The organism is Streptomyces sp. NPDC001410 (genome assembly GCF_042895235.1).
In the GTDB taxonomy this organism is placed as follows: Bacteria; Actinomycetota; Actinomycetes; order Streptomycetales; family Streptomycetaceae; genus Streptomyces.
In genome coordinates, this window is sequence record NZ_JBIAWE010000021.1 from 1 (window position 1) to 57090 (window position 57090).

50 protein-coding genes and 2 pseudogenes (1 of these 52 only partly in view) are annotated in these 57090 nt (G+C 71.4%); 29 read left to right on the forward strand and 23 right to left on the reverse strand.

The features are described 5' to 3' along the window. Positions 1-961 precede the first annotated feature (961 nt). The 3 genes from ACFY3C_RS36450 to ACFY3C_RS36460 form a co-directional block, all read right to left on the reverse strand. Entirely contained in the window at positions 962-1342 is a 381-nt protein-coding gene (locus tag ACFY3C_RS36450; protein ID WP_390773994.1) for a DUF2267 domain-containing protein, read from the reverse strand. A gap of 113 nt (positions 1343-1455) precedes the next feature. Continuing rightward, entirely contained in the window at positions 1456-1851 is a 396-nt protein-coding gene (locus ACFY3C_RS36455) for a DUF2267 domain-containing protein (RefSeq protein WP_390773870.1), read from the reverse strand. Positions 1852-1948: 97 nt separating this feature from the next. After that, positions 1949-2380, reverse strand: a complete 432-nt coding sequence (locus tag ACFY3C_RS36460; RefSeq protein ID WP_191876093.1) for an Hsp20/alpha crystallin family protein — start codon at positions 2378-2380, stop codon at positions 1949-1951. A 126-nt stretch (positions 2381-2506) separates the two neighbouring features. Between ACFY3C_RS36460 and ACFY3C_RS36465 the strand changes: the two genes are divergently transcribed. The 3 genes and pseudogenes from ACFY3C_RS36465 to ACFY3C_RS36475 all read left to right on the forward strand — a co-directional run. Then, the gene (locus ACFY3C_RS36465; protein WP_390773995.1) at positions 2507-3139 is read left to right on the forward strand and encodes a type III effector protein; all 633 of its coding nucleotides are present in this window, start codon (positions 2507-2509) and stop codon (positions 3137-3139) included. Between the two features lie 77 nt (positions 3140-3216). After that, the gene (locus tag ACFY3C_RS36470) at positions 3217-3399 is read left to right on the forward strand and encodes a DUF4158 domain-containing protein (RefSeq protein WP_390773996.1); all 183 of its coding nucleotides are present in this window, start codon (positions 3217-3219) and stop codon (positions 3397-3399) included. 387 nt (positions 3400-3786) lie between these two features. Continuing rightward, positions 3787-3954, forward strand: a pseudogene (locus ACFY3C_RS36475) (Appr-1-p processing protein); the annotation flags it as partial. On the opposite strand, the gene ACFY3C_RS36480 reads toward ACFY3C_RS36475, so the two are convergent. Beyond that, positions 3920-5191, reverse strand: coding sequence for an MFS transporter (locus ACFY3C_RS36480; protein ID WP_390773871.1), 1272 nt, complete (start codon positions 5189-5191; stop codon positions 3920-3922). The pseudogene ACFY3C_RS36475 and the gene ACFY3C_RS36480 sit on opposite strands and share 35 nt — an antisense overlap. Positions 5192-5512: 321 nt before the next feature. Between ACFY3C_RS36480 and ACFY3C_RS36485 the strand changes: the two genes are divergently transcribed. The 4 genes from ACFY3C_RS36485 (at position 5513) to ACFY3C_RS36500 (ending at position 10278) form a co-directional block, all read left to right on the forward strand. After that, on the forward strand, positions 5513-6859 hold the full coding sequence (locus tag ACFY3C_RS36485; RefSeq protein WP_390773872.1) for a flavin-containing monooxygenase: 1347 nt from the start codon (positions 5513-5515) through the stop codon (positions 6857-6859). Then, positions 6856-7734 (forward strand): SDR family NAD(P)-dependent oxidoreductase, encoded by an 879-nt coding sequence (locus ACFY3C_RS36490; protein ID WP_390773873.1) that lies wholly within the window; start codon positions 6856-6858, stop codon positions 7732-7734. The genes ACFY3C_RS36485 and ACFY3C_RS36490 overlap by 4 nt, the downstream gene beginning before the upstream one ends. Continuing rightward, positions 7731-9158 carry an aldehyde dehydrogenase family protein gene (locus ACFY3C_RS36495; protein WP_390773874.1) on the forward strand — a complete coding sequence of 476 codons (1428 nt, stop codon included), beginning with the start codon at positions 7731-7733 and terminating at the stop codon, positions 9156-9158. Before ACFY3C_RS36490 ends, ACFY3C_RS36495 begins: the two co-directional genes overlap by 4 nt. A 61-nt stretch (positions 9159-9219) precedes the next feature. Next, positions 9220-10278, forward strand: coding sequence for an AraC family transcriptional regulator (locus ACFY3C_RS36500; protein WP_390773875.1), 1059 nt, complete (start codon positions 9220-9222; stop codon positions 10276-10278). 122 nt (positions 10279-10400) lie between these two features. Here the strand turns inward: ACFY3C_RS36500 and ACFY3C_RS36505 are convergent, their stop codons facing one another. Next, positions 10401-10649 carry a hypothetical protein gene (locus ACFY3C_RS36505; protein WP_390773876.1) on the reverse strand — a complete coding sequence of 83 codons (249 nt, stop codon included), beginning with the start codon at positions 10647-10649 and terminating at the stop codon, positions 10401-10403. Between the two features lie 438 nt (positions 10650-11087). Then, a complete protein-coding gene (locus ACFY3C_RS36510; protein ID WP_390773877.1) occupies positions 11088-12044 on the reverse strand; it encodes a GlxA family transcriptional regulator in 957 nt (318 codons plus the stop codon). Positions 12045-12177: 133 nt separating this feature from the next. Between ACFY3C_RS36510 and ACFY3C_RS36515 the strand changes: the two genes are divergently transcribed. Both ACFY3C_RS36515 and ACFY3C_RS36520 read left to right on the forward strand, forming a co-directional pair. After that, positions 12178-13134 carry a proline dehydrogenase family protein gene (locus ACFY3C_RS36515; protein ID WP_390773878.1) on the forward strand — a complete coding sequence of 319 codons (957 nt, stop codon included), beginning with the start codon at positions 12178-12180 and terminating at the stop codon, positions 13132-13134. 176 nt (positions 13135-13310) lie between these two features. Next, positions 13311-14222: a transposase gene (locus ACFY3C_RS36520; RefSeq protein WP_390773879.1), complete on the forward strand. Its 912-nt coding sequence runs from the start codon at positions 13311-13313 to the stop codon at positions 14220-14222. On the opposite strand, the gene ACFY3C_RS36525 is transcribed toward ACFY3C_RS36520, so the two are convergent. Both ACFY3C_RS36525 and ACFY3C_RS36530 read right to left on the reverse strand, forming a co-directional pair. Further along, entirely contained in the window at positions 14107-14835 is a 729-nt protein-coding gene (locus ACFY3C_RS36525) for a hypothetical protein (RefSeq protein ID WP_390773880.1), read from the reverse strand. The genes ACFY3C_RS36520 and ACFY3C_RS36525 overlap by 116 nt on opposite strands. Next, positions 14825-15055, reverse strand: coding sequence for a hypothetical protein (locus ACFY3C_RS36530; protein WP_390773881.1), 231 nt, complete (start codon positions 15053-15055; stop codon positions 14825-14827). The genes ACFY3C_RS36525 and ACFY3C_RS36530 overlap by 11 nt, the downstream gene beginning before the upstream one ends. A gap of 198 nt (positions 15056-15253) precedes the next feature. On the opposite strand from ACFY3C_RS36530, the gene ACFY3C_RS36535 reads away from it, so the two are divergent. From ACFY3C_RS36535 to ACFY3C_RS36545, 3 genes are read left to right on the forward strand one after another with little or no spacing between them, the layout of a single operon-like run. Further along, positions 15254-17770 carry a DUF4132 domain-containing protein gene (locus tag ACFY3C_RS36535; protein ID WP_390773882.1) on the forward strand — a complete coding sequence of 839 codons (2517 nt, stop codon included), beginning with the start codon at positions 15254-15256 and terminating at the stop codon, positions 17768-17770. Then, positions 17770-20115, forward strand: coding sequence for a DUF4132 domain-containing protein (locus tag ACFY3C_RS36540; RefSeq protein ID WP_390773883.1), 2346 nt, complete (start codon positions 17770-17772; stop codon positions 20113-20115). Before ACFY3C_RS36535 ends, ACFY3C_RS36540 begins: the two co-directional genes overlap by 1 nt. Beyond that, positions 20115-20507, forward strand: a complete 393-nt coding sequence (locus ACFY3C_RS36545) for a hypothetical protein (protein ID WP_390773884.1) — start codon at positions 20115-20117, stop codon at positions 20505-20507. Before ACFY3C_RS36540 ends, ACFY3C_RS36545 begins: the two co-directional genes overlap by 1 nt. A 14-nt stretch (positions 20508-20521) precedes the next feature. On the opposite strand, the pseudogene ACFY3C_RS36550 reads toward ACFY3C_RS36545, so the two are convergent. The 7 genes and pseudogenes from ACFY3C_RS36550 to ACFY3C_RS36580 all read right to left on the reverse strand — a co-directional run. After that, a pseudogene (locus tag ACFY3C_RS36550) lies at positions 20522-20842 on the reverse strand (zinc-binding dehydrogenase); the annotation flags it as partial. Positions 20843-20862: 20 nt separating this feature from the next. Then, the gene (locus tag ACFY3C_RS36555) at positions 20863-21732 is read right to left on the reverse strand and encodes a carbohydrate ABC transporter permease (RefSeq protein ID WP_390773885.1); all 870 of its coding nucleotides are present in this window, start codon (positions 21730-21732) and stop codon (positions 20863-20865) included. Next, positions 21729-22694 (reverse strand): carbohydrate ABC transporter permease, encoded by a 966-nt coding sequence (locus tag ACFY3C_RS36560; RefSeq protein WP_390773886.1) that lies wholly within the window; start codon positions 22692-22694, stop codon positions 21729-21731. The genes ACFY3C_RS36555 and ACFY3C_RS36560 overlap by 4 nt, the downstream gene beginning before the upstream one ends. Continuing rightward, entirely contained in the window at positions 22688-24040 is a 1353-nt protein-coding gene (locus tag ACFY3C_RS36565; RefSeq protein WP_390773887.1) for an ABC transporter substrate-binding protein, read from the reverse strand. Before ACFY3C_RS36565 ends, ACFY3C_RS36560 begins: the two co-directional genes overlap by 7 nt. Then, positions 24037-25023 carry a GNAT family N-acetyltransferase gene (locus ACFY3C_RS36570; RefSeq protein ID WP_390773888.1) on the reverse strand — a complete coding sequence of 329 codons (987 nt, stop codon included), beginning with the start codon at positions 25021-25023 and terminating at the stop codon, positions 24037-24039. Before ACFY3C_RS36570 ends, ACFY3C_RS36565 begins: the two co-directional genes overlap by 4 nt. Positions 25024-25098: 75 nt before the next feature. Continuing rightward, on the reverse strand, positions 25099-26295 hold the full coding sequence (locus tag ACFY3C_RS36575; protein WP_390773889.1) for an exo-beta-N-acetylmuramidase NamZ domain-containing protein: 1197 nt from the start codon (positions 26293-26295) through the stop codon (positions 25099-25101). A 192-nt stretch (positions 26296-26487) separates the two neighbouring features. Beyond that, positions 26488-26649, reverse strand: a complete 162-nt coding sequence (locus tag ACFY3C_RS36580; RefSeq protein WP_386578523.1) for a hypothetical protein — start codon at positions 26647-26649, stop codon at positions 26488-26490. A gap of 39 nt (positions 26650-26688) precedes the next feature. Here ACFY3C_RS36580 and ACFY3C_RS36585 point away from each other — a divergent pair, with 39 nt between their 5' ends. The 4 genes from ACFY3C_RS36585 (at position 26689) to ACFY3C_RS36600 (ending at position 32340) form a co-directional block, all read left to right on the forward strand. Beyond that, complete coding sequence (locus ACFY3C_RS36585) at positions 26689-27465, forward strand: MBL fold metallo-hydrolase (RefSeq protein ID WP_390773890.1); 777 nt, start codon at positions 26689-26691, stop codon at positions 27463-27465. A gap of 60 nt (positions 27466-27525) precedes the next feature. Further along, positions 27526-28374 carry an oxygenase MpaB family protein gene (locus ACFY3C_RS36590; protein WP_390773891.1) on the forward strand — a complete coding sequence of 283 codons (849 nt, stop codon included), beginning with the start codon at positions 27526-27528 and terminating at the stop codon, positions 28372-28374. Positions 28375-28495: 121 nt separating this feature from the next. Further along, the gene (locus ACFY3C_RS36595) at positions 28496-30715 is read left to right on the forward strand and encodes a tetratricopeptide repeat protein (protein WP_390773892.1); all 2220 of its coding nucleotides are present in this window, start codon (positions 28496-28498) and stop codon (positions 30713-30715) included. A gap of 65 nt (positions 30716-30780) precedes the next feature. Beyond that, a complete protein-coding gene (locus ACFY3C_RS36600; protein ID WP_390773893.1) occupies positions 30781-32340 on the forward strand; it encodes a phytoene desaturase family protein in 1560 nt (519 codons plus the stop codon). 61 nt (positions 32341-32401) lie between these two features. Here the strand turns inward: ACFY3C_RS36600 and ACFY3C_RS36605 are convergent, their stop codons facing one another. Next, positions 32402-34168, reverse strand: a complete 1767-nt coding sequence (locus ACFY3C_RS36605; RefSeq protein WP_390773894.1) for a serine hydrolase — start codon at positions 34166-34168, stop codon at positions 32402-32404. 153 nt (positions 34169-34321) lie between these two features. Here ACFY3C_RS36605 and ACFY3C_RS36610 point away from each other — a divergent pair, with 153 nt between their 5' ends. Genes ACFY3C_RS36610 through ACFY3C_RS36620 form a run of 3 tightly spaced genes read left to right on the forward strand, consistent with a single transcriptional unit; the run spans position 34322 to position 38565 of the window. Continuing rightward, a complete protein-coding gene (locus ACFY3C_RS36610; protein WP_390773895.1) occupies positions 34322-35449 on the forward strand; it encodes an NAD(P)H-dependent flavin oxidoreductase in 1128 nt (375 codons plus the stop codon). Continuing rightward, positions 35446-36996, forward strand: a complete 1551-nt coding sequence (locus tag ACFY3C_RS36615; protein ID WP_390773896.1) for an acyl-CoA synthetase — start codon at positions 35446-35448, stop codon at positions 36994-36996. Before ACFY3C_RS36610 ends, ACFY3C_RS36615 begins: the two co-directional genes overlap by 4 nt. 42 nt (positions 36997-37038) lie before the next feature. Then, positions 37039-38565: an acyl-CoA synthetase gene (locus ACFY3C_RS36620; RefSeq protein ID WP_390773897.1), complete on the forward strand. Its 1527-nt coding sequence runs from the start codon at positions 37039-37041 to the stop codon at positions 38563-38565. Positions 38566-38572: 7 nt separating this feature from the next. Here the strand turns inward: ACFY3C_RS36620 and ACFY3C_RS36625 are convergent, their stop codons facing one another. The 4 genes from ACFY3C_RS36625 to paaK all read right to left on the reverse strand — a co-directional run bounded on the left by ACFY3C_RS36625 (position 38573) and on the right by paaK (position 42316). Next, positions 38573-39274 carry a hypothetical protein gene (locus ACFY3C_RS36625; protein WP_386578532.1) on the reverse strand — a complete coding sequence of 234 codons (702 nt, stop codon included), beginning with the start codon at positions 39272-39274 and terminating at the stop codon, positions 38573-38575. A 295-nt stretch (positions 39275-39569) separates the two neighbouring features. Continuing rightward, positions 39570-40484, reverse strand: coding sequence for a TIGR03620 family F420-dependent LLM class oxidoreductase (locus tag ACFY3C_RS36630; RefSeq protein ID WP_390773898.1), 915 nt, complete (start codon positions 40482-40484; stop codon positions 39570-39572). Positions 40485-40599: 115 nt separating this feature from the next. Further along, positions 40600-40932: an ArsR/SmtB family transcription factor gene (locus ACFY3C_RS36635; RefSeq protein ID WP_390773899.1), complete on the reverse strand. Its 333-nt coding sequence runs from the start codon at positions 40930-40932 to the stop codon at positions 40600-40602. A gap of 88 nt (positions 40933-41020) precedes the next feature. Beyond that, the gene (gene paaK / locus ACFY3C_RS36640; RefSeq protein WP_390773900.1) at positions 41021-42316 is read right to left on the reverse strand and encodes a phenylacetate--CoA ligase PaaK; all 1296 of its coding nucleotides are present in this window, start codon (positions 42314-42316) and stop codon (positions 41021-41023) included. 142 nt (positions 42317-42458) lie between these two features. On the opposite strand from paaK, the gene ACFY3C_RS36645 reads away from it, so the two are divergent. Together ACFY3C_RS36645 and ACFY3C_RS36650 are read left to right on the forward strand one after the other, a co-directional pair. Further along, positions 42459-42926 (forward strand): bacteriocin immunity protein, encoded by a 468-nt coding sequence (locus ACFY3C_RS36645; protein WP_390773901.1) that lies wholly within the window; start codon positions 42459-42461, stop codon positions 42924-42926. Positions 42927-42976: 50 nt separating this feature from the next. Further along, positions 42977-43849: an alpha/beta fold hydrolase gene (locus ACFY3C_RS36650; RefSeq protein WP_390773902.1), complete on the forward strand. Its 873-nt coding sequence runs from the start codon at positions 42977-42979 to the stop codon at positions 43847-43849. Here ACFY3C_RS36650 and ACFY3C_RS36655 read toward each other — a convergent pair. Both ACFY3C_RS36655 and ACFY3C_RS36660 read right to left on the reverse strand, forming a co-directional pair. Continuing rightward, the gene (locus ACFY3C_RS36655; protein WP_390773903.1) at positions 43818-45566 is read right to left on the reverse strand and encodes a sulfatase; all 1749 of its coding nucleotides are present in this window, start codon (positions 45564-45566) and stop codon (positions 43818-43820) included. The genes ACFY3C_RS36650 and ACFY3C_RS36655 overlap by 32 nt on opposite strands. A 174-nt stretch (positions 45567-45740) precedes the next feature. Beyond that, a complete protein-coding gene (locus ACFY3C_RS36660) occupies positions 45741-47354 on the reverse strand; it encodes an acyl-CoA synthetase (protein WP_390773904.1) in 1614 nt (537 codons plus the stop codon). A 187-nt stretch (positions 47355-47541) separates the two neighbouring features. On the opposite strand from ACFY3C_RS36660, the gene ACFY3C_RS36665 reads away from it, so the two are divergent. From ACFY3C_RS36665 to ACFY3C_RS36700, 8 genes are all read left to right on the forward strand, one after another. Beyond that, the gene (locus tag ACFY3C_RS36665) at positions 47542-48342 is read left to right on the forward strand and encodes a crotonase/enoyl-CoA hydratase family protein (protein ID WP_386578541.1); all 801 of its coding nucleotides are present in this window, start codon (positions 47542-47544) and stop codon (positions 48340-48342) included. Between the two features lie 139 nt (positions 48343-48481). Further along, a complete protein-coding gene (locus ACFY3C_RS36670) occupies positions 48482-49432 on the forward strand; it encodes a Zn-ribbon domain-containing OB-fold protein (RefSeq protein WP_390773905.1) in 951 nt (316 codons plus the stop codon). After that, the gene (locus ACFY3C_RS36675) at positions 49429-50511 is read left to right on the forward strand and encodes a thiolase domain-containing protein (protein WP_390773906.1); all 1083 of its coding nucleotides are present in this window, start codon (positions 49429-49431) and stop codon (positions 50509-50511) included. The genes ACFY3C_RS36670 and ACFY3C_RS36675 overlap by 4 nt, the downstream gene beginning before the upstream one ends. Then, positions 50508-51674 carry a thiolase domain-containing protein gene (locus tag ACFY3C_RS36680; protein ID WP_390773907.1) on the forward strand — a complete coding sequence of 389 codons (1167 nt, stop codon included), beginning with the start codon at positions 50508-50510 and terminating at the stop codon, positions 51672-51674. Before ACFY3C_RS36675 ends, ACFY3C_RS36680 begins: the two co-directional genes overlap by 4 nt. An 82-nt stretch (positions 51675-51756) precedes the next feature. Next, on the forward strand, positions 51757-51999 hold the full coding sequence (locus ACFY3C_RS36685) for a DUF397 domain-containing protein (protein WP_386578545.1): 243 nt from the start codon (positions 51757-51759) through the stop codon (positions 51997-51999). Positions 52000-52139: 140 nt separating this feature from the next. After that, positions 52140-53036 (forward strand): universal stress protein, encoded by an 897-nt coding sequence (locus ACFY3C_RS36690; RefSeq protein WP_386578546.1) that lies wholly within the window; start codon positions 52140-52142, stop codon positions 53034-53036. Positions 53037-53177: 141 nt separating this feature from the next. After that, positions 53178-56072: an ATP-binding protein gene (locus ACFY3C_RS36695; protein ID WP_390773908.1), complete on the forward strand. Its 2895-nt coding sequence runs from the start codon at positions 53178-53180 to the stop codon at positions 56070-56072. A 55-nt stretch (positions 56073-56127) separates the two neighbouring features. After that, positions 56128-56625, forward strand: a complete 498-nt coding sequence (locus tag ACFY3C_RS36700; RefSeq protein ID WP_386578548.1) for a hypothetical protein — start codon at positions 56128-56130, stop codon at positions 56623-56625. 13 nt (positions 56626-56638) lie between these two features. Here ACFY3C_RS36700 and ACFY3C_RS36705 read toward each other — a convergent pair whose 3' ends face one another. After that, on the reverse strand, positions 56639-57090 hold the 3' end of the coding sequence (locus ACFY3C_RS36705) for an N-acetylmuramoyl-L-alanine amidase (RefSeq protein WP_390773909.1). 1519 nt of this gene lie beyond the right edge of the window; only the last 452 of its 1971 coding nucleotides appear in the window; its start codon lies off the right edge, out of view; its stop codon occupies positions 56639-56641.

Genomic DNA, 57090 nt, shown 5'->3' on the forward strand with positions numbered 1-57090 from the left:
CACACCCGACAACGACTGAACCACCACCCACCGACCACCAACCGGGTCACATTTCAACCGCCCAAAGCGGGTCCGAGTTCAGCCGACGCCGACAGCAGTTCCACCGAGCGATGCCGCCCGTTCCCAGGAGCTCATCCCGAGCTTGCATCTGCTCTTCCAGGATCGAGCAGTTCGAGAGACTCAGATTCTCGCTGCCCTCCAGCGTTTCCAGCAGCTCGTCAGCTATGGACCCGCTGTCGCCCTGGACTTGCCGCGCACTACGTGGGCGACCCTGCAGTCGACGCAAACTGGCTAAACCTCTTCACCGCACACTGGGCGGCTCTCCCACAGCCCACGCGCGAACTTGTGCTCGCTGCGGCTGAGCGCACCGAGCTGACCTCCATCCCCGGTCTGCGGGACAACTTGGTGCAGCATCTACTCGAAAGCGAGGAGGTCGAGCCGTGGCGTTACGCGACTCAGCTGTGGCACCTGGCCTCAGCGGACCAGCAGAGCAGCCTGCTGGCATACGCCCGCACTCATTGTCCTGCGCTCGACGAGTGCGCCGCCCACGCCGACCTCTTGGCCGCACTCGTCGAACGCGCCTCGGAATCTCTGCCTGCCGGAGCGGTCGTCCGGCTTACTCCCGTGCTTATGAGTGCCGAACCCGAGCTAGCCAGGGCACTGGGCCGAGCTCTGCGGCCCCTGCCCCGAACGGCCAGGAAACTTCGCAAGGCCATGGACGGCCACAGCAGTACGCCGGGGCAGCGTGCACGGAACGCTGCATTCAAGGAAGGCAGCGCGATCTGATCGGCAGCGCTCTGGCAGCGGAATGGCCCATTCCGTCACGGGGCCAGCGACCGCGTGTGCCAGTGTGTTGTTGCGGGCGGCCGAGCGGGCGACGGCCTTCTCCACGCGCCCCCTGGGGCGGGGCGGACAGCGACGCGGTGGTCGTCGCGCCCGCCCCGAGCACGTACGTCGCCGTTTACGCGGCGGGGGTGAGTTCGGCGCGGCCGAACAGCAGGGCGTAGCCGGTGGGGAGCTGGTGGAGGATGCGGGTGATCAGGTCGGGGCCGGCGTAGGCGGCGATGGTGGAGAAGGCGGAGCTGGTGTCCCAGCGGGTGGTGGCCAGGGAGGCACCGGTGCGGGCGGCGAGGTCCTTGACGAAGGCCCAGCCGGTCAGTGGCTGGGTGTCTGGGATCTGCGCGGTCAGCACGCGTGCGGCTTCCAGGGGCAGGCAGGCGGCCAGGTCGACGCGTTCGTCGCCGGTCAGCTGGCGTCCCAGTCCGGCGAGGACCAGGCGGACGGCTTCGTCAGCCTTCTCGCGGGTGGGGTAGGCGCCCTCGTAGCGGACCTTCTCCAGCATCTGCTCGTATGCCGTCCCGTACGGCTGCTGGAGCGGCGCGCTCTGGTCGGAGATCACTGGGGTAGTTGCCTTTCTTGCTGTGGCCGGTGTTCGGGCACCGGGGTGCGGGATGGTCAGGTGGGCTGGGGGCGGCCGAAGAGCAGGTCGTAGCCGACGGGGAGCTGGAGCAGGATCTGACCCAGCAGGTCCTCGCCGGCGGCGTCGGCGACGGCGGACAGGACGGCGCTGACGTCCCAGGCCGCGGTCTGCTCGGTGGCGCCTTCGATCCACGCGGCGGTTGCGCGGACGAACCGCTCCGGGGGTAGCGGTTCGGCGCTCTGCAGCGGGTTGAGCAGGATCAGGGCGAACTCCTCTGGCAGGCGCGCCGCGAGTTGGGCGCGGACGTCGCCGACCAGGTGCGCGCCGAGCAGGGCGAGCACCACGCGGGCCGCGCGCTCGGATTCCTCCCGAGTGTCGTACTCGCCGCGTTCGGTCACGTGGGCGAGAAACGCTTCGCGTCGCAGAGTCATCTCGGCCGCCCCGTTCTTCTGTGGACTACCCACGGGGTGCGGAGGGCGGGGTGAGGGGGAGATCAGGTGCCCGCCCTCCGCGCCTGCCCGGCTGGTGTCACCCGGAGATCTCCTTGCGGCCGGAGCCGACGCCGATGGAGATCTTGCGGGGCTTGGCGCGCTCGGCGATCGGGATACGCAGGGTGAGCACGCCCGCGTCGTAGTCGGCCTGGATGTGCTCGGTGTCGAGGGTGTCGGCGAGCACGATCTGGCGGGAGAAGACGCCCAGCGGCCGCTCGGACAGCTCCATCTGCACGTCGTCGGCCTTCGCCACCGGCCGCCGCTCGGCCTTGACGGTGAGCATGTTCCGCTCGACGTCGATGTCGATCGCGTCCGCGGTGACGCCGGGAAGGTCGAAGGCCACCACGTACTCGTCGCCCTCGCGGTAGGCGTCCATCGGCATCGCCGACGGCCGCGACCAAGTGCCCGGGCCCATCAGCTGCTGCGCCAGCCGGTCCAGCTCACGGAAGGGGTCAGTGCGCATCAACATCGTGAAAACACCTCCAGCAGGTTCAGGCAGTTGCTGCCAATGCGCCTCACTGACACCGTTGTAACATGTCATCCAATGGATGACAAACACGATGTCGTCCACATGATGACAGCAGAGGGGGTGCCCGTGACCGCAGCCGACCAGCCGCCCACGACCAGCACGAACGCCCACAGCCCGGCGTCGTTCCTCGCCGCCGCGGCGGCCCTTAACGCCATAGACAGCGCCCTACGCGACGCCCAGCAAGACTCCCCGGACACCCCCGACGCTCCAGACCCCGGGCCGGAGCAGGCGCTGGCCTCCCTGATGCTGCTGCGGCAGGTCCGTGAGCAGCTCGCCGGATGGGAAACCGGCCTGATCGAAACCGCCCGCGACGCGGGAGCCAGCTGGGCCGATCTTGCCCACCCCCTCGGCGTCGCCAGCCGCCAGGCGGCCGAACGCCGCTACCTGCGCGGCCGTCCCGGCCCCGCCGGAACCACCGGCGAACAACGCGTCCAGGCCACCCGCGAACGCCGCGCCGCCGAACGCACCACCGCCCATTGGGCCCGCCACAACGCAGCCGACCTGCGCCGCATCGCCGGCCAGATCACCGCCCTCACCGACCTGCCCGCCACGGCCCGCCTCCCGCTCAGCCAGCTCCACGCGGCCCTCGCCTACGACGACCCCGCCGAACTCATCCGCCCTCTCAACGCCACCCGCCCCCACCTGACCACCACCCACCCCGACCTCGTGGCACAACTCGACACCCTCACACCCCCCTGAACCCACCCCCTGCCCCAACGCGTGCGCGACATCACCTGCCGTCACGTGACATACCTCTGTGCCACTTAACCGAGGACCTGGACGAGGGACAGCTCACCGGGTCCTTCCTGGTGGACCAGACCGCACGGCGCCGGGCGACGGCCGCCCGTGGCGCGCGCAACAGGATCGGCGGGGCCGTCCAGCTCGGCACCACCCGCTACCCGGGCACCTTCCTCACCGCCCTGGATCGCCTGGCCGAACTCGCTTCCCTACGTGGATGACATCACTACTCATCGACATTGATCACGCAGATGCGCCCAAAGCGACTCCCGAAGCCACGTCGAAACGACATCCGTGAAAAGTGACACAGCCACGCGACCATCCGTCCGCGTGACCGGACGCGCAGCCCAGGGCAGACGTGAAGGTATGAGGCTGGACAGCGGAGTAACGGCAACACCCGACGGAACGGACGCTGGTGGCTGCGCTATGGCGTGGCCACGGCGGCCGTGACGGTGACGGCCGTAGCAGTTGCCAAGACCGCTTGATCGGGCAGCACCTAGTACAAAGCCTTGCTCAAGACTCCGTGACAGCGGCTGTGCTGCGCGATGGAGGCCCCGCAGACCTCACGAGAGCGCTGAAGAAGCCAACCCGCCCTTGGCATGTCCCGCAGGCCGGCCGACGAGGTGGTGGAACTCGGCGCCTCTGTGCACATGCCCCGCATAGGATGCGGGCTGGCGGGCGGGCAGTGGTCCCGGGTCGAGCCGCTGATCCAGGAGCGGCTGGTCGGGCGGGGGATCGCGGTCATGGTGTACGACCGTGGGAAGGACGTGAGCTGAGCACGGACACCGCGGTGTCCACGCCCGCGGCGGCCCGGGTGCCGCCGGTCCGGAAGAAGCGTGCCGTGGTCACCAGGACCATGGCGAGTGCGGCGGGTATCGCGTATGCGATGCGGAAGTGGCCCGTCGCCCCCAGGCCTCCGCTCGCGCCGGCTCCGACGAGAACGCCGACGTAGTTGAAGACGTTGAGCCGGGCCAGCACCGTCTCGGGGGCACCGGGCCGCAGTCGGCCGGCCGCAGCGACGCACAGCGGGGTGAGGGCGGCGACTCCTAGGCCCGCACACCCTGCCGCGACGACCGCGTACGGCCAGGTCGGGGCCACTGCCAGAGCGGCCAGGGCGACGGCCGCGAGCAGGGCGGCTACGCGGACCACCGCCACCGGCCCGACCCGGCGGACCATGAGGTCGGCGCTCGCCCGGCCGGTCACCGTGCCTGCCTGGTAGGCCGCGTACGCGAGCGGCGCGGCCGCCAGGGACGCGGCGAGGGTCTGATGAAGGTAGGCGGTCGACCATGCCGAGACCGTGGAGTCCACGACGTAGGCGACGAGGAGAACGACACCGAAGGGGACGAGCCGTGCCCACACCCGCCGCCCCAGGACCTCCTCGACCGGCGCCGGTCTGCCGCCGGACGAGGAGAGCGCGGGCGGGAGGACATGGGGCCGGACGGTCAGGGCCAGGAGGGCCACGAGCGCGGCGTGCGCGGTCAGGACGTACTCGACCGGCCAGCCCAGCCGGGAGACGCCCGCCGTCAGCAGCGCGGCGGCCACGCCTGCGGCGCTCCAGGCGGCGTAGAAGGAGGAGAGGATGCTGCGCCCGTAGTGGCGTTCGACGGTGGCCGCGCGGGTGTTGACGGACACGTCGATGGCGCCCAGCGCCAGCCCGAAGAGGACGTAGGCCGCCGAGGCGGCGAGCCGGCCCGGCGCCCAGGCCACGGACAGCAGGGCCACCGCCGCGGTCAGCACCGCCGCGCGCATGACGGTGACGGGACCCGAGCGGCGTACGGCGGCCAGGCCCGCGAAGCTGCCGGCACCCGCGGCCAGCGTCAGGGCGATCGTGAGCGCGGTCATCGCCAGGGACGACAGCCGCAGATGGCTCTCCACGGCGGGCACGGTGGTGGACACGGCGGCCACTGCCGCCCCTTGGGCGGCGAACACGGTGGCTGTGACCCGGCGGGATCCCGCGAGCAGGCCACTTCTCACGGGCAGAGGCGGAGCCGTCGCTCCGAGGGACGCGGTCATGGGGGCCTCTTCCTGTCACGGACCGTGGGCGGGCCGGAGTGCGCGCGAATTGGAGCAACCGTAGGAATGCGGACCGACCCGGCGGAGGACACCGGCGGCCACACTGAGGACCCTGGCGGCCAGGAGCTGACGGTCCGAGCGGTGCCTCAGGAGACCGGCACACCACCAGGGCGGAGAGATCCACCGGCCGTCGCCGCGCCGGGCCGGTCAACGGGTTGGCCGCTGCGGCCCCCTTTGTGGCCGCACAGGCCAGTCCGCCGGGGCTTGCACGCTGCCTAAGTTCCTCCCACGCCGAACGTGGCGACGAGAGGAGGTGGACTCGTGAAGGAGTCCGAATTCGATACGTGTGTGATTGGGGCCGGTCCCGCGGGGCTGGCAGTGGCACGGGCGCTCGGTGAGCGGGGGCTTCCCTATGCGCACATCGAGCGTCACACGGGTCCGGGAGGTCTGTGGGACATCGATAATCCGGGCAGCCCAATGTACGAGTCGGCGCATTTCATCTCCAGCAAGACCGTCTCGGGCTTCGGCGGCTGGCCGATGCCCGACCACTTCGCCGACTACCCCTCGCGCCGGCAGATCCTGTCGTACCTGACGTCCTTCGCCGACGCGTACGGGCTGACGGAGCGGATCGAGTTCGGCACCGAGGTCCGTGACGTGACGAAGAACCCGGACGGCACCTGGACGGTGACCCGGTCCGACGGACGGGCCAGCCGACACGGACAGATCGTGGTCTGTACCGGCTCGCAGTGGCACCCCAACATCCCCGAGATCCCGGGTCACTTCAGCGGCGAGATCCGGCATACGGTCGGCTATCGCAGCAGCGACGAACTGCGCGGCAAGCGGGTCCTCGTGGTCGGCGCGGGCAACTCGGGCTGCGACATCGCCTGTGACGCCGCCCGCGCCGCCGACCGTGCGGAGATCAGCATGCGCCGCGGCTACTGGTTCATCCCCAAGCATGTGTTCGGAAGGCCCGTGGACACCCTGGAAGGTGTCGGCCCCCGGTTGCCCAAGTGGCTGGAACAGAAGCTGTTCGGCGCGCTCCTGCGGATCATCAACGGCGATCCGCGCCGCCTCGGCCTGCAGAAACCCGACCACAAGCTCTTCGAGACCCATCCGACGGTCAACTCGATGCTGCTCCACCACCTGCAGCACGGCGACATCACCGCGCGACCCGGCATCGTCCGCGCCGAGGGCAACAGCGTCCACTTCACCGACGGCAGCAGCAACAACTTCGACCTGATCCTGCTGGCGACCGGGTATGTCCACAAAGTGCCCGTCGCACAGCGCTACTTCGGCGACGAGCAGCACCCCGACCTGTACCTGTCGTCGTTCTCCCGCGAGCACGAGGGGCTGTTCGGCGTCGGCTTCATCGAGACCAACTCCGGTGCCTACAAGCTCTTCGACGCCCAGGCACAGCTGATCGCCGGCTTCGTCCACGACACGCGCCGGGGCATGCCGAACGCCGAGCGGTTCGCCCGCATGATCCGCGGCGACCGCCCGGACCTGTCCGGCGGCCTGAGGTTCGTGGACTCCCCGCGCCACACCGGCTACGTCGACAGCGCCGCGTACACCAGGTACCTCACCAAGGTCGCCGCCGCCATGGGCTGGCCCACCGAGGGACGCCCGCCGGCCGTGGCGGCCGTCCGCAGCAAGGAAACGGTGGCATGAGCGGCTACGACTACACCGGCAAGGTGATGCTGGTGACCGGCGGCGCGGGCGGCATCGGCAGCGCGCTGTGCCGGCGGTTCGCGGCCGGCGGCGCCGTGTGCGTCGTTGTCGACATCGACGGTGAACGCGCGCAGCGGGTCGCGGACACCCTTCCCGGAGCCGGTCACCTGGGCCTCGGCTGCGACCTGCTGGACCGGGCAGGGGTGGCGGACCTCTTCGAACAGGTCGCCTTCGCCTTCGGCCGCCTTGATGTGCTGGTCAACAACGTCGGCATGACCAGCACCGAGCGATTCGACGTGCGCGCTGTGGAGAGCATCGAGCGGGAGATCGACCTCAACCTGCTCTCCCCGCTCGTCGCGACCCGGCTTGCCATCCCCCTGCTGAGGGCTTCCGGCGATCCCCGCGTCATCACGACGGTGTCCCTGGCCGGCATCTTTCCGCAGGGCGAGACCCCCATCTACGCGGCGTCGAAGTTCGGGCTGCGCGGCGCCATGCTGTCCATCGCCCTCGACCTGGGCGACAAGGGCATCCGCGTCGGCTCCGTCCTGCCGTCGGCCACCGACACCCCGATGCTGCGCCAGGAGGCCGTCGACGGCGGCAACTCCCTGCAGTTCCAGGACCCGCCGCAGCAGCCGTCCGACGTCGTCGCCGCGGTGGTGAGCCTGCTCGACAGGCCGCGACTCGAAGCGTATCCGCGCGCAGGCGAATCCCGCCTGGTCCGCTTCTCTATGCTGGTACCGAACCTCCTGCCCAGACTCCTCCCGCTCTTCCGCAGGCGCGGCGAGCACGGCCTGGCCAGATACCTGGAGGACCTGCGCCGCAGAGGACTGGCGCGTCAGGTCGACGGCCGCTGGGAACTGGTGAAGGAGGCATGACCGTGACCACAGAAACGAACGCCCGCCTGCTCAGGGTCGTCAACCCGGCGACCGGAGAAACCCTTGACACCCTGTCCGCCACCACCGCGGACGAGGTGGACACGGCCGTGGACCGGGCCCGCCGAGTCTTCGACAGCGGGGCGTGGTCGGGCCGGCCGCCCCGGCAGCGGGCCGCGGCACTCCTGCGCCTCGCGGACCTGATGGAACGCGACGCCGAGATCCTGGCCCGCCTGGACTGCGAGGACGCGGGCAAACCCATCACGGACTGCCGCACCGGAGACGTGCCCGCCGCGATCGAGTCGATCCGCTGGTTCGCGGAGGCGGCCGACAAGGTCTTCGGGCGCGTCGCGCCCACCGGCCGCGACCACCTCGGCCTGATGCGCCGGGAACCCGTCGGAGTGGCTGCGGCCGTCCTTCCGTGGAACTACCCGCTCGCCATGGCCGCCTGGAAGATCGGCCCCGCCCTCGCCGCGGGCAACAGCCTGCTGCTCAAGCCGGCCGAAGCGACCCCCCGCTCGGCCCTCCACATGGCCCGGCTGGCTATGGAAGCGGGTCTGCCGGACGGGGCGCTCACCGTCCTGCCCGGCCACGGGGCGGAAGCCGGCCGGGCGCTCGCCCGCCACCCCGGGGTGGACGCCCTGTCCTTCACCGGCTCGACGGCCACTGGACGGCGGATCCTGCGGGATGCCGCGGAGACCAACTTCAAACGGGTCTCCCTGGAGATGGGCGGCAAGAGCCCCCAGGTCCTGATGCCGGACGCGCTCGACTTCGGCGCCGAACTCATCGACGACATGGTCGAGGCCGCGTTCCTGACGACGGGCCAGAACTGCACGGCGGGCTCCCGCGTCCTGGTCCACGAGGACATCGCCGCCAAGGTCATCACCCGGTTCACGGCCGCCGCCGGGGCGCTGGCCATCGGTGACCCTGCCGACCCGGACACCAGGATGGGACCGCTGATCAGCGGTGCGGCGCGGGACCGGGTCGCACGCGCCGTGGACGAGGCGGTCGCCGCCGGAGCCGTGGCGCACATGGCCCGGCTGCCGGAAGGCCTCCACCCGCACGGGGCCTACTACCCGCCCACCGTGGTGGTCGGCGCCCCCGACGACAGCAGGGTCGTCACCGAGGAACTGTTCGGACCCGTGGTCACCGTCCAGACCTTCACCTCCGAGCAGGAGGCCGTCCGGACGGCCAACGCCAGCGCCTACGGCCTTGCTGCCTCCGTATGGACCCGCGACCTCGACACCGCCTTCCGCCTCGCCCGTGGCATCCAGGCCGGAGTGGTCTCCGTCAACGCCTACAGCGAGGGCGACATCACCTCCCCCTTCGGTGGCTGGAAGCAGTCCGGATTCGGCGGGGCGGAGCGATCCACCAACGCCTTCGACCAGTGGACCAGGGAGAAGACGGTGTGGATCCGCACCCGCTGACAAGGCGGAAACCGGACGCCCCTGCCTAAAGTGGTCGCCAGTACGGCCCTGGAGAGAAGCCATGCCCGAGGCACCCAGTCCGGAGAACGGCACCACGCGCAGCACGTCGGCGACGATCTCCCCGAACATCCTGCGCTACCTCAGCCAGATCACCCGGGAGTACGGCGTCGACCTGCAACCGGAGCTGACACAAGTGGGTCTCGCCGAGACCCTGATGGCATCGGCGGCCCTGCGCGTCTCCTACCGGCAAGGCAGTGCCGTCATCCGACGCGCCGTCGAACTCACCGGCGACGAGAACCTGGGCCTGCGGGTCGGAGCCGCCCAGCACCTCACCGCCTGGGGTCTCCTGGGTTTCGCCATGCTCGCCAGCGACACCCTCCAGGTGGCCATCGAGACGGGCGTGCGCTTCCAGAACGTGTCCGGGGCCATGACGGTCTGGTCGGCCGGCCGGGAGGGCCCCGACTACGTGGTGCGGGCCGACCTCCCGGATCCGGTGGTCGACCCGAACGTCGCCGTCTTCCTCATTGAGGAGGCGTTCTCCAGCGTCGTCACGCTGGGCCGCCTCGCCGCCGGCGCCGGCCTCGCACCGCAGGACGTCCACTTTGCCTTCCCCGCTCCGCACGACGTCCAGCCGTTCCGTGACATCTTCCGCTGCCCGCTGCACTTCGGCGCCTCCCACAACCGCATGGTGGTGCCGCAGGCATGGATCAACCGGCCGATGCCGGGCCGCGATCCGGTGACCTACGCCTCGACCCTCGAACTGCTCGAAGCGCAGATGGCCCCGCGCCGCCAGCAGCAGGACCTTCTGGAGGTACTGGAGATCTCCGTCGCGCAGAGCCTTCCGGACGTCCCCTCCTTCGCCGAGCAGGCCCGCAGACACGCGTCGAGCGAGCGCACGCTACGCCGCCGCCTGGCCGACTGCGGCAGCTCCTACGAGGCGATCGTCGAGGGCGTACGGCGCGAACGCGTCGAACAACTCCTGCACCGCCCCCACCTCACCCTCCGCGAGGTGGCTCGCCAGGCAGGCTTCTCCGACGAACGCGCGCTGCGCAGGGCGGTCCGCAGGTGGCACGGCGTGGCGCCGCTGCAGCTGCGGGAGGGGTTCCTAAGCGCCCCGTAAGGGGCGCGGGGCTGTGTTCGTGTGCGGCTCCGCCGCGTGGGCGCGACCAGCCACAACCGGACCCGCAGCCCCCGCACCACCGAACCCGGCAGGACTTCGGCTGAACAGGAGCCGCCACGGCCTCAACCGCAGCCCCCCGCAGGCACCGTCGGCTCGAACAACCACGCACCAAACAGAGCCGACAACGACTTCCCCGAGACCTTCTCGGCGTACTCCTCGAAGTTGGCCACCGAAGCCTTTCCGTACGCGGGCTCCTTCGGCCACCCCTTCAGGATCGCGAAGAACATGTCGCCCCCGACGATCTCCCGCATCTCGTACCGGCCCTGGTGACCGCTGACCGAGGGTTGCGCGGCCTTCCACGCGGCGATCACCGGCTCGATCAGCGCCCACTGCCCGTCGGACAGGACGGTTGTAGGGCTTGCGATCGCTCACGGGGTTCAGCCCAGCACGCCCGAGCCACCGACCGGTCCCGGATGCCGCAGTCCCACGCGTTCAGGTGACGACAAATCACCTATCAACTCGCATGTCGTCCTCCGGGGATTGATCGCGCCGCGGATCGATCACTCGTGATCTTTTCCGTTATCGCTGCTGGTCGGATTGCGCGAAGAAGCGAATCAGCTCCTTTGAGAGGAACTCCGGCTTCTCGTCGGGGATCCAGTGCCCGCAGTTTTCGGGGTCTTCGATCTTTAGCGGTGCGCGTCGCCCGGGCCGCTGACGTGGAGTCGCGGTCGGTGACGGCTTGCCCACCTGGTTCTGTTCATGAGGACCGACAGCACTGGCCCTTGTGGAGCTGTGGCGGGCGCGGATCGTCAGCTGGTGGGCAGGGTCCTGAACGCGCGCCGGTACGTCTGGGGCGTCGTGCCGAGGTGTCGGGCGAAGTGGTGGCGGAGGTTGTCGACGGTACCGAAGCCGGTGCGGTGGGCGATCGCGGTCACTGGATCGTCCGTGGTCTCCAGGTGGTGCTGCGCGAGCAGGACCCGCTGTCCGGTGAGCCATTGCAGCGGAGTGGTCCCGGTCTCCTGCCGGAAGCGTCGGGCGAAGGTCCGCGGGGAAAGGTGGGCACGGTTGGCCATTGCGTCGACGGTCAGGTCCTGGTCGAGGTTGGCTTCCATCCAGGCCAGGACAGGGGTGAGAGACCCAGTCCCCTCTCGGGGGAGGGGGCGTTGGCGGTACTGGTGCTGGCCGCCGTCGCGGTGCGGGGGTGTGACCATGCGGCGGGCGATCGAGTTGGCGACGGCGCTGCCGTGTTCCTTGCGGATGAGGTGGAGGCAGGTGTCGACGCCGGCGGCGGTGCCGGCGCCGGTGATGACCGGGTCCTCGTCGACGTAGAGCACGTCCGACTCGACCCGGGCACGCGGGTGGCGGCGGGCGAGTTCGTCGGTGTAGCGCCAGTGCGTGGTACAGCGTCGCTCGTCGAGCAGCCCGGCCTCGCCCAGGAGGAAGGCCCCGGTGCAGATGCTCAGGACCCGAGCGCCACGCTGCACAGCAGCCCGCAGTTCCTCGGTCAGGTGGTCCGGCTGGCGCACGTTGAGGTCGTAGGCCGGGACGCAGATGAGGTCCGCCGAGGCCAGCCGCTCCAGGCCGTGCCGGGCCCGCACCTCGAAGCCGTGGCGGGTCGGCACGCTGTCGCCGGTGGCCGAGACAAGAGCGAAGTCGTACACGGGCAGCGAGTCATCGCTGCGGTCGATCCCGAAGACCTCGCAGAACACGCCCAGCTCGAATGCGTGGGCACCCTGGAGAGCCAGGACGGCGATGTCGTGAAGCACAGGTTCCCGATCCCCTCTCACGACGATGGCAGGAATTTCAGCTTACCTGTCGTTTCTGCCACTCTCAGGTGGGAGCACCGGTTTGGAAGGCTCGCAGGCGTTCATCCATCCCGCGAACAGCTAGGCACAGCGCATGACCACACAGACCCCCGCCACCAACGCCGCCTTGTCGTCACAGGCTGCCCAAGTCCTGCGTGGGCTTGCGCTCGACGAGGAGCTGAAGTGGCGCGTCCCAGGCGACCCGGTCCTCGGCCCTCTGGCCCGCAAAGTTGCGCGGCGGTACGTGGCCGGTGAAACCCTGCCCGACGCCCTGGACCGGGCGCGGCAGGTCCTGGCCGTCGGCCACCGCGTGAACGTCGAGTACATGGGCGAGAGCTGCCGCGACCCGCAGCGGGCCACGGAAGAGACCGATACCTTCCTCTCCGCGGCCCGTCTGCTGCCACCAGGGTGCTCGATCTCCCTCGACTTGTCCCACATCGGCCTAGCCGTCGATGCGGAGCTTGCCCTTGCCAACGCCTCCCGCATCGCCCAGGCCACTGCCGACACCGGGCGGGAGATGGTGATCTCGGCTGAAGGCTCCGACCGGACCAACGAGGTGCTTGCCCTGCACCGCAAGCTGTGCGAGCGGTTCGACCATGTGGGCATCACCGTCCAGGCACGCCTGTATCGCACCGCAGACGACCTGTCGGAGCTGCTTTCCCGTCCCGGCCGCATCCGCCTGGTCAAGGGCGCCTTCCTCGAACCTGAGGCCATAGCGCACCGGCGCGAGGCCCCGGCCCTGACCGCTGCCTATCTTGCGTATGCGCAACAGTTGGCCGACTCGGGCCATCTGTGCTCCTTTGCCACCCACGACTGGGATTTGATCAACCGTATTGACCAGCACCTCGGAGGGAAGGGCACCGATTCCGATCCTTGGGAGTTCGAGACCCTCCTCGGCCTCGGGCCCGACCGCCTCCAGGCCATGGCCGAGCGCGGCCACCCCACCCGGGAGTACATCGTCTTCGGCACGGAATGGTGGCTCTACGTCTGCAACCGCATCGCCGAAGACCCCCAGCGCCTGCTCCAAGCCCTCGTCGACGCGGCCGCATGACCACTACCTGATGCGGGCCCACGTCATGACGCCTGAGCGCACTGCCCTGCGAAGCGTCAGCGACCCGACGGCCAGAGCTGTTCCGCCGCAACGACAGCCTCGGGCCGCTGCTGACTCGCTATCGAGCGCGTGATCATTTCTGTTTTCCGGGGAGAAATCAGGCAGGAGCCACGGGCTTGCCCAACGATACGACGTTGCTGCTCGGCCTTGACGGGGTGTCTGTCGTCCGGGTCGAGCGGCTGGAGGACGGCACCCGGCGGGTGCACCTGACCACCGTCGACGAGGGAGCGCGGGCCTGCCAGCCGAAGGGCACGGCGGTCACCCGGCCCCGCGACCTGCCGTACGGCGAACGCGGACTGGAGTTCCGCTGGCACAAGCGCCGCTGGTACTGCCGCGAACCCGCTTGCCCGCGTCGGTCGTTCACCGAGCAGATCCCCCAGATACCGGCACGCGCCCGCCTGACGACCCGGCTGCGGGAAGCGGCAGGACGGCGGGTGCGCGACACCGGGTCCACGGTGATCCAGGCGGCCCGGGATCTGCGCTTGTCGTGGCCGACGGTGATGGACGCCTTCCGGACCACCGCTCGCGAGGTCGTCACCGCGCCGCTGCCGCCCGTCGAGGTGCTGGGGATCGACGAGACCCGGCGCGGGCGCACCCAGTCGCACCAGGATGCCGTGACCGGGCGATGGGTGCCGACGACAGACCAGTGGCACACCGGCTTCGTGGACGCGAGCGGCAGCGGCGGGCTGCTCGGGCAGGTCGAAGCCCGTGCTCCTTCCGACGTGCTGGCCTGGCTGGCTTCGACCCCGATCGAGTGGCGGCGCGCCATCCGCTACGTGGCCATCGACATGTCCAGCGGTTACCGGGCCGCCGTGCGCACCGGCCTACCCCACGCCACGATCGTGGTCGACCACTTCCACGTCGTCCAACTCGCGAACAAGATGCTCAGCACCGTCCGCCGCCGCACCACTGTCACCCTGCGCGGCCGGCGAGGACGGGCCACCGCCCCCGAGTGGAGGGCCAGGCGCCGGCTGCTGCCGCGCCCAGCGCGCCGCCGAAGATCATGCCGTCCTTGGCGGCCTGGTTGACTTCGTCCAGGCTGAAGCCGTGCTGCAGACCGGTCGCCATCTTCAGCGGCTGGGCCACGGCGAGGTCGACGGCGACGGACTCGACGCCACCGAAGGCGGCGGCGTCGAGGGTGCCGGCGGCGATCTCGGCCACCGTCGTGGTGACGGCGACGCCCATGGTGGCACCGAACTCGATGACCGCGTCGGCCGCCGCGACGGCCGCCCCGGAGGCGAGGCCCGCGGTGAAGAAGGCGAGCGTCACGCCGCCCGCGATCACGGCGGCGTCGATGCCGATCTGCGTCCAGAGCTTGTTGATCGCGTCGTCGATGGCGTCGGCGAACTTCTCCAGTGCCTTGGCCATCTCCCGCGAGGACTCGGCGAGGTCGCTCAGCCAGCCGCCGTCCTGGTCTTTGGCGTAGCGGCCCCAGAACTTGTCGAACGCCTCGATCGACTCACCGGTGTTGTGGTGGATGATCGACGAGGCGCTGCGGTGCACGGGGGAGGGGACGTCGTCGACGGCACCGGCGAACGTGCGCCAGGCCTTCGCCGCCTCCCGCGGTTTGCCCGAGTCGGCCTCCGGCCACCACATGCCCAGCTTGAGAAGGATGTGCCGGGCTTTGTCCTCAACGCTCACCGGCACCGTCGCTCTGCTGGTCGGTCTTCACTTCCGTGAACATGCCGGCGATGAGCTGGTCGTTGTCCACGGTTCCGTCCGCCATGTCGACCATGGCCTCGTGAATGCTCGTCAGACCGAGCACCAGCACGCCCGCCGCGCTCTCGATCTTCTTCTGCTGCGGCTTGTAGGCGTTGCCGAACTTGTCACCCTGCTCGTCGTGGCCCCAGGGCTCACCCAAGCCGTCCAGGGTCTGGATGAGAGTGGTCAGCGCCTTGCTCAGATCGATGGCCCCTTGGTGGAAGGCAGGTGCCGCCCCTTGATGTCCGCGGTCTTGATGTCCAGCACCTTGCCGTCGCCCGACGGATGCCAACTGGCAATCCTGGTCACAGTCGTCGGTGCCTGAGGCATTGTCAGTCCCCCCTGCCATTATCCCGCCATGCTCTACGACACCTTGGTGGCCGAATCCCGTAGGAACGACTCGCTCGACGACGTGAGGTGCGCCGCGCTCGACCGCGTGCGCTGGCTCGTCGATCTCCTGGAACGTCAGCGGACGGATCCCCAGTGGGACGCCTCCGCGGCGTTGCGGGGAGGACCGGGGGAATTCGAGCGGATCCAGGCGATACGCGCGGCGACCCAGGCCGAGATCGAAGGGCGGCTCGCGGACTGTTCGGAGGAGGAGGGCAGGGCGGCGGCCCTGTGCCTCATGCTGGCCTCCCGCTTCGACGACATGGGACTCTGGCGGTACGACTCCGAGATCGGAACCGTGATCTCACGGGTGCACGGCTGGACGCCGGATGAGGTCGCGGTGCTGTTGGTCCGTGTCTCCGAGTTCGACATGGGCTTCTGGTCCGCCGGTTCCCTGGGGGTGGCGCTGATTGCCGCCGAGCGGCTCGGCGCCGACGGGTGCCGTGCAATCGCGCCGTGGCTGCGGCACGCACACGGGAAGCTCATGAGCGGCGATGCTCCCGCGCACCTGCGCGGGCCGGTCGTCAAACGTCTCCGTGCGCTGCTCGCGAGCGTGGACGAGGCGCACATCCCCGAGGGGTTGATCCCGCCCTACGCCCCTTGGGCCGCCCCGCTGCGCGACCGTGCGACCACGTCGCCGACGGCGGAGCTGGCCGACTTCGTCCGGCACCTGGCGGGTCTGTCCGGGCCGCGTCCCGCGCAGAAGTGGCGGCGGACGTGCCTCGAACTCGCGGACGCGGCGTCGGCGCGGGACCTCGTGGCCGACGTCCTGCGCGCGCTGGCCGAGGACGATCCGCTGTGCACAAGGCGAAGCGGTGCGCACACCGGCTGGCTCGACGACGGCTACCACTACCACTACCTCGTCCAGCAGAACGACGGGGACCTGGCCCGCGGCGTCGTCTGGGCGGCCGTGCTGACCGGCGCCCCGGCCGCGGTGCGGCATCTCGGCGCGCTCGCTCTGCGGGCCGGCGGCCCCGGGACCGACGTGATCGAGGATCTCAAGCTCGCGGGTGCGGCGATCAACGCGCTGGCCGAGACCGGCGATCCGGCCTCGCTGGAGGCCCTGTGGCGGCTGCGGTCACGGATCAAGCACCGGGCCCTGCGCAAGCAGCTCGACACCGCGCTGGTGACGGCGGCCGGCAAGCAGGGCATCACGGCCGAGCAGCTCATCGAGCGCAGCGTGCCGGACCACGGCCTGGCACCGGACGGCTCGCTGGAACGGGAGTTGGGCGGACACCGGGTGCGGGTGGCCATCGAGGAAGCGGCGACCGTGCGGCTCACCTTCACCCGCCCCGACGGCAGCACGTCCCGTACGGCTCCGGCAGCGGTGAAGGACGAGTTCCCGGACGAGCTCCAGGAGTTGAAGGCCCTCGCCAAGGAGGTGCGGGGGACGCTTTCCGGCGAGCGGGCCCGCGTCGAGGCGTTGATGTCGGCCGGGCGCGAGTGGCCGTACGACGAGTGGTGCCGCTACTACCGCGACCATCCGGTCACCGGCACTCTTGTGCGCGGTCTGATCTGGGAGTTCCAGGACGCGGACGGCGAGTGGCGTGCGGTGGCGCCGACGGCCGAGCCGCCCGGTGCGCCGGAGCGCGTCCGGTTGTGGCATCCGATCCGGGCGTCGACGGACGACATCAGGGCGTGGCGGGAGCGGCTCGTCACGGAGCGGCTGCGGCAGCCGTTCAAGCAGGCCTTCCGGGAGATCTACCTGCTCACCCCGGCGGAGGAGGAGACCGGCGGCTACTCCAACCGGTTCGCCGCCCACATCGTCCACTACCGGCAGCTCTACGCGCTGTTCAAGGAGCGCGGCTGGCAGGCCAACTTCCTCGGCCGGTACGACGGCGGCTACGACGGGCTGGCCCGGGCCGAGTTCGGCGACGGCGCGTGGCGGGCCTGCTTCCACCACGAGCCCGCCGCGGACGACGGCGGCGGCTACGCGCCCGAGCACGCAGCGACCGACCAGGTCCGCTTCGAGCGGCGCAGCGGCCGCCAATGGCGGGAGGTCGCGCTCGCCGAGGTGCCCCCGCTGGTGTTCAGCGAGGCGATGCGGGACGTCGACCTGTTCGTCGGCGTGACCTCGATCGCCGCCGATCCCGACTGGACCGACCGGGGCGAGGACCGCTACGCCGGGTACTGGCGCACGGCCACGTTCGGAGCGCTGACGGCGAGTGCCGAGGTCCGCCGCGAGGCGCTGGAACGGATCCTGCCGCGCCTGAAGATCGCAGACCGGTGCACGCTCGACGGCCGCTTCCTGGTCGTCCGCGGCGATCTGCGCACGTACAAGATCCATCTCGGCTCGGCCAACATCCTGATGGCACCGGACGACGCCTACCTGTGCATCGTCGCGTCACGCGGCAAGGGCGGCGGCAAGGTGTTCCTGCCGTTCGAGGACGAACGGCTCTCCCTGATCCTCAGCAAGGCGCTCCTGCTCGCCGCCGACACCAAGATCACCGACGACACGATCCTCCGCCAGATCAAGAGGGGCGCCTGATGGACCTCGCAGCCCGGCTGACACGCGCGCTGACCGACCCGGACTTCACGCTCGCGGAGCAGGACAGGAACCCGGATCTGTCACAGGTCTCCGACGAGCAGCTCGGCAGCCTGTTCGTAGCGGCCTACCAGGTGAGGGCCTCGGCCGCGCCCACGATGACGACGGTCCGCTTCATGGTCGAGGACGCGGCCAGGGAACGGCAGCCGCGCTACACGCCCGAGGCGTGCCGCAGGATGTTCGAGGTACTGGTCGAGCGATGCGAGGAGTCCGGCTGGGCGGACCTCACCCTCGGCCTGCGTGCGCTGGAGTCCTGCACGGGGCCGCTGCCCGACGTGTCCGAACCGGCCCGTCGCCTGGTCGAGTTCCGGCTGGAGAAGGACACCCTGCGCCAGCCGTACGCACTGCTCGCGGTCGCCGGGTTCGCCGGCGACGGGACCCTGCGCGCGGTCGTGGAGCGCCTCTCCGCTGATGTGGGCCCCATCGTCGCGGACGAGATCGCCGTCATGGCCGGCTGCACCCCGGCCGAACGGGCGCTGCTGTCCGACATCGACCGGGACCACAGGTTCGTCGCGCCGCTCGCGCACACGTGGCGCCGGGCGGCCGACAATCCCGCCTACGTGGCGTTCGCCCGGCGCGCACTGGAAGCCGCGGCCGACCGCACGGATGCGATCCGGGCGGGCGAGATCCCCTACCGGGCGGACAAGGCGTTCACAGACCGGGAGATCACCTCGCTCGGACAGGCCCTGCGGGTGGCGCTGCAGCGCGACGAGCCCTGGCTGCCGGAGCTGTTCGAGCGGCTGCTGCCCGGCGTCGCCCTCGCCCCGACGGCGGCGAAGACGCTTCCCTCGCAGGCCCTGCTGTACGAAGCGGTCCGCGCCGCACAGGACTTCCCGACGCCCGAGCTGGTGACCGCGATCCGCACCGTGCGCCGGACCGTCCGGCACGCCGGGGTGCCCAAGCAGCTCGACAAGATGCTCAAGAAGGTCGACGCGGCGCTGGCCGAACGCACCGACGTGGCACTGCGGTTGCCGAGGCTGGAGTTCGACACCGTATCCATCAGCGGCTCCGCCGCGGGCGGCGTCCTGCGCCGCACGGCCGGTGACTACCAGGCCGTCGTCACGGTCACCGAGACCGCCACGCTGACCTGGGAGAAGGACGGCCGCCCGCTGCGCAGCCTCCCGGCGCCGGTCCGCCGCGACCACGCCGCCCTGGTCAAGGAGCTGCGCGAGCTGGTGAAGCGCGTCAATGCCCAACTCGCCACCCTCGTACGCGCATTGGAGGGCGGTTTCGCCGTCGAAGCCGTCCACCCGTACGGCTGGTGGCGCACCGACCTGGCCGGGCACCCCCTCGCCAGTGCCCTCGTACGCCGACTGATCTGGGAGATCGAGGTCGCACCCGGCGAGTGGCGGGCCGTACTGCCCGAGACGGACGAGCACCTTCCCGACGCCCCCGACGACGCCTCCGTCCGGCTCTGGCACCCGCTCCGCTCCGAACCCCACGCCGTGCGGGCCTGGCGGGACCTGCTCACCGAGCGGTGCATACGCCAGCCCTTCAAGCAGGCGTTCCGCGAGATCTACCTGCTCACCCCGGCCGAGGAGCAGACCCGCGTCTACTCCAACCGCTTCGCCGCCCACCTCGTCCACTACCGCAGGATGTTCGCCCTGTTCCGGGCCCGGGGATGGAAGAGCGACCTGCTCGGTCCCTGGGACGGCGGGGACGGCGACGAGGCCGAGCGCACGCTGGCGGCGGGGGAGTGGCGGGTCCGCTTCTTCCACACCTGGGCCGACTGGGCGGGCAACGACGAACTGGCCTCGACCGACCAAGTGCGGTTCGACCGCCGGGTGGAGGGAAGCTGGCGCGAGGCACCGCTCGCCGACGTGCCCCCACTGGTGTTCAGTGAGGCGATGCGCGACGTGGACCTCTTCGTCGGTGTCACCTCGATCGCCGCCGATCCCGACTGGACCGACGGCGGCCCCGTGCGCACCTACTGGGAGCGGGCCGGGTTCGCCGAGCTGACGGCGAGCGCCGAGGCCCGCCGCGACGTCCTGGAACGGATCCTGCCGCGCCTGAAGATCGCAGACCGGTGCACGCTCGACGGCCGCTTCCTGGTCGTCCGTGGCGATCTGCGCACGTACAAGATCCATCTGGGTTCGGCCAACATCCTGATGGCACCGGACGACAGCTACCTGTGCATCGTCCCGGCCGGGCGCTCGGGGGACAGCAAGGTGTTCCTGCCGTTCGAGGACGAACGGCTCTCCCTGATCCTCAGCAAGGCGTTCCTGCTCGCCGCCGACACCAAGATCACCGACGAGACCATCCTCATGCAGATCAAGCGAGGTGCCTGATGGCCACCGTGACGTTCCGGGACGAGACCGCGACGGGCAAGCCCGTCACCGAGTGGCAGGTCGCGGGGCTGCCGGAGCGGATGACCGTACGGGAGCTGATCAGGCTCCGGGTCCGCGAGGAGGTCGCCCGGCACAACGCCCGACCGAGCGACCGCTTCAACGGCCTCGTCCGCCCCGACGACGCCGAGACGGAGCTGAACGGCTACCGGCTCCGCGAAGTACGCCGCATCGACTGGGAGCGCCAGGCCGAGATCGCCGAGCGGGCCTTCCTGGCCAACGGGTTCTTCGTGCTGGCCGGCGATCGCCAGGTCGAGGAACTCGACGACGTCGTGGATCTCACCGTCGATCCCGACCTGGTCTTCATCAAGCTCGTCGCCCTCGTCGGCGGCTGAGCCGTGCTCGTGTGTCAGGCCGGCGAGGAGGTGTCGACCACGAACCGGTAGCGGACGTCGGAGGCGAGGACCCGGTCGAACGCCTCGTTGATCTTGTCTGCCGGGATCAGCTCGATCTCTGCGCCGATGCCGTGCTCGGCGCAGAAGTCGAGCATCTCCTGGGTCTCGCGGACACCGCCGAACAGCGATCCGGCGTACGAGCGCCGGTTGGCGAACAGGGAGGGCACGTTCACCGCGAGCGGTTCGCCGGGGGCGCCGACGTTGACCAGGGCGCCGTCGAGGGCGAGCAGCGAGAGGTAGGCGTCGACGTCGATCCTGGCGCTGATCGTGTTGAGGCTTCGCCGTGATTCGCTCCCTACTTGAGCCCACTCAGCATGACGCCACGGATGTAGTACTTCTGCAGCAGCAGGAAGAGGATCAGGACGGGCAGGATGCTCAGGACGAGTCCGGCCATGACGATGGGCATCGTGCGGGACGGGTCGACGTAGTCCTGAAGGAGCTGGATCCCGACGGGCAGGGTCATCACGTCCGGGTTGGCGGTCGAGACGAGCAGCGCCCAGATGTACTCGTTCCAGGCGTCGACGAAGGTCAGCAGCCCGAGCGTCACCAGAACCGGCTTGGTCTGCGGCACCACGATCCGCCACCACACGGCGAACTCGCCGGCCCCGTCGATGCGTGCGGCCTCCAGGACCTCGTCCGGGATCGAGACCATGAACTGGCGCATCAGGAAGATCCCGAAGCCGTTGACCAGGAACGGCATGGCGAGCGCCACGACACTGACCGTCAGGCCCGCGCCCCCGCGCCCGAACAGGTCGTTGCCGCCCGCGAGCGGCCAGTGCACCAGGATCAGGAAGTGCGGGATGAAGAAGAGGAACGGCGGGAACATCATCGTCGACAGCACCAGGCGGAAGATGAAGTTCCGTCCAGGGAAGCGGAGTTTGGCGAGCGCGTAGCCCGCGAGCGACGACGTGAGCAGCACCGATCCGGTGATCACGGCGGTGGCGACGACGCTGTTGCGGAAGAGCACCGGCAGATCGAGCTGGTCGACCGCCGCCCGGTAGTTGGACAGGTCGAAGGCGTCGGGCAGGAACCGGTACGGCAGTGTGCCCGCCTCACCCGGCCCCTTGAAGGACGTCATCACCATGTCGAGGAACGGCACGACCGTGAGTACGGCGCCGGTCATGACCAGCAGATACGAGAACCATGGGAAACGGCGGCGGTTCATGCGTCCTCCCCCTTGCGCCGGAAGATCCACAACTGCGCCAGGGTGACCACGAGGACCACCACGAACAGCACGAAGGCTGCGGCGCTCGCGGTGCCCCAGTCGCCGTACGAGAAGGCCTGCCGGTACATTTCCAGCGCGGCCACGTTGGTCGCGTCACCCGGCCCGCCCTTGGTCATCACGATGATCAGCGCGAACGACTGCAGGCCGGTGAGGAACTGGGTGATGCAGACGAACAGCAGGGACGGACGCAGCAGCGGCAGCGTGATCTTCCGGAAGACGGTGACGGGCCCGGCGCCGTCGAGCGCGGCGGCCTCGTAGTACGACTCGGGAATGGACTTCAGCCCGGCGGTCAGGATGAGGATCGCCGAGCCGACCGAGGCCCAGGCCTGGACGACCACGACGGAGGGCAGCGCGGTGTCCGGATCCTGGAGGAACGCCACCGAGTCGAGCCCGAGGGCGTTGAGGACGCCGTTGACGAGCCCGCCCGGCTCGTACATGTACTTCCACACGTTGCCGACGGCGACGACCGTCGTGACGATCGGCAGGAAGTACAGCGTGCGCCACAGCCCCTGGAACCGCAGGTTGTCGATACAGGTGGCGACGACCACGGAGCCGGCGAGCGCCAGGGCCACCGTGCCCAGGGCGAACAGCAGCGTGTTGGTGAGGATCGGCGCCAGGAACGTCGATCCGTCCGCGAAGAGGCCGGTGAAGTTGTCCAGTCCGACGGGATCGATGTCGCCGAGGTCGAACCCGGCCCAGCGGGACGTCGACAGCAGCAGCGCGAAGCCGAGCGGCAGGATCAGGAAGACCGCGAAGAACAGCAGCGTCGGCGCCAGGAAGAGGTAGGCGACGACGGCCTGGCGGCGTCGGCGCCGGGTGGGGCCGCGGCCGTCGACCGCGGGCCCGGCGGAGCGCGGTCCGGGCACTCGCTCGGTCGTCTCCGGCGCCAGGGCGTTCACCATGAGCGGGACACCTCCTGATCGACCTGACGGCGGGTGGTCCGCAGTGCCTCGTCGACCGACTGCTGACCGGTCCACAACGCCTCGATGTTCTTGCGCAGCAGCGACTTGGCCTGCTGCGCGCCCGGCACGTTCGGCTCCGGCACCGCGTACGCCAGCGCGTCCAGGAACGGGCGCAGGTTCGGATCGCCGGCCCCGCCGAGCAGCGTCCGCATGTCGTCGGCACGGCCGGTCAGGGAACCGACCGACACCTGAAGCGCGCTCATCCGGGTCGCTGTCGCGCCCTTCCCGGCGCTCTTCACGCCCACTTTCTCGCTGTTGAGCCAGCGCAGGAACTCCCAGGCCTCGCGGGGGTGTTCACTGGCCGCGTTGACGCCCAGCATGAAGCCGGTGGAGAGCGTGGCGCGCTTGTCGCCCGCCTCGGGGACGGGTACGGGCGCGACGCCCACGTCGCGATAGTCCTTGCCCATCAGACCCTTCAGGTCCGCGGTCCACCATCCGGCGCTGACCACCATGGCCACCTGCCCGGACGCGAACGCCTTGTACACGTTGACGCCGGGCGCGCTCGCACCTTTGACGACGAGGCGGTGCTCCAGATCGAACACGGCCCGGCCGGCCGGCGAGTCGATGGCGGTGCTCCTGCCGTCCGCGGAGACGAACCTTCCGCCGGCGGCGTTGAGCAGGGCGAGCGTCTGGCCGACGGTGGTGGAGTCGTCGTAGGTGGACAGCCCGAACCCCTGGACCAGCGTGTTGCCGTACCGGTCCTGTTTGGCGGTGCGGTGGGCCGTCTCCTCCAGCTCCCGCCAGGTGCGCGGTGGTCCGGCGACACCGGCCTCGCGCAGCAGTCGCTTGTTGTAGTAGAGGGCGTACGTCTGCACCTCGGTGGGGTAGCCGTACACCGTGCCGCCCACCGATGCGGCGCCGACCGCGGCCCCGCCGTAGCCGCGCCTGATCTCCTCGGCGTGCTCGGAGGGAGCGGGCCGCAGGACGCCGGCCCGGACGAGCTGGCCGTTCCACAGGCAGTAGGGGTGGAGGATGTCGGCGCCCTGGCCCGCGGCCTGCCGGACCATGAACGTGGTCAGCAGGTCCGTGAACTCGACGGCCTTCGTCCGCACCTTGACCCGGTCGTGCGTGGCGTTCCACTCGTCGACCGGGCTCTGCAGGGCCTCCTTCAGCTCCCCGCTCGCGTAGTGGGAGAGCAGGGTGAGCACGATCGGATCCCCGGGCCGGCCGGTGCCCTGGTACGGCGCGGCGCATCCGGCGGCGAGCAGCGCCGAGGGGAGCCCCAGCGCGAAGTGACGGCGGCTCAGGCCGCCTGGGGCCCTGGTGCGGCGTGCCGGCGTCGTCATCGGGCGACCTCCCGGCGCAGCACACGGAACACCCGGGTCGTGGTGAAACCAGCCGCGCGGTACAGGTGGCCCGCCGGGGACCGTTCGCCGGTCCACAGGAACCACGCGGAGTGCGCGCCCCGTGCCCGCATCCGCTCCAGGACCAGGTGGAGCAGGACCTTGCCGAGCCCGGTGCCGCGCATCTCCTCCAGTACACCGAACGGGCCGAACCGCTCGTCCACCGACTCGTACGCGCCGTGCATCGCCCAGCCGGCCAGGCGGCCCGCAGGGTCCCGGGCGACGACGATCCGGTCGAGCGGCGTGCCCGCGGCCAGACACTCCCGGATCGCGCGCGCCCAGTCGGGGTTGAAGTGGTTCCCGGCGAGCGCGACCAGTTCCACCAGGTCGTCGTCGGACGGGGTGGCGAACCGGTGGCCCCGCGCCGTCAGTTCGTCCGCGCGGCAGGCGACATCCTCCGGGAAGCGATAGCCGACCAGGCTGCGGTCCATCGCCGCCGCCTCGTACAGCGCGCGAAAGCCCAGGGATTCGAGGAGCTCGGCTGCTGCCGGGTACGCCTCGGCGTCCAGGCCCGGGAGGATGTAGTTCGGGGTGTACGAGGAGAAGTCCACCCGGGTACGGCCGTGGCCGTGCAGCCAGTCGAGGGCGTCGGTCAGCAGCCGTCGGCCGAGGCCGCGCCCGCGGACGGCCGGGTCGACGAAGAAGAACGGGATCCAGCCCTGCTCCGGCTCCAGGTCGGTGCCGCTCATCGGCGTCAGACGGCGCACCGCGTAGGCCGCGCCGACGACACGGTCCCCGTCGACGGCGACCCTGAGCCCCTCCGGATCGAAGTTGGCGTCGAGCAGCACCAGGGAGCGGAAGCGGTCCGGGGTGATCGGGTCGGCCGGCGCACTCCGGCGCCACGCCTCCACCAGGTGCGGGCCGTCGCCCGCGCGAAAGCCACGCATCCCGGCCCGGGATCTGGTCGTCGTCGTGCGATCGGTCATCGACGGGGTTGTCCTTCCGGGACGGAGTTGTCCTTCCGGGCGGAGCGGCGAGCAGCGGCGGTGGGGCGGGAGGCCTCACGGGTAGAGCAGCACGTCTTCGCCGGCCCACCGGCCGGGCGGCGTCGGCGGATCGCACAGCGGCAGCGGGTCGTCGCCCGCGTCGACGGTGTTCCGCAACCGGTCGGACCCCCACAGCAGGTCGATGAAGTGACGATGGCCGGTCCCCTCCGCGCCTCCGTCCGCGGTGTGCCAGGCGAAGTCGTCCGGGTACAGCCGCCGCAGCGTGGCGAGCATCGCGACGGCGGTGCGTACGGGAGCGAACACCTCGCGGTCGGTGATGTGGAGCTGGACCCCGCGCAGCGGCCGTCCGGCGTGTTTGTGGAAGGTCGGTACGTACCGCAGATCACGGAAGTGCACTCCGGGCAGGGCGAGTTCGGCGAGCGAGGGCGCGAACCGCGCGTCGATGTACGGGGCCCCGACGATCTCGAAGGGCTGCGTGGTACCACGGCCCTCCGAGAGATTCGTGCCCTCGAACAGGCAGGTGCCGGGGTAGACGGTGGCGGTGGCGGGCGTCGGCATGTTCGGCGAGGGCGCGACCCATGGCAGGCCGGTGGCCTCCGCGTCCATGGCGCGCTGCCAGCCGACTGCCTCGATCACCGTCAAGTCGGCCGCGCTGCCCGCCTCTTGGGGCACGGCCGACGCGTTGATATGCCGGGCGAGTTCGCCGCAGGTGAGGCCGTGCCGGACGGGGATCGGGGCGCGCCCGACGAAGCTGGCCCACACCGGGTCGAGCAGCGGGCCCTCGCTGACGAGCCCACCGAGGGGATTCGGCCGGTCGGCGACCACGAACCGTACGCCCGTACGGGCCGCCGAGACCATCAGGTCGAACATGGTCCACACGTAGGTGTAGAACCGGGCCCCGATGTCCTGCAGGTCGTACACCAGGGCGTCGACGCCACTGTCGATCAGGAGTTTGTCTAGACGCTCGCCGCCGCACCGGTAGGTGTCGTAGACCGGCAGGCCGGTGGCGGGGTCCGCCTCGGCGTCCTCGCTCTCGCCCGCCTGGCCGCTCCCGTGCAGCCCGTGCTCGGGACCGAACAGGGCGACCAGCCGCGCGCCGGCCTCGAGCAGTGCGGGCGCGGCCGGGCGCAGGTCGGGGAGGACACCGGTGTGGTTGGTCACCAGCCCGAGCCGGCCTGGCCCGGCGAGTCCGGGCGACGCATGCAGCCGTGCGATCCCGGTCGTCACCGGGACGCGGTCGTCCGTGCCCATCCTTTGCCCCCGTCTGCCGGTGACATCTCCAAGCGATGGTCGGAAATGTACGTGCATGCCCGGGAATTTTGCGGGATTTGGCCACAGTTCGCTCCGACGGCGGCCGCGGCACCCCTTGGCGCGGCCGGAGCGGTGCGGCGGTGCGAGGAGGGCCCGCACGCAGAGCGCCGGTCGGCGATCCTGGTCACACCGTCACGCCGTGCCCGGCGCCTCCGCCGCGTCGAACAGCAGCGACAGCCGGGCGCACCGGTCCACCACCACCTCGGCGAAGGCCGTGGCCCGCTTCGCCGTCCAGCGTTCGGCCGGGTCGGACACCGCCACCGAGGCCGCGACCCGTCCGTCCGCCGTCCGCACGGGTACGGCGACGCCTCTGAGGCCGGGGTGGTTGGCCCCGTGGACACCGCGAAACCGTCGGCGCGGACGGCTGCGAGTGAGGCCTCCACCTCCGCGGGGTGTACCGCGTCGCCCGCGCGTGCCAAGATCGCCGCCACCTCCTGCGCGGGCAGGTGCGCCAGGATCGCGTGCCCGCTGCACCCCCGGTGCGCCTTCCTCGTCGCCGGAGACGACGGCTACACCCTCGTCGACGTCGGCCGGGCCGGCGCCCCCGGTGTCCTGCTCGACGCGCTCGCCGACCGCGGCGGCAAGCCCGGCGACATCCGCCGGATCGTGATCACCCACGCCCACCCCGACCACGTCCAGGGCGCCGCCGACCTGCGGCGCCACAGCGGCGCGGACATCCTGGTGCACGCCGCCGACCGGCCCAGGCTGGAGGCCGGCCGGGTGCCGCCCGAGGGGCGCTCGGGGCTGCCCGGGCGGCTCCTGGACCGGCTGCCGAAGCTGCACTGGACGCCGGTCACCGCGGACGGCACCCTCACCGACGGCGATCTCGTCGACGGGTCCGGCGGGCCGCGGGTGATCCACGCTCCGGGGCACAGCCCCGGGCACATCGTGCTGTGGCACGAGCCGAGCCGCACCTTGCTGACGGGAGACGCCGTCTTCCACCGCGGCCGCCTCGACCTCGGTCACGCGGCACTCGCCGCCGACCCCGGACTGCGGGCGGAGAGCCTCGCGAAACTGCCGGCGGACGTCCGCGCGGTCGGCTTCGCCCACGGCGCCCCGCTCACCGGCGCGGGGGCCGAGACGTTCCGGCGGTTCGTCGAGAGTCGGTAACCGGCGGTATCGCTCCGCTCCGCGGCCGTGGCATCGTGGTCGCAGGGCGGAGGTGACCCCATGACCGATGCCGACCCGGGGCTGTTCGGCCCCTCCTCGGTGACCTGGCAGATGCACGGTGACCCGATGATGTGGGTCGCCGGCGTCCGCGCGCTGTATCTCCAGGCGCTGCACCCGCGCGCCGTGCGCGGCGTCATGCAGAACTCCGACTTCCGGCGGGACGCCTGGGGTCGGCTGATGCGCACCGCCAACTTCGTCGGCACCACGACCTACGGCACCAGCGAGGCGGCCGAGCGGGCCGGTGCCCGGGTGCGGAAGATCCACAGCATGCTCCAGGTGAGCGACCCGGACACGGGGGAGCGATACGGCGTGGACGAGCCCGAGCTGCTGCTGTGGGTGCACTGCGCCGAGATCGACTCCTATGTCCACGTCCTGCGCGGCTCCGGTTACCCGCTCACCGATGCCCAGGCCGACCGGTACATCGCCGAACACCGCGTCAGCGCCCGTCTGGTGGGCCTCGACCCGGACGCCGTACCGGCCGGCCGGGCCGAGCTGGCCGCGTACTTCGAGAAGGTGCGGCCGGAACTGGTCGCGGGACCCGAGGCACGCGCGGTGGACGACTTCCTCCTCCGCCCGCCGACGCATCCCCTCCTGGTCCTGGCGCGCGACGTGCTGTGGCGGCGCGTGGCGCAGCTGGCGTACGCCTCCCTGCCCCCGTACGCCCACGAGTTGTACGGCAGACCGGCCCCCCGACCCGACGTCGTGGCTCGCCGGCTGCGGGCCATGGGCGCCCTGCTGCGGTGCGTTCCCGCACGTCTGCGCTGGCAGCTGCCGCCCAAACACATCCTGCGAGCCATGGCGAGGCTCGGCCCGGACGCCCGACCGGCACCGTACAAACTGGGGCGATAGGCCGCCATACTGGACGAGCAGGGGGGTGTGTCACGGATCGGGCCGCGTCGTACGCGGTCGCGGCACGTGGCGATGCCCCTCCTGGGGGTGGGGCGGACAGTGACGGGGGCGACGGCGCGCAATGGGGGAGAACAGGCTGATTCAGGGCCGGTACCGGCTGCTCGACCTGATCGGGCGGGGCGGGATGGGCGAGGTGTGGCGGGCCCGCGACGAGTCCCTGGGGCGGCAGGTCGCGGTGAAGTGCCTCAAGCCGGTCGGCCCGCAGGACGACCCGTCCTTCACCCGCGTCCTGCGGGAGCGGTTCCGCCGGGAGGCCAGAGTGGCCGCCGCGCTCTCGCACCGCGGAGTGACCGTCATCCACGACTTCGGCGAGTACGACGGCGTCCTCTACCTCGTCATGGAGCTGCTCGAAGGACGTGACCTGAGCCGGCTCCTGGAGGACAACAAGGGGCATCCGCTGCCCGTGGACGACGTGATCGACATCGCGCAACAGGTCGCCGCCGCCCTCGCCTACACCCATCAACAGGGCATCGTGCACCGTGACCTGAAGCCCGCCAACATCGTGCGCCTGACCGACGGCACGGTGAAGATCTGCGACTTCGGCATAGCCCGCCTCGGCCACGACATCGGCTTCACCGCCCGCCTCACCGGCACCGGCATCGCGATGGGCACCCCGCACTACATGTCCCCGGAACAGATCGGCGGCACCGAGGTCGACCAGCGCAGTGACCTGTACTCGCTGGGCTGCGTCCTGTACGAGATCGCCACCGGGGCACCGCCGTTCGACCTGGACGAGGCCTGGGCGATCCTCATCGGCCACCGCGACACCCCGCCCCGCCCGCCCCGCGCCCACCGCCCCGAACTGCCCGCCCCCTTCGAGCGGATCGTCCTGGACCTGCTGGCCAAACAGCCCGAGGAACGGCCCTACGACGCCGGTGAGTTGGGCCGTCGCCTGGCCGCGGGGCGTACGGCGGCCACGTACGTGCCGACGGTCGTGACAGGACGGCCGCGCGCCGGCGAGTCGGCCGCGCACGAGATACGCCTGCCGGCGTGGACCCGGGGCATGACCACCGGCCACAAGGCGGTCGGTGCCGGACTGCGCGCCGTCCCGCCGGACCCCGGCGCGGCACTGCGCGGCGCCTGGACCGCCGGGGCCCGGGTCGCCGTCCTCTCCCGTCCGGCGCCGGACGCCGTCGCCGCCCTCACCGCGCGGCACCACGAGGGCCTCGGCCTGGCCCGGCGCGGCCGCTGGGCCGAGGCGCGCGACGTGCACCTGACCGTCGCCGCCGAACGGGCGGCGCTCCTCGGCCCGGACCACCCCGACACCCTCGCCAGTCGCTACGAGGCCGCCTTCACCCTCAGCCGCACCGGCCGGGCGGCCGACGCGCTGCGCGCCTACACCGACGTCGCCGCGGCCCGGGCGCGCGTCCTCGGCCCCGAGCACCCCGACACGCTGGCCGCCCGCCAGGAAACGGCCTACGTACTGGGCCAGTTGGGCCGCCACTTCGAGGCCCACCAGGGCTACACCTCGGTCCTGGCCGGCCGGATGCGCGTCCTGGGCCCCGACCATCCCGACACCCTGCGCTGCCGCCACAACCTCGCCTTCAACCTCAGCCGGCTCGGGCGCCTGGAGGACTCGTACCGCATGGCCCTCGACGTGGCCGCCGCCCGCGCCCGGGTGCTCGGCCCGGACCACCCCGACACCCTGGTCACCCGCTACGAAGTCGCCTACGCCCTGGGTCAGTTGGCGCGCTGGGACGAGGCTCTGCGCACCTACCGCGAGGTCGCCGACGCCCGCGCCCGCACCCTCGGCGCCGACCACCCGGACACCCTCGCCGCCCGCTACGAGGCCGGCATCAGTCTCGGCCGGCTCGGCCGCAGCGCGGACGCCCTGCGCCTCTACCGCGACCTGATCGAGGACCGCACCCGCGTCCAGGGCGCCACCCACCCCGAGACCCTGCGCGCCCGCCACGGCCTCGGCGTCAACCTCGGCCGCCTCGACCGCTGGGAGGAGGCCCTCGCCGAGGCCCGCGACGTATGCGCGCTGCGCGAACGCGTCCTCGGCGCCGACCACCCGGACACCCTGGTCAGCCGGCGCGAGGTCGCCGTCGCCCTGGGCTGGCTGGGCCGCTGGGCGGACGCGCTCACCGAGTACCGGCGGGTCGCCACGGCCCGCGAACGCGTCCTCGGGCCCGACCATCCCGACACCCTCGCCAGCCGCAACGACGAGGCCCACTGCCTGGAGCAGCTCGGCCGCGGCTCCGAAGCCGTGGAGCTGTACCGCAGGGTCGCCGTACTGAGCCGGCAGCGGGCGTCCGGCGGACACCGGCCCGTTCCCTGACCCGCGCGCCGACACGTCCGGCATGCCTATGGCCGACGTAGATCATCACGTGTTACGAAGACATCATGCCTGCCAACGAGGGAACCCGGACGTACGACGCCGTCATCATCGGCGGCGGCCACAACGGCCTTGTCGCCGCCGCCTACCTGGCCCGGGCCGGCCGCTCGGTGCTGCTGCTGGAACGGCTCGGCCACACCGGCGGCGCCGCCGTCTCCACCCGCCCGTTCGCCGGGGTGGACGCCCGCCTGTCGCGCTACTCCTACCTGGTCAGCCTGCTGCCGTCGAAGATCGTGCGCGATCTCGGTCTCGACTTCCGCGTCCGCGGGCGCACCATCTCCTCGTACACCCCCGTGGAGCGCGGCGGCCGGCCCACCGGTCTCCTCGTCGGCGGCGGGGAGCGGCGCACCCGGGAGGCCTTCGCCCGGCTGACCGGCGGCGAGCGCGAGTACGACGCCTGGCAGCGCTTCTACGGCATGACCGGCGAGGTCGCCCAGCGCGTCTTCCCGACCCTCACCGAGCCCCTGCCCACTCGCGACGAGCTGCGCCGCCGCATCGACGACGACACCGCCTGGCGGGCCCTGTTCGAGGAGCCGATCGGCGTCGCCGTCGAGGAGAACTTCACCGACGACCTGGTCCGGGGCGTCGTCCTCACCGACGCGCTGATCGGCACCTTCGCCGACGCCCACGACACCTCCCTGGCCCAGAACCGCTGCTTCCTCTACCACGTCATCGGCGGCGGCACCGGCGCCTGGGACGTGCCCGTCGGCGGCATGGGCGCCCTCACCGACGCCCTGGCAGCCGCCGCGCGCGAGGCCGGCGCGGAACTCGTGACCGGACACGAGGCGGTCCGCATCGAGACCGACGGCCACACCGCCGAGGTCACCTACCGCACGGCCGACGGCGAGGGCGTCGCCGCCGCCCGACACGTTCTGGTCAACGCCTCACCGCAGGAACTGGCCGCCCTGACGGGGGACTCCGCGCCCGAGCCCGCCGAGGGCGCCCAGCTCAAGGTCAACATGCTGCTCACGCGGCTCCCCAAGCTCCGCGACCCCTCCGTCGACCCCCGCGAGGCCTTCGCCGGCACCTTCCACATCGCCGAGGGCTACGGCCAACTGGCCACCGCCCACGCCCAGGCCGCCGCCGGTGAACTCCCCACCGCGCCGCCCTCGGAGATCTACTGCCACTCCCTGACCGACCCCTCCATCCTCGGCCCCGACCTCGCCGAGCGCGGCTACCAGACACTCACCCTGTTCGGCCTGCACACCCCCGCCCGGCTGTTCGCCCGGGACAACGACGCCGTACGCGAGGAACTGCTGAAGTCCACGCTCGCCCAGCTCGACGCCCACCTCGCCGAACCTCTTACCGACTGCCTCGCCACGGACGCCGACGGCCGCCCCTGCATCGAGGCCAAGACCCCGCTGGACCTCGAACGCGACCTGCGCCTGCCCGGCGGCAACATCTTCCACCGCGCCCTGTCCTGGCCCTACGCCCAGGAGGACACCGGCCGTTGGGGCGTCGAGACCCGGCACGCCAACATCCTGCTGTGCGGCGCGGGCGCGGTGCGCGGGGGAGGGGTGAGCGGGGTGCCGGGGCACAACGCGGCCATGGCGGTGCTGGAGGGGTAGTACGCGGCTCCTCCTGCGCCTTGCCGGCCCGGCCGACCGGTGGCCGCCCCGGCGGCGGGCGTCAGTCGGCCGAGGCCGTCCACCCCACCGCCTGGATCCGTGCCGCGTCGGCCGGCCGCGTCTCGTCGAAGACGACCTCGCCGTCGGCCTCGACGCGCGACGCGTCCACGTAGGCGCCGCGGCCGACGTAGAGCCGGTCCGTGGTGTACCGCCAGCGCACGGTCAGTTGCCGGGCGGCCGGCAGATCGGCGGTCAGCCGGTGCCAGACCCGCCCGGACCATCCGGTCACTGAGCCCGCCGGGTGCTCCTGCGGTTCCTCGCCGTGGCTCGTGGTGGTGAACGGCACCGGCTGCCAGGTGCTGCCCCCGTCCGTGTCGGCCTCCAGGGCGAGGACGTCCGAGACGGGCTCGATGTCCCACCACAGGGCGCAGCACAGCCGTGCGTCACCGGGCGAGGTGTCGACCGCGGGCAGGGTCAGGGCCGCCGTCGTGGCGTTGGCCGTTCCGGAGAACCAGGCGGTACGGCCACGGGCCGGGCGGACCGGTACGGCGCGCGCCAGATGGGTGCCCGCGGCGACCCGGGGCGCGGACCCGGACCGCCAAGTGCGCACCGGATGAACGGAGTTGCCCAGCACCACGAGGAAGGAGTCGGTCGTCGGGTCGAGTACGAGCGAGGTGCCGGTGAAGCCGGTGTGGCCCGCCGTGTGCGGGGTGGCCATCGCGCCCATGTACCAGTGCTGGTAGAGCTCGAAGCCGAGGCCGTGGTCGTGGCCGGGGAAGGCGGTGTTGAAGTTCGTGAACATCAGGTCCACCGACTCCGGCTCCAGGATGCGTGTACGGCCGTAGACGCCGCGGTTGAGCAGCGTGCGGCCGAGGACCGCGAGGTCCCAGGCGCAGGAGAACACCCCCGCGTGGCCCGCCACTCCGCCGAGGCTGTAGGCGTTCTCGTCGTGCACCTCGCCCCACACCAGCCCGCGGTCCAGCCCCGACCAGGGCGGGCGGGCGACCTCGGTGGCGGCGATCGTCGGTTTCCAGGACGCGGGCGGGTTGTAGCGGGTGCGGTCCAGGCCGAGTGGAGCGGTGATCTCCTCGCGCAGGAGGACGTCGAGGGCGCGGCCGGTGATCTGCTCCAGGACGAGCTGGAGGGAGATCAGGTTGAGATCCGAATAGAGGTAGACCGTGCCGGGCGGGTTGAGCGGCGCCTCGTTCCAGATGAGGCGGAGCCTCTCCTCGTGTGTCGGCGCGTTGTAGAGGGGGATCCAGGCGCGGAAACCGGATGTGTGGGTGAGGAGTTGACGGATCGTGATGTCCTGCTTGCCGGCCTGGCCGAAGTCCGGGAGGTACGAGGCGACGGTCGCCTCCAGCTCCAGAGTCCCGCGCTCCAGCTGTTGCACGGCGAGCAGTGAGGTGAAGAGCTTGGAGACCGAGGCGAGGTCGAAGACGGTGTCCTCGGACATCGGGATCTGCCGGCCGGCCGGGAACTCGATCCCGGTGTCGGTCTTGTCGTCGTATCCCGTATAGCGCACTGCCATGCCGATCGGCTGGTGCAGCGCCACGGTCGCGCCGCGGCCGGCGAGCAGGACGGCGCCCGCGTACCAGGCGTGCTCGGGGGAGGGCCCGAGGTACGCCTCCGCGTCGGTGACGAGCAGGCGCAGGTGGGCGGCCAGCAGTCCGGCCTGCTCCGGGGAGCCGTGCCGCAGGGTGCGGTGGCCGGAGGCGGAAGCGGCCTCGGCCGGGCCGGCCGGGAAGTCGGCGAGAGCGAGAGCGCCGCCCAGGGTCAGGGCGCCCAGTCGACGGCGGGTGAGTCTGGTGGCCACCTCATCGGTCATCGTGAAACTGTCCTGTCGGGTGCGGGACGTGTCAATGAGGCGTGCGCGCCGACCGGGGCGAACATGAGCCCGGCGGAGCAAAATCCGCCAACTATCTGACGGAGCATCAGAAAACCTCTTCCGTCGTCCGGGGGACTGCGGCATCCTGCGCCCATGCAGACGGAGCTGAGCAGGAAACTCGGAGTCGAGCACGCCGTCTTCGGCTTCACGCCGTTCCCCGCCGTCGCCGCGGCCATCAGCCGGGCCGGCGGCTTCGGCGTGCTCGGCGCGGTCCGCTACACCGCCCCCGACGACCTCAAACGGGACCTCGACTGGATCGAGGCGCACATCGACGGCAGGCCGTACGGGCTGGATGTCGTGATGCCCGCGAAGAAGGTGGAGGCCCCGAACGATCACACACTGACCGAGGCGGACGTCGAGGCGATGATCCCCGAGGGGCACCGGCAGTTCGTGCGGGACACCCTCGCCAAGCACGGGGTGCCGGAGCTGGCCGCGGGCGAGGCGTCCGGGTGGCGCATCACCGGGTGGATGGAACAGGTCGCCCGCACCCAGCTCGACGTCGCCTTCGACTACCCGATCCGGCTGCTCGCCAACGCCCTCGGCTCCCCGCCCGCCGACGTCGTCGCCCGCGCCCACGACCAGGACGTCCTGGTCGCCGCACTCGCGGGCAGCGCCCGGCACGCCCGCAAGCACCAGGAGGCGGGCATCGACATCGTCGTGGCCCAGGGCTACGAGGCCGGCGGCCACACCGGTGAGATCGCCTCCATGGTGCTCACCCCCGAGGTGGTCGAGGCGGTCGATCCGCTGCCCGTGCTGGCCGCAGGCGGCATCGGCAGCGGACAGCAGGTGGCGGCCGCCCTGAGCCTCGGCGCCCAGGGTGTGTGGCTGGGCTCCCTATGGCTGACCACCACAGAAGCGGACCTCCACTCACCCGCCCTGACCCGCAAGCTCCTCGCCGCCGGGTCCGGCGACACCGTCCGCTCCCGCGCCCTGACCGGGAAGCCCGCCCGTCAGCTGCGCACCGGGTGGACCGACGCCTGGGACGACCCCGCCGGGCCCGGCACGCTGCCCATGCCGCTGCAGGGCCTGCTGGTCGCCGAGGCGGTCTCCCGGATCCAGAAGTACGAGGTCGAGCCGCTGCTCGGCACGCCCGTCGGCCAGATCGTCGGCCGGATGACCGGCGAACGCAGCGTCCAGGCCGTCTTCGACGACCTCACCCGCGGCTTCGAGCAGGCCGTCGACCGCATCAACCGCATCGCCGGAAGGAGCGGACAGTCGTGAGCACACCCCCCACCGGCTTCTGGGCCCAGGCCGCCCAGAACCCCGACCGCACGGTCCTGATCGCCCCCGACGGCGAGCAGTGGACCGCCGGACGCCTGCACACCGCAGCCAACCGGCTCGTCCACGGGCTGCGCGCGGCGGGCCTCGAACGCGGCGACGCCTTCGCCGTCGTCCTGCCCAACGGCGTCGAGTTCTTCACCGCCTACCTGGCCGCCAGCCAGGCCGGGTTCTACCTCGTCCCGGTCAACCACCACCTCGTCGGCCCCGAGATCGCCTGGATCGTCGCCGACTCCGGCGCCAAGGTGCTCATCGCCCACGAGCGCTTCGCCGCACCGGCCCGCCACGCCGCCGACGAGGCCGGCGTGCCGGCCACCCACCGCTACGCGGTCGGCGCGGTCGCGGGCTTTCGGCCGTACGCCGAACTCCTCGACGGACAGCCCGAGTCGGCGCCCTTCGACCGCACGCTCGGCTGGGTCATGAACTACACCTCCGGTACGACCGGACGCCCCCGCGGCATCCGGCGCCCGCTGCCCGGCAAAGCCCCCGAGGAGGCCTACCTCGGCGGCTTCCTCGGCATCTTCGGCATCAGACCCTTCGACGACAACGTCCACCTCGTCTGCTCGCCGCTCTACCACACGGCCGTCCTCCAGTTCGCGGGCGCGTCCCTGCACATCGGCCACCGCCTGGTGCTCATGGACAGGTGGACCCCGGAAGAGATGCTCCGTCTCATCGACGCCCACAAGTGCACTCACACCCACATGGTCCCCACCCAGTTCCACCGCCTCCTGGCCCTCCCGGACGAGGTGAAGGGCCGGTACGACGTCTCGTCCATGCGGCACGCCATCCACGGCGCCGCCCCCTGCCCGGACCATGTGAAGCGGGCCATGATCGACTGGTGGGGGCACTGCGTGGAGGAGTACTACGCGGCCAGCGAGGGCGGCGGAGCCTTCGCCACCGCCGAGGACTGGCTGAAGAAGCCCGGAACGGTCGGCAAGGCCTGGCCCATCAGCGAACTCGCCGTCTTCGACGACGACGGCAACCGGCTCCCGCCCGGCCAACTGGGCACCGTCTACATGAAGATGAGCACCGGCGGGTTCTCGTACCACAAGGACGAGGACAAGACCCGCCAGAACCGCATCGGCGACTTCTTCACCGTCGGCGACCTCGGCTGCCTGGACGAGGACGGCTACCTCTTCCTCCGCGACCGCAAGATCGACATGATCATCTCCGGCGGGGTCAACATCTACCCGGCCGAGATCGAGTCCGTGCTGCTCGCCCACCCCGCGGTCGCCGACGCCGCCGCCTTCGGCATCCCGCACGACGACTGGGGCGAGGAGGTCAAGGCCGTCGTGGAACCCGCCCCCGGGCACGAGCCGGGCCCGGCCCTCGCCGCCGCCCTCCTGGACCACTGCGCGGAGCGGCTCGCCGGCTACAAACGGCCCAGGAGCGTCGACTTCATCACCGAGATGCCCCGCGACCCCAACGGCAAGCTGTACAAGCGACGCCTGCGGGACCCGTACTGGGAAGGCCGCACACGGCCGGTGTGAGGTTCTTGACCTGCGCCTGTGGTGGGCCGAGGATCGGCTGTCATGACGCAGGGACACGGCAGCACGGTCGACGGGGTGCTGCGGCGCAGCGCCCGGCGCACCCCGGCGCGGGTGGCACTGGAGTACGGCGAGCGCACCTGGACGTACGGGGAACTCGACGCCGCCGTCTCCCGTGCGGCGGGCCTCCTCCGCGCCGAGGGGCTCGCCCCGGGCGACCGGGTGGGCGCCTACGGCCACAACTCCGACGCCTATCTGATCGCCTTCCTGGCCTGCGCCCGCGCGGGCCTGGTCCACGTGCCGGTCAACCAGAACCTGACCGGCACCGACCTGGCGTACATCGTCGGCCAGTCGGGCAGCACGCTGGTGCTCGCCGATCCGGACATCGCCGGTCGACTACCCGACGGCGTACGGGTGTTGCCCCTGCGGAACTCGGACGACTCCTTCCTCGCCCGGCTGGCCGAGGCACCTCCGTACGACGGGCCCGAACCACGCACCGAGGACCTGGTGCAGCTGCTGTACACCTCCGGCACCACCGCCCTGCCCAAGGGGGCGATGATGACCCACCGGGCCCTGGTCCACGAGTACCTGAGCGCGATCACCGCCCTCGACCTGAGCGCCGGCGACCGGCCCGTGCACGCGCTGCCGCTCTACCACTCGGCGCAGATGCACGTGTTCCTGTTGCCCTACCTCGCGGTCGGCGCGACCAACATCATCCTGGACGCGCCCGACGGCGACCGCCTCTTGGACCTGATCGAGGCGGGCCGCGTGGACAGTCTGTTCGCGCCGCCCACCGTCTGGATCGGCCTGGCCAACCGGACCGACTTCACCACCCGGGACCTGAGCGGCCTGCGCAAGGCCTACTACGGCGCGTCGATCATGCCCGTGCCGGTGCTCCAGCGACTGCGCGAACACCTGCCCGGGCTGGCCTTCTTCAACTGCTTCGGGCAGAGCGAGATCGGCCCCCTGGCCACGGTGCTCGGGCCCGACGAGCACGAGGGCCGGCTGGACTCCTGTGGCCGGACCGTGCTGTTCGTGGACGCACGTGTCGTGGACGACAAGGGTGAGGACGTTCCCGACGGTACCCCCGGCGAAATCGTCTACCGCTCACCGCAGTTGTGCGAGGGCTACTGGGACAAGCCGGAGGAGACCGCCGAGGCCTTCCGGGACGGCTGGTTCCACTCCGGCGACCTCGCGGTGCGCGACCCGGGCGGCTACTTCACCATCGTCGACCGGGTGAAGGACGTCATCAACTCCGGTGGCGTGCTGGTGGCTTCACGCCAGGTCGAGGACGCCCTCTACACCCACGGCTCCGTCGCCGAGACCGCCGTGATCGGCCTGCCCGACGAGCGGTGGATCGAGGCCGTCACAGCGGTCGTCGTCCCACGCGGCGAGGTGACGGAGACTCAGCTCATCGCCCACGTACGGGAGAAGCTGCCCTCCTTCAAGGCGCCCAAGCGGGTCCTGTTCGTGGACCAACTGCCGCGCAACGCCAGCGGGAAGATCCTCAAGAGGGAGCTGCGGGACCGGTTCAGTGACCAAGGCGACGGTGCTTCGACCGCTGGTCGCTGACGCGGGTTCAGGGGCCGTCGGGCACGAGGTTGTTCGTGCTGAGCAGGTTGCCGCCGACCGGAACGCCGATCGACTTCCGCAGTTCTCCGATGCCCGGATCGCGGACGGACACGGTCAGGGTGTAGGTCGGCTGCCCGGTGATGGTGTTCGAGGAGTTGATCGGCGGCTGGAGCCCCTTCCACACCGCGTCGGCGTCGTAGCCGGGGCACAGGGCCCGTGCCGGCAGCCTGATCTCGCCGCTGCCGCCGCCGGTCAGGTCGATGTGTGTCTTGTCCTCGCGGCCGGTCTTCCCGGGGGAGTTCCAGGTGACAGGGAGGCCGTGCGCGCCGGCGACCAGTCCGTTCGGGCCCTCGATCTCCACCGCGACTCCCTCCCCGCCCAGGGTCCGGGACACCGTGAGGGATCCCTTCGGGCCTTGGGCGAAGAGCAGCCCGATGTGGAAACTGGCGGCGTCGTGGTCGGGCTGCGCATAGCCGTAGGAGCCGAGTTCGAGCTGCGGGCCGGGGCGTGGGGTGGCCTTGGGCGCGGGTGAGGAGGCGGCTGCGGGGAGCGGGAAGTGGTGGTAGCCCTTGGTTCCGCACCGATCGCCGTCGGAGGTCCCGCCTCCCGGCAGTGCGACGGCCTTGGCCGGCCCCGACGCGGGTGCCCTGTCCCACGACAACAGGCCCTGCTGCCAGGCGCCCACGAGCACGACGGCCGCCACGGCCATCCACGGGATCACCGTACCCGCCCTCTCGCGGAACGCACGCCCCTTCGGGCTCCGGCCCTTCCGCTCTGCCCTGAGTATCTTCCGGAGCCGCCGGTTCGCCCTCCTGGCCCGTGCCGACGGCTCCTTCGGCGCGGAGGTGCCATCGCCTTCGGCGGCGTCTCGCAAGAAGGCTGCCAACTGCTCGTCGGATATGGAGGAGTGGTCCTCCGGCCCCCCGTCGGATCCTTCGGGGGGCGGGATGTTGCTCACGGGGCGAACCCTTCACTGGCGTGGGGCTGGGCCCCGGGCGTTTCCGTCATGATGCCGTACCTGTCCGACCGAACCCTCCGGGCAGCAGGGCCTCGGCGAGCAGGCGCCATTGTGGCAGCGCCGAGGTGCCCGGCTCCACGCCGATCACCTGCACGGTCACATGGTCGGCGCCCGCCTCGGTGTGGCCCCGCAGCTTCCGAACGACGGTGTCCGGGTCGCCCCAGAACACCAGGTCGTCCACGAGGCGGTCGCTGCCGTCGGCCGAGAAGTCGTCGTCCGTGTAGCCGAGCCTGCGGAACTTCGCCAGGTTGTACGGGGTGTTGAGGTAGCCGTGCAGGTGCTCGCGCGCGAGGGCCCGGGCCCGGTCGGGGGCGGTCTCGAAGAGCACTGCGTGCTCGACGGCCAGGAAGGCGTCCGGGCCGAGGATCTCCCTCGCCTGGGCGGTGTGGGCCGTGTTCACGTGGTAGGTCTGGGCCCCGTCCGCGCGCTCGCGGGCCAGCTCCAGCATCCGGGGGCCGTACGCGGCCAGCAGGCGCCGCATCGGGGCCTTGGGACGGGGGTTGGGCGTCTCCGTCTCCAGGGCGTCCAGTTCGTCCAGGTACGCGGACATGGCGGCGAGCGGCTTGACCCCCGGGCGCGGCTGACCGCCGAAGCCGAGGCCGAGGGCGTGCCGGTCCGGGTAGGCGTCCGCGAGCAGCGCAGCGGCGCCGTAGGTCCACCGCGCCTCGCGTGACCAGATGCGGGCGATGCCGTTGACGACACTCAGCCGCTCGGTGCAGGAGAGCAGATAGCCGGCGTGGCTGAACGCGTCCCGCCCGAGGAGTTCGGGGATCCACAGCGCCCGCCAGCCCAGTTCCTCCAGTTCCTGGACCGAGTCCCGGATGAGCGCGGCCGGCTGGTGCTCGAAGTCGAAGGTGTAGATCCCGAACGTGCCGAGCCCCAGATGCTTGTCCCCGGTCATCGCGCGCTCCCTCGTGGATTGGATCACATCGGTTAATCGAAATATCGCAGAATCTCGATATGAACCGCAAGGGGAGGCCTGCGTGTGGACCAGGGGTGACTGTGGAGGGTGGCGGCTAGAGCGTCTGGCCCAGTTCCGCGACGAGGTGGGCGATGCGCTGCTCGTCCCGCTTGTAGTGGGTCCACTTGCCGACCCGGGTCGCCCGCACCAGCCCGGCGCGCTGGAGTTCGGCCATGTAGGCCGACACGGTGGACTGGGCCAGTCCCGCCTTCGCCTGAATGTGGCTCACGCACACACCCACCTCGGCCGGATCGGCGATCGCCGTCTCCATGGGGAAGTGCCGCTCGGGCTCGCGCAGCCACTGCAGCATCTGCAGCCGCATCGGATTGGACAGCGCCCGCAACGCGCCGACCAGCTCCGGATCCGGGGAGGGGACGGTGTCGGTCATGCGTCCGGAGTATAGGTTCGCCGCCGACGTTTCGAGATACGTCGATGTGGCCAGGGGCGTCCTACCGGCCGGGCCCGTGCCGTGACCGCTAGCGCGGCCGCAGATCCACGATCCGGCGGATCTTGCCCACGGACCGCTCCAGCGACTCCGGCTCCACGATCTCCACGGCCACGGAGACGCCGACGCCGTCCTTCACGGCCGCGGCGATGGACAGGGCCGCCGCCTCCCGCGCCTCGGGCGTGGCGCCCGGGCGGGCCTCGGCGCGCACGGTGAGCGCGTCGAGGCGGCCCTCGCGGGTGAGGCGCAGCTGGAAGTGCGGGGCCACGCCGGGGGTGCGCAGCACGATCTCCTCGATCTGCGTCGGGAACAGGTTGACCCCGCGCAGGATCACCATGTCGTCGCTGCGCCCGGTGATCTTCTCCATCCGCCGGAACACCCGGGCCGTGCCGGGCAGCAGCCGGGTCAGGTCCCGGGTCCGGTACCGGACGATCGGCATGGCCTCCTTGGTGAGCGAGGTGAACACCAGCTCGCCCTGCTCGCCCTCCGGCAGCACCTCACCCGTGATCGGGTCGACGATCTCCGGATAGAAGTGGTCCTCCCACACATGGAGACCGTCCTTGGTCTCCACGCACTCCTGGGCGACCCCCGGACCGATCACCTCGGACAACCCGTATATGTCGACGGCGTCGATCGCGAACCGTTCCTCGATCTCCCGCCGCATCTGTTCGGTCCAGGGCTCGGCGCCGAACACGCCCACCCGCAGCGAGGTGCTCCGCGGATCCACGCCCTGCCGCTCGAACTCGTCCAGCAGTGTGAGCATGTACGACGGGGTGACCATGATGATGCCGGGTTCGAGGTCCCGGATCAGCTGGACCTGGCGCGCCGTCATACCGCCGGACGCGGGGATGACCGTACAGCCCAGGCGCTCGGCGCCGTAGTGGGCGCCCAGCCCCCCGGTGAACAGCCCATAACCGTAGGCCACATGCACGGTGTCGCCGGGGCGCCCGCCCGCGGCCCGGATGGAACGCGCCACCATGTCCGCCCACATGGAAAGGTCGTTCTCCGTGTAGCCGACCACTGTGGGCAACCCAGTGGTGCCGCTGGAGGCATGGAGGCGGCGGATACGTTCGCGGGGCACGGCGAACATGCCGTACGGGTAGTGCTCCCGAAGGTCGGCCTTGGTGGTGAAGGGGAAGTGCGCCAGGTCGGCCAGTGAACGGCAGTCCTCCGGACGGACACCGGCCTTGTCGAAGGACTCCCGGTAGAAGGGCACGTTGTCGTAGGCGTGCCGCAGCGAGGCGCGCAGCCGCTCCAGCTGGAGCGCCCGCAACTCCTCGGGCCCGAGCTTCTCGCCCGCATCCAGCAGGTCCGTCGCATCCGCCATCGGGACTTCTCCCTCGTCAGCCGCACATTCCGGGCGACCGATCATTCGGTCGACCCTCCGGGATCAGTAAATTCAGACCATCCGCCTCCAGGCAAGAGGCCGGTTCGGAATTTCCCGACGGGACGGCGCGGAGAATGGGTGCGTGGAGCTACGACGCGAACTGCTGCCCCCGCCCGTGCCGGCCGAGCGGCTGGCGGAGCTGGGCGAGGAGATCGAGCGGATCGAGAGGCTGCTGTGCGAGGACGCGGAGGCCGGGCGCCGGGCCGTCGACGCCTTCAACGCGGCGACCGGGTGCGCATACGAGCCGTCGGACTTCCTCTGCCGGTCCGCATCGCGTGATCTGGAGGAGTTCGCTCTGGAGGCCGCCCGGCCGGCCCGGCCACGCGTCCCGGACGTCACCCGCGAGGAACTCACCGAGATCGTCCGCCGGATCCTGGCCGGATGCGCATCGGGGGACCTTGACACCGACTACTACCTGTCGGTGTTGCGGACCAACGTCACTCATCCTCGGGCCGCCGACCTGCTCTTCTACCCGCCTGCCCACCTGGCGGACGCCCCGCCGGAGCGGATCGTGGAGGAGCTGCTGGCCTACCGGCCCATCGCCCTGTGAGCGGCCAATGGCGTTGCGGCCCGGCGGCCCGGACCTGGATGATCACCGGCATGCAGACCTTCAGTGCAGGCGACGGAACCCAGCTCTCCTACCACCTCAGGGGCGAAGGCGAACCCCTCGCCGTCCTGCCCGGCGGGCCCATGCGTGCCTCCGTCTATCTCGGGGACCTGGGCGGGCTTGCCGCGCACCGGCGGCTGGCGCTGCTCGATCTGCGGGGTACCGGGGATTCCGGGGTGCCTGGCGACCCGGCGACGTACCGCTGTGACCGGCTGGTGGACGACGTGGAGGTGTGGCGGGCCCACATGGGGCTGGAGCACATGGATCTGCTGGCTCACTCGGCGGCCGGTAGTCTCGCGATGCTCTACGCGGCCCGCTACCCCCACCGGATACGGCGGCTCGTGCTGATCACCCCGAACCCCTCGGCCCTCGGGATGCCGCCGTCGCCCGAGGACCGGCTGGCCGCGGCCCGGCTGCGGGCCGACGAGCCGTGGTTCGCGGAGGCGTTTCCCGCGTTCGAGGCGTGGCTGACGGGGGAGGGCGACTTCGACGAGGTCTTCATGCCGTTCTTCTACGGCCGCTGGGACGACGCCGCCCGCACGCATGACGCTGCCGCGGACGAGCAGACCAACGACGAGGCGGCCGACCGGTACTTCGGCGAGGGAGCCTTCACCCCGGACGCCACCCGGGCCGCGCTCGCCGCCCTGACCGCCCCGGTTCTGGTGTACGCGGGCGGAGCCGACGGCGGCCCCCGCCCCGACCTCGCCCGCCGCACCGCCGAGGCCTTCCCGAATGCCGAGGTCACCGTCCAGCCCGGCGCCGGCCACTACCCGTGGCTGGACGACCCGGAGCACTTCGTCCGCCGTACTCTCGCCTTCCTCGACGCGGACACGGTCAGCCCTGTTGCGGGCCGTACGCCCGCATGAAGCGGTCGCGGAACTTGTTCATCGGCCAGATCGGGGCGTCCGCCGCCGGCTTCAGGCCCTGCGTCCAGCCCCAGCCGGAGACACGGTCCAGCACCTTCGGGTCGTGGGCGACGATGGTGACGGGCACGTCCTTGCGGGGGCTGCCCGCGGTGACGGTCGGCACCGGCTGGTGGTCGCCCAGGAAGACCAGGACCGTGTTCTTGTCGCCGTAGCGCTGCATGAACTCGACGAGGCTGTGCAGCGAGTACTCGATGGCGTTCCGGTACTCGGTGCGCACGCTCTCGGCGTTCTTCCAGACCTCCTTCGGGTCCTTGCCCTCCTTCTTGATGCGGTGGAAGACCGAGCCGTCGCCGAGGTCCTTCCAGTCGATCATGTGTGCGACCGGCGCCCAGGGGTTGTGGCTGGAGGCGAGGATGATCTCCGCCATCAGCGGCCCCCGGTCCTTCTTGCCGAACTCCAGCCGGTTGAAGGCCTCCAGGCTGAACTGGTCCGGCACGGGCGTCCAGCTGAAGTAGGGGCCGTGGTAGCCGAGGTGCGTGGAGTCGTAGATGTGGTCCAGGCCGAAGAACCTGCCCTCCGGCCAGGCGTACCGCACCCCCGGCACGACGCCGACCGTGCGCCAGGCACCGGTCTCGCGGAAGTACTTGGTGAGGGTCATCCGGTCGCTGGCCGTGACGGTCCGGTACCGCTGCTGGTTCTTGACCCACAGGCCGGACAGGAAGGTCGTGTGGCACAGCCAGCTGCCCGCGCCCGTCACCGGGGAGCGGAGCCAGCCGCTGCGGGCCTCGAATCCCGCCGCCTTCAGGGAGGCCGTGCCCTCCTTCAGGACGGTACCGATCCGCGGCGCCATCGCCGGGTCCTCGATCGCCGTACGCCCGTAGCTCTCGATGAAGGTGAACAGGACGTCCTTGCCGCGCAGGCCGGTCAGCAACTGGTCGCGCGGTGTGCCGGCGAAGGCGTCGACGGCGGCCTCCTCGCGGAAGACCCGGGCGTCCGCGAGGCCCGCGCGCACCTGCTCGACCCTGTTGTCCACGATGACGGCGTTGATCTTGGAGGCGATCGGCACGTCACCGATCTGCAGGCTGAGCGTGACACAGGTGATCCACGCCGTGCCCAGCACCAGGGTGCTGCGGGTGGCCACTTGGCGGTGCCGGACCATCAGGCCGGTCAGCCGGACCGTGGCGAGCGTGGTCAGCACGAGAACCGCGACGGCGAGGAGCAGAGCGCCGGTGACGGCGAGCAGCTGGCCGGTCCGGCCGAGCGACTCCCGCAGGAAGTCCGCCGCGTCGCCCAGCAGGCCCCAGTCCATCACCAGGTTGAACGGCCGCACGAGCACCGAGTAGAAGCCCATGTCGACGCACTTGAGGATGGTCAGCAGACCGAGCAGCAGGCCCGTGACCACCGCCGCGACCCGTCGGCCCCGGTGCGGCAGCACCAGGAGCAGACCGGCCAGCAGGATCCCCTCCGCGGGGATGCGCAGGAACGTGATGAAGGTCAGCCCGTCGAGCCGGTTCGGCAACAGCAGCGCGCCCAGCACGAGGACGGCCGCGAGGACCGTCGTCCCCACGCTCACGCCCCGCGCGACCCGTGGGTGGCGCAGGCGCCAGCCGAACCAGCCGGGGCGGGCACCCGCGGCGGAGTCCCGCTGGGTGTCCTCCCCGCTCCCCTCGTCACCGGTGTCCGACTCCGCTCTGGGGTCCGGCAGTTGACGAGGCATGAGGTGTGACACCCGAAGGTCCTTCCGTGCGTGGCCCGGTCCCGGCTGCGACGGGCCGGAACCAGGAGGCCGACGCCGTCATCACCCGTACGGCCGACCGTCACCGTCCGTTCAACCGTGGCGCACACAGTACGCGGCCCCGACTGCCCGGCGGCGAGGGGACACCCCTGTGCCCTAGCGGTCCGCGGCCACCGCCACCTCCCGCGCCCACCGGTAGTCCGCCTTGCCGCTCGGCGACCGCTGGATGGAGTCCGTGATCACCAGCTGGCGCGGGATCTTGTAGCCGGCCAGCCGGGTGCGGCAGTGGTCCTGGATGTCGGTCAGCGAGGGGTGCCGGGCTCCCTCGCGCAGTTGCACCACGGCCGCCACATGGTTGCCCCACGTGGCGTCCGGCACCCCGGCGACCAGCGCGTCGTACACGTCCGGATGGGCCTTGAGGGCCTGCTCGACCTCCTCCGGGTACACCTTCTCGCCCCCGGTGTTGATGCACTGCGAGCCCCGGCCGAGGACGGTGACCACGCCCTCCTCGTCCACCGTCGCCATGTCGCCGAGCAGCACCCAGCGCTTCCCGTCCTTCTCGAAGAACGTCTCGGCGGTCTTGCGCGGGTCGTTGTAGTAGCCGAGCGGCACATGGCCGCACTGCGCGACCCGGCCGATCTCGCCGACGGCGACCGGCTCGTGCGTCGCCGGATCCACCACCTGTGTACGGGCGTTGACCCGGATGCGGAAACCCCGCTCGGGTCCCGAGTCCTCCGTCGCCGTACCGTTGAAGCCGGACTCGGAGGAGCCGAAGTTGTTCAGCAGCAGCGCGTTCGGGACCAGTTCCCGGAACTGCCGGCGCACGGTCTCCGACATGATCGCGCCCGACGAGGACACGCTGAACAGCGCCGAGCAGTCCGTGCCCTTCAGCGGCCCGCCGAGTGCGTCGATCAGCGGCCGGAGCATGGCGTCGCCGACCAGGGACACGCTGGTGACCTTCTCCTTCTCGACGGTCCGCAGCACCTCCTCCGGTACGAACTTGCGGTGCAGGACGACCCGTTGGCCGAAGTTGAAGCCGATGAACGCCGTGAGGGTGGACGTGCCGTGCATCAGCGGGGGAGTGGGGAAGAAGGTGATCCCCGACCCGCCCGCGGCGACCCGCTCGGCCAGCTCCTCCGGGCTCTTCACCGGCTCACCTGTCGGCGCCCCGCCGCCCAGCCCCGCGAAGAACAGGTCCTCCTGACGCCACATCACCCCTTTGGGCATGCCGGTCGTGCCGCCGGTGTAGATGATGAACTGGTCGTCGCCCGACCTGACGGGAAAGTCCCGCTCGGGCGAACCGGACGCCTCCGCCTCGGCGAACGGGACGGCGCCGGGCACCGGCGAAGACGAATCGCCCACCCGCAGCAGGTGCCGCAGCTTCGGCGCACGCGGCAGCGCCGCCGCCACCCGGTCACCGAACTCCCCGTCGAAGGCCAGCGCGACCAGATCCGCGTCCCGGTAGAGGTAGACCAACTCCTCCTCGACATAGCGGTAGTTGACGTTGACCGGGACGACCCGGGCCTTCATGCAGGCCAGGACCGTCTGCAGGTACTCGACGCCGTTGTAGAGGTGGAGGCCCAGATGCTCCCCGGGGCGTATCCCGTTGTCGATCAGGTGGTGGGCGATGCGGTTGGCGGCCGCGTCCAGCTCCGCGTACGTCAGGCGGCGTTCCGCGCCGGTGCCGGGATGGTCGAGGTACACGAGAGCCTCGCGGTCCGGTACCACGTCGACGACCGACTCGAACAGATCGGCAAGGTTGTACTCCACCGCTCCTCCTGACCTCCGACGGCCTGGCGATCCACCGGTTCGCCGGTCATCAGAGCAAAGGGCGCGGCAACTGTGAAGGGCCCGTGCCAAGAAATCTGACTGCCTGTCAGAAAACCCGCGAAGGTCCCTTGAAGTGCCTCCCCGCCTACTGCAACCTGTTCTCGTTCCAACCGAGGGGAGATGGGCAATGGGTGGGACGGAACACCTCACCGTGCAGCGCGAAGGCGCCACACTGGTGCTCACGCTCAACAGGCCCGAAGCGAAGAACGCGCTCTCGCTTCCCATGCTCGTCGGCCTGTACGACGGCTGGGTCGAGGCCGACGAGGACGACACGATCCGCTCGATCGTGCTCACCGGGACCGGGGGCACCTTCTGCGCCGGCATGGACCTCAAGGCACTGGCCGGGGACGGCATGGCGGGGCAGCACCACCGCGACCGGCTCAAGGCCGATCCCGACCTGCACTGGAAGGCCATGCTGCGCCACCACCGCCCCCGCAAACCGGTGATCGCCGCCGTCGAGGGGTACTGCGTGGCCGGCGGCACCGAGATCCTCCAGGGCACCGACATCCGGGTCGCGGGCGCGTCCGCGACCTTCGGTCTGTTCGAGGTCCGGCGCGGCCTGTTCCCGATCGGCGGCTCGACCGTCCGGCTGCAGCGTCAGATCCCGCGCACCCACGCCCTGGAGATGCTGCTCACCGGACGGCCGTACAGCGCGCAGGAGGCGGCCGCCATCGGGCTGATCGGGCATGTCGTCCCCGACGGCACCGCGCTCGCCAGGGCGCTGGAGATCGCCGAGCAGGTCAACGCCTGCGGACCGCTCGCCGTGGAGGCCGTCAAGGCGTCGGTGTACGAGACCGCCGAGCTGACCGAGACCGACGGGCTCGCCGCCGAACTCGCCCGTGGTTGGCCGGTCTTCGACACCGCCGACGCCAAGGAGGGCGCCCGCGCCTTCGCGGAGAAGCGGCCCCCCGTCTACAAGCGCGCGTAGCGCTGCGCCGGCTCAGGCCGGTTTGGACACTGCGGGCCGTGTGTGGCTGGTCGCGCCCCGCGGCGGAGCCGCATATCGACACAGCCCCGCGCCCCTTCCGGGCGCGACCTCGCCGACCTTCCCAAGGAGGCAAGCCCCGATGCCCGAAGTCCTCAAAGCCCCGCTCGTGGTCGAGTTCCCCTTCACCCGCTCTCTCGGCCCCGTCCAGAGCGCCTTCCTCACCGGACTGCGCGAACGCGTCGTCCTCGGCGTGAAGACCACCGACGGGCGCACGCTCGTCCCGCCCGTCGAGTACGACCCCGTCACCGCCGAGGAGATCCGCGACCTGGTGGAGGTCGCCGCCACCGGCACGGTCACCACCTGGGCCTGGAACCACGAACCCCGCCGGGGCCAGCCCCTCACCACGCCCTTCGCCTGGGTCCTGGTCCGGCTCGACGGCGCCGACACCGCCCTGCTGCACGCCCTGGACGCCCCCGGACCCGACGCCGTGCACACCGGCATGCGGGTGCGGATCCGCTGGGCCGTGGAACGCACGGGCGCCATCACCGACATCGCCTGCTTCGAACCGTACGACGGCGAACCGGACCGACCGGGCAGCCACACCGGCGAGTTCGAGAACCCGCTCACCGGGATCGTCGCCCACGCCCGCCTCGACTACACCTACTCTCCCGGCCGCGCCCAGACCGACTACATCAAGGCCCTCTCCGAACAGCGGTCCGTCGGCGAGCGCTGCCCCTCCTGCCGCAAGGTGTACATCCCGCCGAGGGGTGCGTGCCCCACATGTGGCCTGGCCACATCGGAACAGGTCGAGGTGGGTCCCCGCGGCACGGTCACCACCTTCTGCATCGTCAACATCAAGGCTGCTCATACGGCGAATCTCGACATCGAGGTGCCGTACGTCTACGCGCACATCGCCCTCGACGGAGCCGACCTGGCCCTGCACGCCCGCATCGGCGGGATCCCGTACGACGAGGTGCGCATGGGCCTGAGGGTAGAGCCCGTGTGGACGCCTGGCGCGCGCTATCCCGATCACTACCGCCCGACCGGCGAACCCGACGCCGACTACGACACCTACAAGGAGCTGCTGTGACACGGGAGATCGCGGTCGTCGCCTTCGCCCAGACCGACCATCGGCGCTCCACCGAGGAGTCCTCCGAGGTCGAGATGCTCATGCCGGTGCTGCACCAGGTGCTGGCACAGACCGGACTCAAGACCGCCGACATCGGCTTCACCTGCTCCGGCTCCAGCGACTACCTGGCCGGCCGGGCCTTCTCCTTCACCCTCGCCCTCGACGGCGTCGGCGCCTGGCCGCCCATCTCCGAGTCGCACGTCGAGATGGACGGCGCCTGGGCGCTGTACGAGGCATGGACCAAGCTGATGACGGGAGACGCCGACACCGCCCTGGTGTACTCCTACGGCAAGTCCTCTCCCGGATCCGTACGAGACGTCCTGACCCGCCAGTTGGACCCGTACTACGTGGCTCCCCTCTGGCCGGACCCGGTCGCGCTGGCCGCACTCCAGGCACAGGCGCTCATCGACGCGGGGGACACGGACGAGCGCGCCCTCGCCGCGATCGGAACGCGGAGCCGCGCGTCGGCCACCGCCAACTCCCATGCACAGCTGAGGGGTTCGATCCCACAGGGCGACTACGTCGTACGCCCCCTGCGCACCGGGGACTGCCCGCCCGTCGGCGACGGCGCAGCCGCCGTGATCCTCGCGGCGGGGGAGCGAGCCCGCGAGCTGTGTGAACGGCCCGCCTGGATCCGGGGCATCGACCACCGCATCGAGGCGCACTCCCTCGGCGTGCGCGACCTCACCGACTCGCCCTCCGCACGACTGGCCGCAGAGAAGGCCGGCGCCTTCGAACTCCCCCATAGCCTCAACGGCATGGGAGGTGCCCCCACCATCGACACGGCCGAGTTGCACGCGCCGTTCACCGCGCAGGAGGTCGTGCTGCGCAAGGCGCTCCGGCTGGACGAGAGCGTCCGCGTCAATCCCTCAGGGGGCGCACTCGCCGCCAACCCGGTCATGGCCGCCGGACTGATCCGCATCGGCGAGGCCGCCGCCCGCATCCACCGCGGCGAGTCCGACCGCGCCCTCGCCCACGCCACCTCCGGCCCCTGCCTGCAGCAGAACCTGGTCGCCGTACTCGAAGGGGATCCACGATGAGCAAGGAGCCCGTGGCCGTCGTAGGAGTCGGCCAGACCAAGCACGTGGCCGCCCGCCGGGACGTGTCGATCGCCGGACTCGTCCGCGAGGCGGCCGGACGGGCTCTCGAGGACGCCGAGTTGACCTGGGCCGACATCGACGCCGTCGTCATGGGCAAGGCGCCCGACTTCTTCGAGGGCGTCATGATGCCCGAGCTGTACCTCGCCGACGCCCTCGGCGCCGTCGGCAAGCCCATGCTGCGGGTGCACACCGCCGGCTCGGTCGGCGGATCCACCGCCCTCGTGGCCACCAACCTGGTGGCGGCCCGTGTCCACGGCACCGTCCTCACCCTCGCCTTCGAAAAACAGTCCGAATCCAACGCCATGTGGGGCCTGTCCCTGCCCATCCCCTTCCAACAACCCCTGCTCGCCGGGGCGGGCGGCTTCTTCGCCCCGCACGTGCGCGCCTACATGCGGCGCAGCGGCGCCCCCGACACCGTCGGCTCCCTCGTCGCCTACAAGGACCGGCGCAACGCCCTGAAGAACCCGTACGCCCACCTCCACGAGCACGACATCACCCTGGAGAAGGTCCAGGCCTCACCCATGCTGTGGGACCCGATCCGCTACTCGGAGACCTGCCCGTCCTCCGACGGCGCCTGTGCCATGGTCCTCACCGACCGCGCCGGGGCCGCCCGTGCGCCCCGGCCGCCCGCCTGGATGCTCGGCGGCGCCATGCGCAGCGAGCCGACCCTCTTCGCGGGCAAGGACTTCGTCTCCCCGCAGGCCGGCAAGGACTGCGCCGCCGACGTCTACCGGCAGGCCGGCATCGCCGACCCGCGCCGGGACATCGACGCCGTCGAGATGTACGTGCCGTTCTCCTGGTACGAGCCCATGTGGCTGGAGAACCTGGGCTTCGCCGAGGAGGGCGGCGGCTGGAAGCTCACCGAGGCCGGGGTGACCGAGCTGGACGGGGACCTGCCCGTCAACATGTCGGGCGGGGTGCTCTCCACCAACCCCATCGGTGCCTCCGGCATGATCCGCTTCGCCGAAGCCGCCCTCCAGGTGCGCGGCCAGGCCGGAGAACACCAGGTGGACCGCGCCCGGAAGGTGCTCGGGCACGCTTACGGCGGCGGTTCGCAGTTCTTCTCCATGTGGCTCGTCGGATCCGAGCCCCCCGACTCCTGAAAGGTCCTCCCGACACGGCCTGTCCGCCGTGGGAAGCGGTCGCTAGGCTGACCGCGGACGACGAACCGGGAGGAGCACGGACGTGGCCGAGACCACCACCCAGCAGCAGCCGCTCGTGGGCTGGGACAAGCCGGAGCTGGACCTCAGCAGGGCCGAGTGGCGGTCCAGCAGCCGAGGGCTGGGCGATGTCCAGATCGCCTTTGTCGAGGGCTTCATCGCCATGCGCAACGGCGAACGCCCGGAAAGCCCTTCCCTGATCTTCACCCCCGCCGAATGGGGCGCCTTCGTCTCCGGGGCACGGGAAGGCGAGTTCGACCTGACCTGAGTGACCCCGTGCCGCGAGCCGAACCGGGGAGTGTTCGGCGCGGATTTCCGGACACGCGATCCACAGCACCCTGTCGGGGCCGATGCCTGAGCGAGGCTGGCCCCGGCAAGGGGAAGGTCGCGTTCCGGAGGTGAGGGAAGATGAGCAGTGCGCCGGTCATCGCCGCGGTGGACGGCTCCGAGGACAGCCGGCGGGCGCTTGAGTGGGCCGTGGACGCCGCCCACCGTCGCGCGGCGCCGCTGCGGGTGGTGCACGTACGGCAGTACGCCGCCTGGGGACAGGCCGACGTCCTGGTCGCCGGGCCACCCGACACGCAGGGCGACCCGGTGCTCGACGAGGTCCGCGCACTGCTGCGGGACCGCGCCGACGCCCAGACCGTGGAGTACGTCGCGCTGGAGGGCGTACCGGGCGCGGTGCTGCCCGAACTCGGGGTGGACGCCCAGCTGTTGGTCCTCGGCTCACGGGGCCGCGGCGGCTTCGCCAGCCTGCTGCTCGGCTCCAACAGCCTGGCCTGCGCACGCGACGCCGAGTGCCCGGTGGTCGTCGTACCCCGGCCCGACCGCGAGGTTCACGGGGAGGGCCCGGCCGAACCCGGGCCCCGGGTGGTCGTCGGCCTGCACGTCGACAGCCCCGACGACGACAGCCTCGGCCTCGCCTTCGCCGAGGCCGCCCTGCGCGGGGCGCGCGTCGAGGTGATCGCCGCGTACCCGTGGCCGGTGCAGACATGGTCCGCGCCCGGCCAGCTGGTGCCGCCCCCGATCGACCAGGCCGCCGTCGAGCACGAGACCCGGACCCTCGCCGAGGGCTTCCTCGCCCCGCACCGGGAGCGCCACCCGGACGTCCGCGCCGACGTCGCCGCCCTGCCCGGTGACGCGGCCGGCCACCTCGTCGCCGCCTCGAAGGACGCCGACCTGGTCGTCGTCGGCCGCCACCGGCGACGCCTGCTGGCGCCCGCCCGGATGATGGGCTCGGTCACCCAGGCGGTCCTGCTGCACGCGGCGAGCCCGATCGCGGTGGTACCACCGGAACCGACGTGAGCACAAGCCCGCCTGGACCGGCCCGACCTAGCCCCGCCGGACCGGCCCGAACGGGCCCCGCGAGGCGTACGCTGAGGTGCCTGACGGTCACGGTGTGCGCCCGCTCCCTGCGCGGGGCCGACGCCGTCGGGGGGGTGTGTGATGGGACAACGGATGGTGCGCAGCCGTAAGACGCTCTTCGAGCGGGAGAGTGAACTCGCCGCTGTGGAAGAGGCGTTGGACGGGCTCACCGGCCTGCGCGCGGACGGCGCGGAGGCGGCGCAGCGCCCGCGCGGCGCACTGCTCGCGTTCGCCGGCCGCGCGGGCATCGGCAAGACCACCCTCCTCGCCGAAGTCCGCCGCCGGGCCACCGCCCTCGGCTGCACCGTGCTGTCCGCCCGCGGCGGCGACCAGGAACAGCGCGTCGCCTTCCACGTGGCCCGCCAGCTGCTCCAGCCGCAGCTCGCCGGAGTGCCGGAGAGCGAACTGCGGTCCTCGCTGGGCAGTTGGTACGACATCGTCGGCCCCGCCCTCGGCCTGTGCGCACCCACCGAGGGCGCCCCGCCCGACCAGCAGGGCCTGCGCGACGGCCTGGACTGGGTCCTCACCCACCTCGCCGTACGCCGCGCCCCGATGGTCCTCGTCCTCGACGACGCCCACTGGGCCGACCCCGAATCCCTGCGCTGGCTGGCCGCGTTCGCGCCCCGCGCCGAGGAACTCCCGCTGCTGGTCGTCGTCGCCTACCGGCCCGACGAACTCCCCGACCACGCCGAGTCGTTCCGCGGACTCCCCGGCCGCGCGGGCGGACGCCCCCTCGACCTGGAGCCGCTCAGCGCGGCCGCCGTCGCCGAGCTGGTCCGGGAGGTCCTCGGCACGCACGCCGACGACGCGTTCTGCCGCGAGTGCTGGGTCGTCACCGCCGGCAACCCCTTCGAGACCGTCGAACTGACCGCCAAGGTGCACGATCGCGGACTCATCCCCACCGAGGCCGGGGCCCCTCTGCTGCGCGACCTCGCCGCCGCCGTCAAGGGCACCGGCCTGATCGCCCGGCTCGAACGCCTCGGCACCTCCACCGTCCGTTTCGCCTGGGCCTGCGCCGTCCTCGGTACCGAGATCCATCCCCGGCTCGGCGCCGCCGTCGCCGGACTCGGCCACGAGGAGGCCGCCGACGCCGCCGACGCGCTGCGCGGCGCGCGCATCCTGACGGGTGTCGAGACGCTCGAATTCGTCCACCCCCTGATCGCCACCGCCGTCTACCGAGCCATCCCGTCCGGCGTGCGCGTCGCCCTGCACGGACAGGCCGCATGGTGCGTGATCAACGACGGACAGGGACCCTCCGCCGCCGCCCGCCACCTCCTGGAGACCCACCCCGAGGGCGACACCTGGGTCGTGCAGCAACTGCGCGCCGCCGCCGGTGAGACGCTCCGGGCCGGCGCCCCCGAAGCCGCCTGCAGCTACCTCGCCCGCGCCCTGCTCGAGCCGCCGCCGCCCAAGGACCGGGCCGCCGTCCTGTACGAACTGGGCTCCGCCTCCCTGCTCACCGAACCCGCCACCACCGTCAACCACCTGCGCGCCGCCCTCGAAGAGCCCATCACCGACCCCGAGCTGCGGCACCACATCGTCTACCGCCTCTCCCAGGTCCTCGCCCACAGCGACCGCCTCGCCGAGGCCTCCGACACCCTGGCCCGCGAGATCCGGCTGACCGGGGACGCGCGGGTCAGGCTGCGCATGGTCTCCGAGCAGTTCATGTGGGACGCCTTCCGCGCCGACGAACCCGACCACCCCTCCCGCTCCCGCCGCCTGGACAGGCTCGCAAGCCGCCTCAAGGGCCGCGACCTCACCGAGCGCTACATCATCGGGCTGCGCACCTGGGACGCCGTCCAGCGCGGCGAACCCGCCCACGTCGCCCTCCAGCACGCCGAACGCGCACTGGCCGGCGGCCTCGGCTGGACCGAGCCCGACCGTGGCTTCGAGGTGCCGGTCCTGGTCGCGCTCGCCTTCATGTACGCCGACCGGCCGGGCCGCACCGAGGAGCTGTTCGCCGCCGGGATCGCCGACTACGAGCACCATGGCTGGCGCGGCGCCCACCTCTCCTTCGCCTACACCCTCCTCGCCTACGTCCGCTACCGGCGCGGGCGGCTCGCCGAGGCCGAGGACTTCGTCCGCGCGGGCCTCAGGCTCGCCGAACGCGTCGGCCCCGGCACGCCCGCCCACTGGTACGCCGTCGGCATCCTGATCGAGGTCCTGCTGGCCCGGGGCCGCGTCGCGGAGGCGGCGCAGACCGCCGACGACTTCTGCTTTGGGCAGCCCTTCCCGGCCGCCGTCGTCTTCCCCGACGCCCAGACGGTGTACGGCGAACTGCTCCTCGCCCGCGGCCTCACCAAGGACGCGGCGGCCGAGCTGTCCGCCGCCGGGCGCCGCCTCGACCCGCGGGGCATCCGCAACCCCGCATGGTGCCCCTGGCAGCTCCACCTGGCCCGCGCCCAGAGCCACGACGCCCCCGAACGAGCCCTGACCACTGCCCTCGAAGCGGTGGACCGTGCCCGCCAGTTCGGCGCCCCCTCCGCGATCGGACAGGCCCTGCGGACGCTGGCGGAGGTGGCCTCGGGCTCTGCGCGCGTCAAATACCTGGAAGAGTCCGTCGCCCATCTGGAGCGCTCCCCGGCCGCGTACGAGCTGGCCTGCGCGCTGGTCGCCCTGGGCACCGAACTGCGCCACGCCGGCCGCCCCAGGGAGGCCGCCGAGCACCTCTACCGGGGCCTCGACACGGCCGTCCAGTGCGGCGCCGACGGCCTCGGGGACACGGCCCGCGCCGAACTCGCCGCGGCCGGCCTGCGCCCACGCCGCCTCCACAGCACCGAGACCGACACCCTCACCAGCCGCGAACGCGTCGCCGCCACCCTCACGGCCAAGGGCTGCACCGAGGCGGAGACCGCCGTGGAACTCCACACCGACGAGCAGAGCGTCGTACACCTCCTTTCAGCGGTGTACCGGAAGCTCGGAACCGACCGGTCGGGGCTGGAAGCGGCACTGGGCGCGGGGACGACGCCGGGCTAGAGACCGGAGGGTGCCCACACGTCGCCGAGTGTGCTCAGGCACGTACCATGGCCGCATGTCGTTCCTCCGCCGCCGCAGCGCCACTCCCGCCGGACCCGACTTCGACGTCCTGGCCATGGACCCGGGCGACTGGCCGGGCAACCTGGGCGCGGGTCTGCTGCCCGCCCCCGACGGCTCCTGCCAGGGCGTTTTCCTGCGCTACGACCTGTTCGGCGGCCGCGGCCCCGCCATGATCATCGGCAATCTCCCCGAGGGCTCCCCGGCCCGGGAGGTCACCGAGGGCGAGATCCCCTTCGAGGTGGGCCAGCTGCTGCTCGCGCTGGAGAACGACGAGGAGGTCACCGTCGTCGGCATCGAGGACACGCCGGTCCTTCAGGGTGACAACCTGCTGATCGTGCGGCGGCTGAAGCTCTCCGAGAGCCGGATCTCCTGCGTCCAGTTCGACCGCAGCGACGGCGTCCTCGTGACCATCGCCGCCTGGGACCGCCCCATCACCGACGACCTGTACGCCCTGCTGAAGCCGCTCCCGGCGGAGCTGTTCCAGCAGGGCTGACGGCCGGTCCCGGCTAGCCGACGGCACTCTCCAGGCGGACGTCCGCGGCGCGCACGAACGCCACTCGGTGGCCGTACTGGATCTCGTAGTACAGGTCCTTGCCGACCACGACCCGGTGCGAGTCGGTGGTGAAGGTGACCGCGTAGTAGTACTCGCCCGGCACCACGTCACCGACCACGTACTTCTGCCCGGCCGGGAGCGTGTACGGCAGCGCCACCACCGACTGCGCGGGTACCCCCGCCGGGTAGGCCTCCTTCTCCGGATACGCGCGGCCGTACACCGGGACGCTCGCCAGACCGTCCTTCGGGGTGACGACGAGACCGGACGCCGGCACCGCCGTGGGCTGCTCGGCCGGGTTCTCGAACCAGGCCTTCTGTCCCAGGTACCAGATCGCCGTCCAGTCGCCCCAGCGGTCGGCGACCGCGTACTGCTGGCCGGTGGAGACCCGCGAGGACAGATCGTTCA

Coding starts and splice junctions, on each gene's coding strand:
- ACFY3C_RS36450 (WP_390773994.1), bottom strand. CDS start 1,342: ATGCTGGAGAAGGTCCGCTACGAGGGCGCCTACCCCACCCGCGAGAAG.
- ACFY3C_RS36455 (WP_390773870.1), bottom strand. CDS start 1,851: ATGACTCTGCGACGCGAAGCGTTTCTCGCCCACGTGACCGAACGCGGC.
- ACFY3C_RS36460 (WP_191876093.1), bottom strand. CDS start 2,380: ATGTTGATGCGCACTGACCCCTTCCGTGAGCTGGACCGGCTGGCGCAG.
- ACFY3C_RS36480 (WP_390773871.1), bottom strand. CDS start 5,191: ATGACCGCGTCCCTCGGAGCGACGGCTCCGCCTCTGCCCGTGAGAAGT.
- ACFY3C_RS36490 (WP_390773873.1), top strand. CDS start 6,856: ATGAGCGGCTACGACTACACCGGCAAGGTGATGCTGGTGACCGGCGGC.
- ACFY3C_RS36495 (WP_390773874.1), top strand. CDS start 7,731: ATGACCGTGACCACAGAAACGAACGCCCGCCTGCTCAGGGTCGTCAAC.
- ACFY3C_RS36500 (WP_390773875.1), top strand. CDS start 9,220: ATGCCCGAGGCACCCAGTCCGGAGAACGGCACCACGCGCAGCACGTCG.
- ACFY3C_RS36515 (WP_390773878.1), top strand. CDS start 12,178: ATGACCACACAGACCCCCGCCACCAACGCCGCCTTGTCGTCACAGGCT.
- ACFY3C_RS36535 (WP_390773882.1), top strand. CDS start 15,254: ATGCTCTACGACACCTTGGTGGCCGAATCCCGTAGGAACGACTCGCTC.
- ACFY3C_RS36540 (WP_390773883.1), top strand. CDS start 17,770: ATGGACCTCGCAGCCCGGCTGACACGCGCGCTGACCGACCCGGACTTC.
- ACFY3C_RS36545 (WP_390773884.1), top strand. CDS start 20,115: ATGGCCACCGTGACGTTCCGGGACGAGACCGCGACGGGCAAGCCCGTC.
- ACFY3C_RS36555 (WP_390773885.1), bottom strand. CDS start 21,732: ATGAACCGCCGCCGTTTCCCATGGTTCTCGTATCTGCTGGTCATGACC.
- ACFY3C_RS36560 (WP_390773886.1), bottom strand. CDS start 22,694: ATGGTGAACGCCCTGGCGCCGGAGACGACCGAGCGAGTGCCCGGACCG.
- ACFY3C_RS36565 (WP_390773887.1), bottom strand. CDS start 24,040: ATGACGACGCCGGCACGCCGCACCAGGGCCCCAGGCGGCCTGAGCCGC.
- ACFY3C_RS36570 (WP_390773888.1), bottom strand. CDS start 25,023: ATGACCGATCGCACGACGACGACCAGATCCCGGGCCGGGATGCGTGGC.
- ACFY3C_RS36575 (WP_390773889.1), bottom strand. CDS start 26,295: ATGGGCACGGACGACCGCGTCCCGGTGACGACCGGGATCGCACGGCTG.
- ACFY3C_RS36590 (WP_390773891.1), top strand. CDS start 27,526: ATGACCGATGCCGACCCGGGGCTGTTCGGCCCCTCCTCGGTGACCTGG.
- ACFY3C_RS36595 (WP_390773892.1), top strand. CDS start 28,496: ATGGGGGAGAACAGGCTGATTCAGGGCCGGTACCGGCTGCTCGACCTG.
- ACFY3C_RS36600 (WP_390773893.1), top strand. CDS start 30,781: ATGCCTGCCAACGAGGGAACCCGGACGTACGACGCCGTCATCATCGGC.
- ACFY3C_RS36605 (WP_390773894.1), bottom strand. CDS start 34,168: ATGACCGATGAGGTGGCCACCAGACTCACCCGCCGTCGACTGGGCGCC.
- ACFY3C_RS36610 (WP_390773895.1), top strand. CDS start 34,322: ATGCAGACGGAGCTGAGCAGGAAACTCGGAGTCGAGCACGCCGTCTTC.
- ACFY3C_RS36620 (WP_390773897.1), top strand. CDS start 37,039: ATGACGCAGGGACACGGCAGCACGGTCGACGGGGTGCTGCGGCGCAGC.
- ACFY3C_RS36625 (WP_386578532.1), bottom strand. CDS start 39,274: ATGGCCGTGGCGGCCGTCGTGCTCGTGGGCGCCTGGCAGCAGGGCCTG.
- ACFY3C_RS36630 (WP_390773898.1), bottom strand. CDS start 40,484: ATGACCGGGGACAAGCATCTGGGGCTCGGCACGTTCGGGATCTACACC.
- ACFY3C_RS36635 (WP_390773899.1), bottom strand. CDS start 40,932: ATGACCGACACCGTCCCCTCCCCGGATCCGGAGCTGGTCGGCGCGTTG.
- paaK (WP_390773900.1), bottom strand. CDS start 42,316: ATGGCGGATGCGACGGACCTGCTGGATGCGGGCGAGAAGCTCGGGCCC.
- ACFY3C_RS36650 (WP_390773902.1), top strand. CDS start 42,977: ATGCAGACCTTCAGTGCAGGCGACGGAACCCAGCTCTCCTACCACCTC.
- ACFY3C_RS36655 (WP_390773903.1), bottom strand. CDS start 45,566: ATGCCTCGTCAACTGCCGGACCCCAGAGCGGAGTCGGACACCGGTGAC.
- ACFY3C_RS36665 (WP_386578541.1), top strand. CDS start 47,542: ATGGGTGGGACGGAACACCTCACCGTGCAGCGCGAAGGCGCCACACTG.
- ACFY3C_RS36670 (WP_390773905.1), top strand. CDS start 48,482: ATGCCCGAAGTCCTCAAAGCCCCGCTCGTGGTCGAGTTCCCCTTCACC.
- ACFY3C_RS36680 (WP_390773907.1), top strand. CDS start 50,508: ATGAGCAAGGAGCCCGTGGCCGTCGTAGGAGTCGGCCAGACCAAGCAC.
- ACFY3C_RS36690 (WP_386578546.1), top strand. CDS start 52,140: ATGAGCAGTGCGCCGGTCATCGCCGCGGTGGACGGCTCCGAGGACAGC.
- ACFY3C_RS36695 (WP_390773908.1), top strand. CDS start 53,178: ATGGGACAACGGATGGTGCGCAGCCGTAAGACGCTCTTCGAGCGGGAG.
- ACFY3C_RS36700 (WP_386578548.1), top strand. CDS start 56,128: ATGTCGTTCCTCCGCCGCCGCAGCGCCACTCCCGCCGGACCCGACTTC.